General features: G+C 60.3%; 51 protein-coding genes (2 of these 51 cut by a window edge). 26 read left to right on the top strand and 25 right to left on the bottom strand.

The window, feature by feature from the left end; translation table 11 throughout:
- Positions 1-775, top strand: partial view of a CobW family GTP-binding protein gene (locus AC1DQM_RS09320; RefSeq protein ID WP_477746066.1) — the 3' portion only. It extends 191 nt beyond the left edge of the window; the window shows 775 of its 966 coding nt (coding positions 192-966); the start codon falls outside the window, past its left edge; the stop codon is at positions 773-775.
- Positions 776-810: 35 nt separating this feature from the next.
- Here AC1DQM_RS09320 and AC1DQM_RS09325 read toward each other — a convergent pair whose 3' ends face one another.
- Positions 811-1,224, bottom strand: coding sequence for a DUF3301 domain-containing protein (locus tag AC1DQM_RS09325; protein WP_064621161.1), 414 nt, complete (start codon positions 1,222-1,224; stop codon positions 811-813).
- A 120-nt stretch (positions 1,225-1,344) separates the two neighbouring features.
- Here AC1DQM_RS09325 and pdxY point away from each other — a divergent pair, with 120 nt between their 5' ends.
- Positions 1,345-2,217 carry a pyridoxal kinase PdxY gene (pdxY, locus tag AC1DQM_RS09330; RefSeq protein ID WP_018927365.1) on the top strand — a complete coding sequence of 291 codons (873 nt, stop codon included), beginning with the start codon at positions 1,345-1,347 and terminating at the stop codon, positions 2,215-2,217.
- Positions 2,218-2,298: 81 nt separating this feature from the next.
- Here pdxY and AC1DQM_RS09335 read toward each other — a convergent pair whose 3' ends face one another.
- A complete protein-coding gene (locus AC1DQM_RS09335; protein WP_007934430.1) occupies positions 2,299-2,781 on the bottom strand; it encodes an acyl-CoA thioesterase in 483 nt (160 codons plus the stop codon).
- A 203-nt stretch (positions 2,782-2,984) separates the two neighbouring features.
- Between AC1DQM_RS09335 and AC1DQM_RS09340 the strand changes: the two genes are divergently transcribed.
- On the top strand, positions 2,985-4,748 hold the full coding sequence (locus AC1DQM_RS09340; RefSeq protein WP_477746067.1) for a cation:proton antiporter: 1,764 nt from the start codon (positions 2,985-2,987) through the stop codon (positions 4,746-4,748).
- Between the two features lie 165 nt (positions 4,749-4,913).
- Here the strand turns inward: AC1DQM_RS09340 and AC1DQM_RS09345 are convergent, their stop codons facing one another.
- The 4 genes from AC1DQM_RS09345 to uvrD form a co-directional block, all read right to left on the bottom strand.
- Positions 4,914-5,321 carry an SMI1/KNR4 family protein gene (locus AC1DQM_RS09345; protein ID WP_007934432.1) on the bottom strand — a complete coding sequence of 136 codons (408 nt, stop codon included), beginning with the start codon at positions 5,319-5,321 and terminating at the stop codon, positions 4,914-4,916.
- 134 nt (positions 5,322-5,455) lie between these two features.
- Positions 5,456-6,334, bottom strand: coding sequence for a Tim44 domain-containing protein (locus tag AC1DQM_RS09350; protein WP_477746068.1), 879 nt, complete (start codon positions 6,332-6,334; stop codon positions 5,456-5,458).
- Positions 6,335-6,513: 179 nt separating this feature from the next.
- A complete protein-coding gene (locus tag AC1DQM_RS09355) occupies positions 6,514-6,954 on the bottom strand; it encodes an EamA family transporter (protein WP_018927368.1) in 441 nt (146 codons plus the stop codon).
- A gap of 88 nt (positions 6,955-7,042) precedes the next feature.
- Positions 7,043-9,226 (bottom strand): DNA helicase II, encoded by a 2,184-nt coding sequence (uvrD, locus tag AC1DQM_RS09360; RefSeq protein WP_007934438.1) that lies wholly within the window; start codon positions 9,224-9,226, stop codon positions 7,043-7,045.
- A 259-nt stretch (positions 9,227-9,485) separates the two neighbouring features.
- On the opposite strand from uvrD, the gene AC1DQM_RS09365 reads away from it, so the two are divergent.
- The 3 genes from AC1DQM_RS09365 (at position 9,486) to AC1DQM_RS09375 (ending at position 13,789) form a co-directional block, all read left to right on the top strand.
- Complete coding sequence (locus AC1DQM_RS09365; protein WP_477746069.1) at positions 9,486-12,359, top strand: EAL domain-containing protein; 2,874 nt, start codon at positions 9,486-9,488, stop codon at positions 12,357-12,359.
- Positions 12,360-12,494: 135 nt separating this feature from the next.
- On the top strand, positions 12,495-13,361 hold the full coding sequence (gene hexR, locus AC1DQM_RS09370; protein WP_017850032.1) for a transcriptional regulator HexR: 867 nt from the start codon (positions 12,495-12,497) through the stop codon (positions 13,359-13,361).
- Between the two features lie 215 nt (positions 13,362-13,576).
- Positions 13,577-13,789 (top strand): PA3496 family putative envelope integrity protein, encoded by a 213-nt coding sequence (locus tag AC1DQM_RS09375; RefSeq protein WP_019020903.1) that lies wholly within the window; start codon positions 13,577-13,579, stop codon positions 13,787-13,789.
- On the opposite strand, the gene AC1DQM_RS09380 is transcribed toward AC1DQM_RS09375, so the two are convergent.
- Positions 13,731-14,693: a LysR family transcriptional regulator gene (locus AC1DQM_RS09380; RefSeq protein WP_018927370.1), complete on the bottom strand. Its 963-nt coding sequence runs from the start codon at positions 14,691-14,693 to the stop codon at positions 13,731-13,733. The two genes, AC1DQM_RS09375 and AC1DQM_RS09380, sit on opposite strands and share 59 nt — an antisense overlap.
- A gap of 190 nt (positions 14,694-14,883) precedes the next feature.
- On the opposite strand from AC1DQM_RS09380, the gene AC1DQM_RS09385 reads away from it, so the two are divergent.
- Entirely contained in the window at positions 14,884-16,299 is a 1,416-nt protein-coding gene (locus AC1DQM_RS09385; RefSeq protein WP_018927371.1) for an acetyl-CoA carboxylase biotin carboxylase subunit, read from the top strand.
- Between the two features lie 11 nt (positions 16,300-16,310).
- Positions 16,311-18,119 (top strand): sodium-extruding oxaloacetate decarboxylase subunit alpha, encoded by a 1,809-nt coding sequence (gene oadA / locus AC1DQM_RS09390; RefSeq protein WP_477746070.1) that lies wholly within the window; start codon positions 16,311-16,313, stop codon positions 18,117-18,119.
- A gap of 78 nt (positions 18,120-18,197) precedes the next feature.
- Here the strand turns inward: oadA and AC1DQM_RS09395 are convergent, their stop codons facing one another.
- From AC1DQM_RS09395 to AC1DQM_RS09405, 3 genes are all read right to left on the bottom strand, one after another.
- The gene (locus tag AC1DQM_RS09395) at positions 18,198-20,285 is read right to left on the bottom strand and encodes an autotransporter outer membrane beta-barrel domain-containing protein (protein WP_064621158.1); all 2,088 of its coding nucleotides are present in this window, start codon (positions 20,283-20,285) and stop codon (positions 18,198-18,200) included.
- A gap of 251 nt (positions 20,286-20,536) precedes the next feature.
- Complete coding sequence (locus tag AC1DQM_RS09400) at positions 20,537-21,370, bottom strand: amino acid ABC transporter permease (protein ID WP_018927374.1); 834 nt, start codon at positions 21,368-21,370, stop codon at positions 20,537-20,539.
- On the bottom strand, positions 21,367-22,188 hold the full coding sequence (locus AC1DQM_RS09405; RefSeq protein WP_477746071.1) for an ABC transporter substrate-binding protein: 822 nt from the start codon (positions 22,186-22,188) through the stop codon (positions 21,367-21,369). The genes AC1DQM_RS09400 and AC1DQM_RS09405 overlap by 4 nt, the downstream gene beginning before the upstream one ends.
- Positions 22,189-22,300: 112 nt before the next feature.
- Here AC1DQM_RS09405 and AC1DQM_RS09410 point away from each other — a divergent pair, with 112 nt between their 5' ends.
- Positions 22,301-23,197, top strand: coding sequence for a homocysteine S-methyltransferase family protein (locus AC1DQM_RS09410; RefSeq protein ID WP_477746239.1), 897 nt, complete (start codon positions 22,301-22,303; stop codon positions 23,195-23,197).
- A 75-nt stretch (positions 23,198-23,272) separates the two neighbouring features.
- Here the strand turns inward: AC1DQM_RS09410 and AC1DQM_RS09415 are convergent, their stop codons facing one another.
- Positions 23,273-23,944 carry a GNAT family N-acetyltransferase gene (locus AC1DQM_RS09415; RefSeq protein WP_477743539.1) on the bottom strand — a complete coding sequence of 224 codons (672 nt, stop codon included), beginning with the start codon at positions 23,942-23,944 and terminating at the stop codon, positions 23,273-23,275.
- 17 nt (positions 23,945-23,961) lie between these two features.
- Entirely contained in the window at positions 23,962-24,408 is a 447-nt protein-coding gene (locus tag AC1DQM_RS09420; RefSeq protein ID WP_018927378.1) for a GNAT family N-acetyltransferase, read from the bottom strand.
- Between the two features lie 124 nt (positions 24,409-24,532).
- Here AC1DQM_RS09420 and pdxR point away from each other — a divergent pair, with 124 nt between their 5' ends.
- Positions 24,533-26,083, top strand: coding sequence for a MocR-like pyridoxine biosynthesis transcription factor PdxR (pdxR, locus tag AC1DQM_RS09425; RefSeq protein WP_477746072.1), 1,551 nt, complete (start codon positions 24,533-24,535; stop codon positions 26,081-26,083).
- Positions 26,084-26,277: 194 nt separating this feature from the next.
- Here the strand turns inward: pdxR and AC1DQM_RS09430 are convergent, their stop codons facing one another.
- From AC1DQM_RS09430 to AC1DQM_RS09450, 5 genes are all read right to left on the bottom strand, one after another.
- Positions 26,278-27,378 (bottom strand): polyamine ABC transporter substrate-binding protein, encoded by a 1,101-nt coding sequence (locus AC1DQM_RS09430; protein WP_477746073.1) that lies wholly within the window; start codon positions 27,376-27,378, stop codon positions 26,278-26,280.
- A gap of 12 nt (positions 27,379-27,390) precedes the next feature.
- Positions 27,391-28,422, bottom strand: a complete 1,032-nt coding sequence (locus tag AC1DQM_RS09435) for a histone deacetylase family protein (protein WP_018927381.1) — start codon at positions 28,420-28,422, stop codon at positions 27,391-27,393.
- Between the two features lie 162 nt (positions 28,423-28,584).
- Positions 28,585-29,577 (bottom strand): AraC family transcriptional regulator, encoded by a 993-nt coding sequence (locus AC1DQM_RS09440; protein ID WP_477746074.1) that lies wholly within the window; start codon positions 29,575-29,577, stop codon positions 28,585-28,587.
- Between the two features lie 227 nt (positions 29,578-29,804).
- Positions 29,805-30,809, bottom strand: coding sequence for an asparaginase (locus tag AC1DQM_RS09445; RefSeq protein WP_477746075.1), 1,005 nt, complete (start codon positions 30,807-30,809; stop codon positions 29,805-29,807).
- A gap of 133 nt (positions 30,810-30,942) precedes the next feature.
- On the bottom strand, positions 30,943-32,391 hold the full coding sequence (locus AC1DQM_RS09450) for an alanine/glycine:cation symporter family protein (RefSeq protein WP_477743544.1): 1,449 nt from the start codon (positions 32,389-32,391) through the stop codon (positions 30,943-30,945).
- A gap of 250 nt (positions 32,392-32,641) precedes the next feature.
- Here AC1DQM_RS09450 and AC1DQM_RS09455 point away from each other — a divergent pair, with 250 nt between their 5' ends.
- Positions 32,642-32,824, top strand: coding sequence for a hypothetical protein (locus AC1DQM_RS09455; protein WP_138866537.1), 183 nt, complete (start codon positions 32,642-32,644; stop codon positions 32,822-32,824).
- A gap of 56 nt (positions 32,825-32,880) precedes the next feature.
- Here AC1DQM_RS09455 and aspA read toward each other — a convergent pair whose 3' ends face one another.
- Entirely contained in the window at positions 32,881-34,305 is a 1,425-nt protein-coding gene (gene aspA, locus AC1DQM_RS09460; RefSeq protein WP_007934488.1) for an aspartate ammonia-lyase, read from the bottom strand.
- Between the two features lie 180 nt (positions 34,306-34,485).
- Here aspA and AC1DQM_RS09465 point away from each other — a divergent pair, with 180 nt between their 5' ends.
- The 5 genes from AC1DQM_RS09465 (at position 34,486) to AC1DQM_RS09485 (ending at position 38,182) form a co-directional block, all read left to right on the top strand.
- Positions 34,486-35,400 (top strand): LysR substrate-binding domain-containing protein, encoded by a 915-nt coding sequence (locus AC1DQM_RS09465; RefSeq protein ID WP_018927385.1) that lies wholly within the window; start codon positions 34,486-34,488, stop codon positions 35,398-35,400.
- A 224-nt stretch (positions 35,401-35,624) separates the two neighbouring features.
- Positions 35,625-36,116, top strand: a complete 492-nt coding sequence (gene purE / locus AC1DQM_RS09470; RefSeq protein WP_003196369.1) for a 5-(carboxyamino)imidazole ribonucleotide mutase — start codon at positions 35,625-35,627, stop codon at positions 36,114-36,116.
- Between the two features lie 11 nt (positions 36,117-36,127).
- Complete coding sequence (locus tag AC1DQM_RS09475) at positions 36,128-37,210, top strand: 5-(carboxyamino)imidazole ribonucleotide synthase (protein ID WP_007934491.1); 1,083 nt, start codon at positions 36,128-36,130, stop codon at positions 37,208-37,210.
- A 101-nt stretch (positions 37,211-37,311) separates the two neighbouring features.
- Entirely contained in the window at positions 37,312-37,557 is a 246-nt protein-coding gene (locus tag AC1DQM_RS09480; RefSeq protein WP_018927386.1) for a GlsB/YeaQ/YmgE family stress response membrane protein, read from the top strand.
- An 88-nt stretch (positions 37,558-37,645) separates the two neighbouring features.
- Entirely contained in the window at positions 37,646-38,182 is a 537-nt protein-coding gene (locus tag AC1DQM_RS09485; protein WP_026286519.1) for a DUF3299 domain-containing protein, read from the top strand.
- A gap of 47 nt (positions 38,183-38,229) precedes the next feature.
- Here the strand turns inward: AC1DQM_RS09485 and AC1DQM_RS09490 are convergent, their stop codons facing one another.
- Together AC1DQM_RS09490 and AC1DQM_RS09495 are read right to left on the bottom strand one after the other, a co-directional pair.
- A complete protein-coding gene (locus AC1DQM_RS09490) occupies positions 38,230-39,129 on the bottom strand; it encodes a D-hexose-6-phosphate mutarotase (protein ID WP_477743545.1) in 900 nt (299 codons plus the stop codon).
- 73 nt (positions 39,130-39,202) lie between these two features.
- Positions 39,203-39,607, bottom strand: a complete 405-nt coding sequence (locus AC1DQM_RS09495) for an acyl-CoA thioesterase (RefSeq protein ID WP_007896491.1) — start codon at positions 39,605-39,607, stop codon at positions 39,203-39,205.
- A gap of 366 nt (positions 39,608-39,973) precedes the next feature.
- Between AC1DQM_RS09495 and AC1DQM_RS09500 the strand changes: the two genes are divergently transcribed.
- The 8 genes from AC1DQM_RS09500 to AC1DQM_RS09535 all read left to right on the top strand — a co-directional run bounded on the left by AC1DQM_RS09500 (position 39,974) and on the right by AC1DQM_RS09535 (position 50,694).
- Positions 39,974-41,272, top strand: a complete 1,299-nt coding sequence (locus tag AC1DQM_RS09500) for an MFS transporter (RefSeq protein WP_305410568.1) — start codon at positions 39,974-39,976, stop codon at positions 41,270-41,272.
- A 156-nt stretch (positions 41,273-41,428) separates the two neighbouring features.
- Entirely contained in the window at positions 41,429-42,430 is a 1,002-nt protein-coding gene (locus AC1DQM_RS09505) for a phosphate ABC transporter substrate-binding protein PstS (RefSeq protein WP_477746076.1), read from the top strand.
- A gap of 464 nt (positions 42,431-42,894) precedes the next feature.
- Positions 42,895-44,928 carry an ABC transporter permease subunit gene (locus tag AC1DQM_RS09510; protein ID WP_172901218.1) on the top strand — a complete coding sequence of 678 codons (2,034 nt, stop codon included), beginning with the start codon at positions 42,895-42,897 and terminating at the stop codon, positions 44,926-44,928.
- A 15-nt stretch (positions 44,929-44,943) separates the two neighbouring features.
- Positions 44,944-46,614 carry a phosphate ABC transporter permease PstA gene (gene pstA / locus AC1DQM_RS09515; RefSeq protein WP_018927392.1) on the top strand — a complete coding sequence of 557 codons (1,671 nt, stop codon included), beginning with the start codon at positions 44,944-44,946 and terminating at the stop codon, positions 46,612-46,614.
- Positions 46,615-46,780: 166 nt separating this feature from the next.
- Positions 46,781-47,614, top strand: coding sequence for a phosphate ABC transporter ATP-binding protein PstB (gene pstB, locus AC1DQM_RS09520; RefSeq protein WP_008150054.1), 834 nt, complete (start codon positions 46,781-46,783; stop codon positions 47,612-47,614).
- Positions 47,615-47,685: 71 nt separating this feature from the next.
- A complete protein-coding gene (gene phoU / locus AC1DQM_RS09525; RefSeq protein WP_007934507.1) occupies positions 47,686-48,447 on the top strand; it encodes a phosphate signaling complex protein PhoU in 762 nt (253 codons plus the stop codon).
- Between the two features lie 181 nt (positions 48,448-48,628).
- Entirely contained in the window at positions 48,629-49,573 is a 945-nt protein-coding gene (locus tag AC1DQM_RS09530; RefSeq protein WP_086945212.1) for a response regulator, read from the top strand.
- Positions 49,574-49,773: 200 nt separating this feature from the next.
- Complete coding sequence (locus tag AC1DQM_RS09535; RefSeq protein ID WP_018927394.1) at positions 49,774-50,694, top strand: peptidoglycan DD-metalloendopeptidase family protein; 921 nt, start codon at positions 49,774-49,776, stop codon at positions 50,692-50,694.
- Positions 50,695-50,760: 66 nt separating this feature from the next.
- Here the strand turns inward: AC1DQM_RS09535 and AC1DQM_RS09540 are convergent, their stop codons facing one another.
- From AC1DQM_RS09540 to phoB, 3 genes are all read right to left on the bottom strand, one after another.
- Positions 50,761-52,101 carry a hemolysin family protein gene (locus tag AC1DQM_RS09540; RefSeq protein ID WP_477746077.1) on the bottom strand — a complete coding sequence of 447 codons (1,341 nt, stop codon included), beginning with the start codon at positions 52,099-52,101 and terminating at the stop codon, positions 50,761-50,763.
- A gap of 123 nt (positions 52,102-52,224) precedes the next feature.
- Entirely contained in the window at positions 52,225-53,511 is a 1,287-nt protein-coding gene (phoR, locus tag AC1DQM_RS09545; protein WP_218585017.1) for a phosphate regulon sensor histidine kinase PhoR, read from the bottom strand.
- 75 nt (positions 53,512-53,586) lie between these two features.
- On the bottom strand, positions 53,587-54,276 hold the full coding sequence (phoB, locus tag AC1DQM_RS09550) for a phosphate regulon transcriptional regulator PhoB (protein WP_007896474.1): 690 nt from the start codon (positions 54,274-54,276) through the stop codon (positions 53,587-53,589).
- A 152-nt stretch (positions 54,277-54,428) separates the two neighbouring features.
- Here phoB and AC1DQM_RS09555 point away from each other — a divergent pair, with 152 nt between their 5' ends.
- On the top strand, positions 54,429-54,812 hold the full coding sequence (locus AC1DQM_RS09555) for a COG4315 family predicted lipoprotein (RefSeq protein WP_305410565.1): 384 nt from the start codon (positions 54,429-54,431) through the stop codon (positions 54,810-54,812).
- Positions 54,813-54,889: 77 nt separating this feature from the next.
- On the opposite strand, the gene ubiA is transcribed toward AC1DQM_RS09555, so the two are convergent.
- Positions 54,890-55,780 (bottom strand): 4-hydroxybenzoate octaprenyltransferase, encoded by an 891-nt coding sequence (ubiA, locus tag AC1DQM_RS09560; RefSeq protein ID WP_477746078.1) that lies wholly within the window; start codon positions 55,778-55,780, stop codon positions 54,890-54,892.
- Positions 55,780-56,343, bottom strand: coding sequence for a chorismate--pyruvate lyase family protein (locus tag AC1DQM_RS09565; RefSeq protein WP_064621149.1), 564 nt, complete (start codon positions 56,341-56,343; stop codon positions 55,780-55,782). The genes ubiA and AC1DQM_RS09565 overlap by 1 nt, the downstream gene beginning before the upstream one ends.
- A 200-nt stretch (positions 56,344-56,543) precedes the next feature.
- Here AC1DQM_RS09565 and AC1DQM_RS09570 point away from each other — a divergent pair, with 200 nt between their 5' ends.
- Positions 56,544-56,631: the 5' portion of a rubredoxin gene (locus AC1DQM_RS09570; RefSeq protein ID WP_007896465.1), read on the top strand. 80 nt of this gene lie beyond the right edge of the window; 88 of the gene's 168 nt are visible here — the first part of the coding sequence; its start codon is at positions 56,544-56,546; its stop codon lies off the right edge, out of view.

Below are 56,631 nucleotides of genomic sequence, written 5' to 3' on the forward strand. Positions count from 1 at the left end.
GGCCGGGGGGTGTTTGTGTTGCGTCAATGGTGCGCCGTTTCAGGTCGGCCTCGGACGGTTGCTGCGCAAGGCACGACCGGATCGACTGTTCATCGAGCCCTCCGGGCTGGGGCATCCGGCGCAGTTGCTCAGGCAATTGAGCGAGGCGCCGTGGCAAGGCGTCCTGGCGGTGCAGCCTTGCGTGCTGGTGCTGGACGCCCAGGCGCTCGCGGCTGGAAAACCGCTGCCAGCGGCGCAACTGCAAGCGTTGGACAGTGCCGGGTTGCTGTTGCTGAACAAGGCAGAAAGCCTCGACGATAGTGATCGCCAGCGAATCGCTACACAGTTGCCGCCGCGTCCTTTGTACTGGACGCAACAGGCTGTCTTGCCACTGAGCGAGTTACCGGGCCTCAAGGCTCAGGCTGTCGCGGGTGTGGATAACTTCATCGTGCCCAAGGGGCTGGCACAGATGCCGGCCATCTGGACTGACCCTGCGCAGCCAATTTGCTTGAGTCAGGCGCAAGAGGGTGGCTGGAGCGTCGGCTGGCGCTGGCATCCGAGTCAGACATTCGATGCCGTGCTTGTCGGAAAGTGGCTTGAGAGCCTTGAATGGTTGCGGGCGAAGCTGGTTATCCACAGCGTAGAGGGTTGGGTGTCGGCCAACGCGCTGGATAACTCGTTACTGGATTGGCAACCCAGCGAATGGCGACGGGATTCGCGCATCGAGCTGATTTTCAGTGAGGAGCAGGATGTTGAGTCGCTGCAAAGAGATCTGGCCGATTGCCGGTCGGGGTGAAGATCAAAAGATCGCAGGCTTCGATCTTTTGATCTTCAGGGACGCCACTTGGTGTGTTCTTGCCGCCACTGGCTCAATTCAATCACCTCGGCGCTGGGTTTTGCGACTTCGACCACCGGCGGTGTGTCGTCGAATGGCATTGGATAGGGCGCGAGCTCGATGTGTGCGCTATGGGCGCCGAACTGAGTGATGGTGCCGTTGTGGCGGGTTTCGCCGGTCACGGTAAATTCGAAGTTATACACACGGGCCAGGCGCCGACGGCCGTTGGCGTCTTTAATGAAAGCGATCTTTTTCAAGGCTACGTTGCCGTCCAGCAGCTCGATCCGCAGCTTGGCGCAATGCTGCTGAACCCGCTCCAGTGCGCGTTCGCGCAAGCCGTGGTTGTGCCACAGCCATGCGCCACCGGTGGCGAGCAGCATCAGCACGAAGATATTTCCTAGGGTCAGCATCAACAGGGTGCTCCAACAAGATAGTGTCAGCTTAACTGCGTCTCTGGTCTGTCGTACAGGCTGCGTTTAGTCGCATACTGCGCGGCTCGAATTTCAATCGGTTTATGGAAAACTCACCGCATGAAACGTACGCCCCATCTGCTCGCCATCCAGTCCCATGTGGTGTTCGGCCACGCTGGCAACAGCGCCGCGGTTTTCCCGATGCAGCGGGTCGGGGTGAACGTCTGGCCGCTCAATACCGTGCAGTTCTCCAACCACACGCAATATGGCCAGTGGGCCGGGGAAGTGCTGGCCCCGCATCAGATTCCGGAGTTGGTGGAGGGCATCGCGGCGATTGGCGAACTGGGCAACTGCGACGCCGTGTTGTCCGGCTACCTCGGCAGCGCGGCTCAGGGGCGGGCGATTCTGGCGGGAGTGGAGCGAATCAAATCGATCAATCCCAAAGCCTTGTACCTCTGCGATCCGGTGATGGGCCATCCGGAGAAGGGCTGCAGTGTTCCAGCCGAAGTCAGCGATTTCCTGCTGGAAGAGGCGGCGGCGTTAGCCGACTTCATGTGCCCGAATCAGCTGGAGCTGAACAGCTTCTCGGGGCGCAAGGCGCAGTCACTGTTCGATTGCCTGGCCATGGCGCGGGCGCTGCTGGCGCGCGGTCCGAAGGCGGTGTTGGTCAAGCATCTGGACTATCCCGGCAAACTGACGGATGGCTTCGAGATGTTGCTGGTGACCGCTGAAGGCAGCTGGCACTTGCGTCGGCCGTTGCTGGCGTTCCCGCGTCAGCCGGTGGGCGTTGGCGATCTGACTTCCGGGCTGTTCCTGGCGCGTGTGCTGCTGGGTGACAGTCTGCTGAGCGCCTTCGAATTCACCGCGGCGGCGGTGCATGAAGTGCTGCTGGAAACCCAGGCGTGTGCCAGCTATGAGCTGGAACTGGTGCGGGCGCAGGACCGGATCGCCCATCCCCGGGTGCGGTTCGAGGCGGTAGCGATCAGTTTGTAACGGTGTGGCGGTAGAAAAGATCGCAGCCTTCGGCAGCTCCCGCGTGTCTGTGGGCGCTGCCGCAGGCTGCGATCTTTTGCTTTAAGCGTCGCCCTTGATTTCCTGATAGCGCTTTTCCAGTTCCTGACGAATCTGCCGACGCTGCTGGGCCTGCATGTACCGACGCTTGTCTTCGCTGTTCTGCGGTTGCAGTGGCGGGACGGAGGCCGGTTTACGCTGGTCATCCACCGCGACCATGGTGAAGAAGCAGCTGTTGGTGTGGCGCACCGAGCGCTCGCGAATGTTCTCGGTCACGACCTTGATGCCCACTTCCATCGAGGTATTACCGGTGTAGTTGACCGAGGCCAGAAAGGTCACCAGCTCACCGACATGAATCGGCTCGCGGAAGATCACCTGATCCACCGACAAGGTCACTACGTAACGGCCGGCATACCGGCTGGCGCAAGCGTAGGCCACTTCATCGAGGTATTTGAGCAGGGTACCGCCGTGGACATTGCCAGAGAAGTTGGCCATGTCGGGGGTCATCAATACCGTCATCGACAGCTGGGCGTTTCCGGGTTCCATAACGTACTCACGGGTTCAAGGCAGGGTTTGGGGGGCACCTCTGTGGGTGCTTGTCGGTGTTTTTCAAACCAACAGTTATCGGGACGCCGGGCGGGGAGGCGCCGTCACGCCCGAAGCGATCTGTTTCCATATATTGCACCGTCTTTGCGCCGGAAGTCGTGGTGTTACCCTTCAAAAGCCCACCCCCGAAGGAGCCACACACCATGCATGCCATCAGTTTCATTCAGGATCTGGCAGTGATCATGTTGATCGCGGGTGTGGTGACCGTGCTCTTTCATCGTCTTAAACAACCGGTGGTGCTCGGCTACATCGTCGCCGGTTTCATTATCGGCCCGCACACGCCGCCCTTCGGCCTGATCCACGACGAAGAAACCATCAAGACCCTCGCCGAGCTCGGGGTGATTTTCCTGATGTTCTGCCTGGGGCTGGAGTTCAGCCTGCGCAAGCTGTTCAAGGTCGGCGCCACGGCGTTTATCGCGGCTTTCCTGGAAATCGTCCTGATGATCTGGATCGGCTACGAAATCGGCCGCTGGTTCGACTGGAATACCATGGATTCGCTGTTCCTCGGCGCGATCCTGGCGATTTCCTCGACCACCATCATCGTCAAGGCGCTCAACGACCTGAAGATGAAGAACGAGCGTTTTGCGCAGTTGATCTTCGGCGTACTGATCGTCGAGGACATCCTCGGTATCGGCATCATCGCCATGCTGTCGAGCATCGCCGTCAGCGGCACGGTCAGTTCCGGCGAAGTCTTTTCCACCGTCGGCAAGCTTTCCCTGTTCATGATTGTCGCACTGGTCATCGGTATTCTGCTGGTGCCGCGACTACTGGCCTATGTGGCGAAATTCGAAAGCAATGAGATGTTGCTGATTACCGTGCTGGGCCTGTGTTTCGGCTTCTGCCTGCTGGTGGTCAAGCTTGAATACAGCATGGTTCTCGGCGCGTTCCTGATCGGTGCGATCATGGCCGAATCACGCCAACTGCTGAAGATCGAGCAGTTGATCGAGCCGGTTCGCGACCTGTTCAGTGCCATCTTCTTCGTCGCCATCGGCCTGATGCTCGACCCGATGATCCTGCTGCAATACGCCTGGCCGATTGCGGTGATCACTGTGGCGGTAGTGCTGGGCAAGATGCTGTCCTGCGGCCTTGGCGCGTTTATCGCCGGCAATGACGGACGCACCTCACTGCGCGTGGGGATGGGGCTTTCACAGATTGGCGAATTCTCTTTCATCATCGCCGCGCTGGGCATGACGCTGCAGGTCACCAGCAGCTTTCTCTATCCGGTGGCTGTGGCCGTCTCGGTGATCACCACGCTGTTGACGCCCTATCTGATCCGCGCGGCCGATCCGCTGTCGATCAAGCTTGCTGCCGTGATGCCGCAGCGCCTGGCTCGTGTGCTGGGGATGTATGGCGAATGGCTGCGCAGCATCCAGCCTCAGGGCGAGGGCGCGCTGTTGGCGTCGATGATTCGGCGGATTCTGTTGCAGGTGGGGGTCAATCTGGCGCTGGTGGTTGCGATCTTTTTATCGGGCGCCTTCTTCGCCGAGCGCATGTCCGTTTACCTGCAAGACTGGATCAGCGACCCGAGCTGGCAGAAAGCGTTGATCTGGGGTGGGGCGTTGCTGTTGTCGCTGCCGTTCCTGATCGCCGCCTATCGCAAGCTCAAGGCGCTGTCGATGCTGCTGGCAGAAATGGGGGTGAAGTCGGAGATGGCCGGCCGCCACACGCAGCGAGTGCGTCGGGTGATCGCCGAAGTGATCCCGATCCTCTCGCTGCTGGTGATTTTCCTGCTGCTGGCGGCCTTGTCGGCCAGTATTCTGCCGACCAACAAGTTGCTGGTGCTGATTGTCGTGGTCGCGGCTGGGATAGCGGCGCTGCTCTGGCGCTGGTTCATCCGCGTGCATACGCGGATGCAGGTGGCCTTGCTGGAAACCCTGGATAACCACAAGGATTCGTCCGAGCATTGAGCGTGACGAGTCCCTGTAGCAGCTGCCGAAGGCTGCGTTCGACTGCGCAGCAGTCGCCAATCAGGCTACGAGGTGATTCAGGTTAACCGAGTGTCAGGGTTTACGACTGCTTCGCAGCCGAACGCAGGCTGCGCCAGCTGCTACAAAAAATCGTGCAGGGGTACATCAGCTTTCCAGCCAGACGTCCCGTGCCCAGTGCCAGACCGATTCCCAGGTTTCTTCGGCGAGTAACTCTTCTTCGGCCAGCCACAACACCACGGTGCCGTCTTCTTCGACGCAGTAGTAGTTGTCACCGTCCTGGCAGATCGGGATCAGGCTGCGATCAACACCAGCGTCCCAGGCGTTGGCGGCAACGTCCGGCAGGTAGGTGTGGGATTGCGGGTCGGTGACGGTCACCGGCTCCAGGCTGCCGTAGACTACATCGCTGACGGTCAGCAGGAATTCTCTGAATACGAAGGGAATGTCGATGAACAGTTGTTCTTCGATTTCTACCAGCAGATCTTCGTCGGGCAACTCCAAGGGGACCGGTACCGGTTCGTTGGCTTCACGCAGTTGTTCGATGATTTCTTCCACGTCCGGGATCCTCTTGCTTGATGGCGCGGTTTAGTTTGGGCGGTTTATACAGTAGCTCGCTATAGATGCAACCGTGAAATAGAAAACCCCGGCAGAGCCGGGGTTTTCATTACAGCATGCGAAACGCGGAGTTATCAGCTGTTCTGGCGGATACCTGCGACCAGCCAAGGCTGGTTTTCGCCCTGTGGACGTTCCATGTTCCAGCTTTCGCTGAACACTTCGCCCTGGTCGAAACGCGAGGTCTTCGACACGCCGCTGAAGGTCAGGGTGGCGATGGTCTTGTCCGCACGGTCATCAACGCCGTCCAGTTGTACCTGGAGGTTGTCGATGTAGGTCGACTGGAAGCCGTCGCCCAGGTCGGCACGTTCGCGCTTGAGGAACTCCAGCAGTTGCGGGGTCACGAACTCGGCGATCTTGTCCATTTCGTTGGCGTCCCAGTGCTGTTGCAGGGACTGGAAATGGTTGCGCGCGGCTTCAACGAAGCGCTGTTCGTTGAACCAGGCCGGAGCATTGATCACCGGACGGGCAACAGGTGCAGCCGAACCGCCGAAGATCGAACCCATGGCTGGCTTCTGCTCGAACACTTCACGTTGCATCGGCGCGCCGGCCGGAGCCATATGCTCCTGCTGTTTGCGACGACGAGCGGCAATGAAGCGGAAGACCAGGAAGGCGATGACCGCCATGATCAGGATGTCGAAGAACTGCATGCCCTGGAAGCCGCCGCCCATGAACATGGAAGCCAGCAGGCCACCGGCCGCGATACCGGCCAGAGGGCCGAGCCAACGCGAAGCACCGCCGGCCTTGGCGGCAGCGCCAGCGGCACCGGCCGCGCCGGCCGCGCCGGCAGTGGCGGCTGCACCGCCCACGCCAGGAGAAGAAGGAGCCATTTGGCTGGTCTGGTGAGTCGGCGCAGCGCCGACACTCTTGCCGCCACCAAAGCGCTTGGCGTTGGCGTCCAGGCTCATCGTCAGGCCGATGCACAACGCCATGGCGATGCTAAGAAAACGTTTCATAAAGGGAATTCCCATTTGTGGATGGCACGCGCGCCATGTTGCACAGCTGAAGTGTTACTGGCTAGCGGCAGAGTGTTTCGGGCTTTTGCCTGACAGGTTGTGTTCAGCTTCAGTCAGCGCAATAAGGCCTGTTAGCGTTAGTCTGTAGGACGAGTGGACAGCTTCTGTAGGAAGGATGCTTAGCGCCGCAGCGCCAGCATGACGACACCGGCCGTAATCAGGCCGATTCCGCTCCATTGGCGCAGGTCGAGTTTTTCACCCAGCAGGATTACGCCGAGCACCGCCACCAGCACCACGCTGAGCTTGTCCACCGGAGCGACCAACGAGGCCGGCCCCAGTTTCAGCGCGCGGAAGTAGCAGATCCACGAGGCACCGGTGGCCAGTCCCGACAGCAGCAGGAACAGGTAGCTCCTGGCCGAGATCGATCCTAATGACTGATATTGGCCCGTGGCGTACAAAATCAAGGCCAGGCTGACCAAAACCACCACCGTGCGCAGCAGCGTGGCGAAGTCCGAGTTAACGTTTTCGATGCCGATTTTGGCGAAAATCGCGGTCATGGCGGCAAACGCCGCCGACATCAGGGCCCAGAATGTCCAGGAAGAAAAGAAACCCGAGCCCATGTTATTGCGCCTTTTATAAGATCAATCTGAAACACAGAACCTTGTGGGAGCGAGCAGGCTCGCCCCCACAGTAAATCACTGGCAGGTTTTAGATCGCTTCCAGCTTGGCGTAACCGAGCATCAGCCACTTGCTGCCTTCGCTGAAGTTCACCTGCACCCGCGCCTGAGCACCGGCGCCTTCGAAATTCAGGATCACACCGTCGCCGAACACCGAATGCCGCACAGTCTGACCGAGGCTGAACCCGGTGTCCGGGATTTCGCTGCCGCCGAACAGGCTGCTGGAACTCTGCTGCTGGCCGCCGCCGAACGGACGGCTGACACTGTTGGACAGTCGCACTTCCTGGATCAGGCCTTTCGGCACTTCACGTACGAAACGCGACACCTTGTTGTAGGTCTCGCTGCCGTACAAGCGTCGGGTTTCAGCATAAGTCAGCACCAGGTTCTGCATCGCCCGGGTGATACCGACATAGGCCAGACGACGCTCTTCTTCAAGGCGACCGGGTTCTTCCAGGCTCATTTTGTGCGGAAACAGGCCTTCTTCCATGCCCACCAGGAACACGTAAGGGAATTCCAGGCCCTTGGCGCTGTGCAGGGTCATCAACTGAATGCTGTCTTCGTGCTCGTCGGCCTGGGTGTCCCCGGCCTCCAGCGAGGCGTGGCCGAGGAATGCCGCCAGTGGCGATTGCTCTTCGTCCTCTTCCGGGTTTTCGAAGTTGCGCGCGGCGCTGACCAGTTCCTCAAGGTTTTCTACCCGGGCCTGGCCTTTCTCGCCTTTTTCCGCCTGGTGGTAGGCGATCAGCCCCGACTGCTCGATGACGGTTTGGGTCATCAGGTGCAGCGGCATTTCCATGCACTTGGCGGCGAGGTTCTCGATCAGCTCCATAAACGCCCCAAGGGCGCCGGCAGCGCGCCCGGTCAGGCCCTTGTTGGCCACCAGCTGACGCATGGCTTCCCACATCGACACGTCGCTGTGGCGCGCATGATCGCGAATCGCTTCGACGGTTTTTTCGCCGATGCCACGGGCCGGAACGTTGATCACCCGCTCCAGGGCCGCATCGTTGCCACGGCCTTCCAACAAACGCAGATAAGCCATGGCGTTCTTGATTTCTGCCCGTTCGAAGAAGCGCTGACCGCCATAAATGCGGTACGGGATGCGCTCGCGCAGCAAGGCTTCTTCCAAAACGCGCGATTGGGCGTTAGAGCGGTACAGAATCGCGATATCACTGCGAGCCAAGCCGGTTTTCAGCGCGCTTTCAATGGTTTCAACCACGTAGCGTGCTTCATCGTGTTCGTTGAACGCGGCGTACAGATTGATCGCTTCGCCTTCGCCACCATCGGTCCACAGCTCTTTGCCCATGCGCCCGGTATTGTTGGCGATCAGGGCGTTGGCGGCCTTGAGGATCCCGGCGGTGGAGCGGTAGTTCTGCTCCAGACGAATGATCTCGGCATCCGGGAAGTCGTCGGAATACTGATAGATGTTCTCGATTTTCGCGCCGCGCCAGCCATAGATCGACTGATCGTCGTCGCCGACCACCATCAGGCTGTCACCACCCTTGGCCAGCAGACGCAGCCAGGCGTACTGCACGGCGTTGGTGTCCTGGAACTCGTCCACCAGAATGTGCCGGAAGCGCTTCTGATAATGGGCGAGCAGCCCCGGGTGGTCGCGCCACAGATCGAGGGCGCGCAGCAGCAGTTCGGAGAAGTCGATGACGCCGGCACGCAGGCACGCAGCCTCGTAGGCTTCATAAATGCTGCGCATGGTCGCCAGGAACAGATCGCCGCTGGCTTGAATATGTTGTGGACGCAGACCTTCGTCTTTCTGCCCGTTGATGAACCACTGGGCCTGCCGGGCCGGCCAGCGTTGCTCGTCCAGGCCCAACTCGCGGATCACCCGCTTGACCAGCCGTTGCTGGTCGTCGCTGTCGAGAATCTGGAAGGTCTGGCTCAGGCCCGCCTCTTGCCAGTGCGCCCGCAATAAGCGGTGCGCCAGGCCGTGGAAGGTGCCGACCCACATGCCGGCCGGGTTGATACCCATCAGCTGCTCGATGCGATGACGCATCTCGGCAGCGGCCTTGTTGGTGAAGGTCACCGACAGAATGGAGTGGGGCGAGGCGTTTTCGACCTGGATCAACCAGGCGATACGGTGCACCAGCACTCGGGTTTTACCGGAGCCAGCACCGGCCAGGACCAACTGACGACCCACGGAGGCAGCTACGGCCTGGCGTTGGGCATCGTTGAGGGAGTTCAGCAGAAGGGAGAGATCATCGCGCATCGGGGCATTCTAGGGTGCGCCGTCACACCGGGCAAACCGAGCTTTGCATTAGCCGATGAAAGAAGCATCGACGATGACCGGTTGGTCACTGGCTGCAAGCAGGGACGGGGCTCGCCTGGCGGCTTTTACGCCGGATGCGGGCGACTAAAACTTTTGTCTATTTTATGACCTGAGGCAGTTTGGTCCGGGCATTTGCTTGTGTATGCTCCGTCCACAATTCGGGCTCGCATGCTCAACTATAAGAACAAGAACATCGCCTATGACCCTCAGCTCCGACCTGTCGGGCCCCTCCGTGGAGCCTCGGGCTATCCGCAAACAGTACGCCATGGAGATGGCGGTCGAACGCACGCGTCTGCTGTACCAGGGCTCGCTCTTGCCGACGCTTTTCATGTTGATCAACGGTCTGGTCTGCGCCGGGTTGCTCTGGAGCCCGCAACGCTACTTCGTGGTCAGTGTCTGGCTGGTCTGGTTATTGTCGCTGGTGGCATTGCGGGTGATTCAGGTCGCGGCCTTCGATTCGGCGATACCCAACCGTCAGGCCCATCCGATCTGGCGTCGCATGTTTCTGCTCGGTTCGGCGATGACCGGCCTGACGCTGGCCGGTGCCGGCATTGCACTGGTGCCCGCTGACAATTTTATCCAGCAAGCCTGGGTATTCGGTCTGATCGGCGCCGCAGCCCTCTCGGCCAGCGTCGCTTATGCGGTCAGCCTGCCAGCATTTCTATCCTTTACCTTGCCCTGTCTGTTGCCCGCCATCGGCTATCTGTTCTGGGGCGGCGATGAACAGGAGCAGGGCTGGGGCTGGTTCGGGCTGATTCTGCTGGGCTCGTTGAGCGTGGTCGCCTGGCAGGTCAATCGGTTGATCGATCAGGGTTTGTTGCGGCGTTTTCAAAATCAGGCGCTGATCGAGCACTTGCAGCAGGCGCAAAGTCGCAGCGAGCAACTCAATCACGAACTGGCCAAGGAAATCGACCAGCGTCGTCGCGCCGAAGAAGAATTGCGCGAAACCCAGGTCGACCTTGAAAACCGGGTTGCCCAACGCAGTCTGGAGCTGGATGCGGCCAACCAGGCCTTGAGCAAGAGCGAAGCGCGGCTGGCGCTGGCGTTGAAAGCGAGTGAACTCGGTTTGTGGGACTGGAACCTGCAGACCGACGAAGTTCATCACACTCAGCTCCAGGAGTTGTTCGGGCTGGAGCCGGAATACGTGACGGCAATGCTCCGCCACCTCAAGCCGAGGCTGCATCCCGACGACTTGCCAGCGCTGAAGCGGGCGCTGGTCGAGCATTTGAAGGGCCGCACCGAGGATTATCAGATCGAGTACCGCGTTCGGCATGGCGATGGCCATTGGGTCTGGATCGAGGACCGTGGTCGAGCGGTCGAGCGTAGTGAAAACGGCCGGGTGATCCGCATGGTCGGCACCCGTCGCGATATCAGCGCCAGCAAGCACCTGGAAGAACAGCGCCAGCTGGCGGCGACGGTGTTCGAGGCGGCCAGCGAAGGCATCGTGATTTTCGACCCGAATTACGCACTGATCGCGGTCAATCAGGCTTTCAGTCGGGTAACTGGCTATGAAATCGATGACATGCTCGGGCGCAACGTGGTCGATTTGCCCTGCAGCCGCGACGCCCGTCGGCATTACGCGGCGATTCGTCAGGCGCTGGAGCAGCACGGTAGTTGGCAGGGCGAGTTGGTCGAGACCCGCAAGAATGGCGAGTTGTATCCGCAGTGGCTGCAACTGAATGCCGTACGCGATTTGCGGGGAAATGTCAGTCATATCGTTGGCTTCTTCGCTGATCTGTCCGCTCGGCGTGAATCCGAAGAGCGCATGCGCTACCTCACCCATTACGACGAGCTCACGGGGCTGGCCAACCGTTCGTTATTCCGTGAACGACTGAGCGAGGCTCATCAGCGGGTGCGTCAGGGCGGTCGGCGCAGCCTGGCGCTGCTGCACATCAATCTGGATCGCTTCAAGTTGCTCAACGACAGCCTCGGCCACGAAATCGCCGATCAGCTGTTACAGAAAATGGCCCGGCGGTTGGTCAATGCGTTGCCGGAAGCGGACACCATCGCCCGGTTGTCCGGCGATGAATTTGCGGTGCTGTTCGACGCCTACGGCAACCTGTCGAGCCTGGCGCGCGTGGCGACCCGATTGTCGACCAAGCTGCGTTTGCCGATCACTGTCGAGGGGCATGAACTGGTGATGAGCGCGTCCATGGGCATCAGCCTGTTGCCGGACACCGCACGGGAGATTTCCGCGCTGGTCAGCCAGTCGAACATGGCCATGCAGCATGCCAAACACTTGGGCGGCAACAACTTCCAGTTCTACACCGACAGCCTGCAGGCCAGCACGCTCGAGCGTTTGCAGCTTGAGAACCAATTGCGCAAAGCCATCGAAGAAAAGCAGTTGAAGGTGTTTTATCAACCGAAACTCTGCCTCGCCACCGGCCGGTTGAATGCCGCCGAAGCGCTGGTGCGCTGGAATCACCCGACCCTTGGCCAGGTACCGCCGGGGGATTTCATCGGTCTGGCCGAGGAAACCGGCCTGATCAACGCTATCGGCGAGTTCGTCTTGCGTCAGGCCTGCTGGCAAGCCTGCGAATGGCAACGTCAGGGGCTTGAGCCGATTCGGGTGTCGGTCAATCTGTCGGTGCATCAGCTGCGTCAGGGGAAACTGGTCAGCCTAGTGCGCCAGGTGCTGGAGGAAACCGGTCTGGCGCCGCACTATCTGGAGCTGGAACTTACCGAAAGCCAGTTGCTGGACAGCGTCGAGCACATCATCGCGACCTTCCAGCAATTGCGCGATCTGGGGGTGAAGCTGGCGATCGACGATTTTGGTACCGGGTATTCGTCTCTGAGCTACCTCAAACGTATTCCTGTGGATTACGTGAAGATCGATCAGGCATTTATCCGTGGTCTGGGAGAGAGCAGCGAGGATGCGGCGATCACCCGGGCGATTATTGCCATGGCCCACGGCCTGTCGTTGAAAGTGGTGGCCGAAGGCGTCGAACGGCCGGAGCAGCTGGAGTTTCTGAAGGTCGAGCGTTGCGATGAAGTGCAGGGTTATTGGATCAGTCGTCCGGTTGAGGCTACTGACCTGGCTGAGCTGTTGCGCGCGGACGAAAAAACCTCGTAGGTGCTACATGGAGCATATGTCGCGTGATATGGGGACATTGAGTTATGCATTGAGCAGGCAAAAAGCCGATTCATGTAGTATAACTACAAGCGTGCTACATCCCCGGCACCTGCCAATGACAAAGAGTCCAGCCCCTTGAATCTGCTGCAACACATCGCCCAGTCACGCCACCTGTTACGCAAGTCGGAGCTCAAGGTCGCCGACCACGTGCTGCTTGATCCTGCGGCGGTGATGCACAGTTCCATGGCCGACCTGGCCCACAGCGTAGGCATCAGCGAGCCGACCATCGTGCGGTTTTGCCGCGCCATCGGTTGCTCCGGGTTCCAGGATTTGAAACTGAAGCTGGCGCAGAGCCTGGCGGCCGGCGCGAGCTTCGGGCAATTCGCGATCCATGAAGACGATTCGGTTGCCGACTACAGCCTGAAAATCTTCGACACCACCCTGCACACCCTGATGGAAGTTCGCGAGAAACTTGACCCGGTAGCGTTGCAGAAAGCCGTGACCGCGATGTCCCAGGCCCAGCGTGTCGAGTTCTACGGCTTCGGTGCGTCGGGTGCGGTGGCGGCGGATGCCCAGCACAAGTTCTTCCGTTTGTTGCTGACTGCGGCGGCGTATTCCGACCCACACATGCAGGCGATGTCGGCGGTGACCTTGAAGCCGACCGACGTGGCGATCTGCATTTCCCAGTCCGGTCGCTCAAAGGACCTGTTGATCACCGCCAACCTGGTGCGCGAAAGCGGCGCCACGCTGATCACCCTGTGCCCGAGCCAGACACCGTTGGCCGAGCTGTCGACCGTTAACCTGGCGATCGACGTGCACGAAGACACTGAAATCTACACGCCGCTGACGTCGCGCATCGCCCACCTGGTAGTGATCGATGTGTTGGCGATGGGCGTGGCCATGGCCCGTGGGCCGAGCCTGGTCAATCACCTGAAAAGCGTCAAGCGCAGCCTTCGCAGCTTGCGGTTGTCGCCAAAGTCAGTAAAAGCGCTGGACGATTGATTCTGGCTGCAATTGTGGCGAGGGAGCTTGCTCCCGCTCGGCTGCGCAGCAGTCGCAAAATCTTAGGGCTGCTTTGCGACCCAGCGGGAGCAAGCTCCCTCGCCACAGGTTCGCGGTCAGCCAGTGAGTTTCATCGTTCTGTAACCCTCCCGCCGCCAAACCGTCATCCCTCGCGCCTATCTTGAAACTCCCGTACTCGCCTTGGGAGACTCGAAATGGCCCAGCCCTACGAAGAACGCAACAGCGCCGTCAAAACCCGTCGTCAGCAAGAAGACCAGCGCCGCATGGAATTTCGCCGCGCCATCGAAGATCGCTGCGAGCGCCGCCAGCTTCTGGCCGAAATCGGCGAATTTCCCGACGACCTCGAACTCAACTACTGGCAGGCAGCACCGGTAACTTCCCGTCGAAACGCTCAACCAGTGCGCTGATTTGCGCTCGTTCGCTGCGGATAAACGCAAGGAATGCGTGGGCCACCGGCGATAGCCGTTTGGCCTTGGCCTGCACCAGGCACCAGCTACGCAGCAGCGGCAGCTCTTCGACCGGCAGCTCGATCAGGCCACCGGTCGCCAACTCAAGGTTCAGGGCGTGGCGCGTCAGCAGCGCCAGGCCCAGACCCGCCAGCACGCATTCACGCTGAGCTTCCGCCGAGGCGACCTCCTGGGTCTGGGTGAAGTGCACGCGCTTCTCTTTGAAATACTCCTCGCAGGCCAGTCGCGTGCCGGAACCGGGTTCGCGCAGCAGCAGCGTGTAGGGTTCCAGATCCTGCAAGCGCAATGGACCCATGTGGCACAGCGGATGATCCGGTGGCGCCACGGCTACAATCGGGTTGTTGAGGAACGGCAGGAATTCCAGCCCCATGTCCTGGGGGACCATCGACATGATCACCAGATCATCGCGGTTATCCGACAGGCGCCGGATGACCTGGCCACGGTTGACCACCGTCAGGTGCAGGTTCACTTCCGGGTGCTGGCGCTTGAACGCGGCAAACAGGTGCGGCACGAAATACTTGGCGCTGGACTCCACCGCCAGTTTCAGCTGACCTTGCAATGAGCCTTGCATGTCCGACAGCTGCATATCGAGGTTTTCCAGGCGGCCGAAAATGTCCCGGCTGGCGCGCTGCAGCGCTTCGGCCGCCTCGGTCATGTAGAGTTTTTTGCCGACATAATCGAACAAGGGCTGACCGATCAGCTCTTCAAGTTGACGAATCTGTAGGCTCACGGCAGGTTGTGTGAGAGACATTTCGTCGGCAGCGCGGCTGTAGGACCTTAAATCGCACACCTCATTGAAGATCTGCAATTGACGCAATGTCATACGCATCAATGACTTACGCATTTTCTATAAATCCTGAGCGAAGGTCGATGACTCAACTATAAGTCTTTGCTTATGTCTGACCCAATTATTATTCATTTTTGTTAATCCCTTGCGACAGCTAGTGTGGAGCTGCGACTGAATTGAAACATTTGGTCACGCGTCGACCTGTCTAATCGGGTCGTGGGTGCCACCGGCTCAAGGGAACCTCCAAGTGATAAAAAAGATCCTGATTGCCAACCGTGGTGAGATTGCGGTACGAATCGTGCGCGCCTGCGCCGAAATGGGCATTCGCTCGGTCGCGATCTATTCCGACGCCGACCGTCATGCTTTGCATGTGAAGCGTGCGGACGAGGCCCACAGCATCGGTGCCGAGCCATTGGCCGGCTACCTGAACCCGCGCAAGCTGGTGAACCTGGCGGTGGAAACCGGTTGCGATGCGTTGCACCCCGGCTACGGCTTTCTTTCGGAAAATGCCGAGCTGGCGGACATCTGCGCCGAACGCGGAATCAAATTCATCGGCCCGTCGGCGGAAGTCATTCGCCGCATGGGCGACAAGACCGAAGCGCGCCGCAGCATGATCAAGGCCGGCGTGCCGGTCACACCGGGCACCGAAGGCAACGTGTCGGGCATCGAAGAGGCCCTGACCGAAGGCGATCGCATCGGTTACCCGGTGATGCTCAAGGCTACCTCCGGTGGTGGCGGCCGCGGTATTCGTCGTTGCAACAGTCGCGAAGAACTCGAACAAGCCTTTCCGCGAGTGATTTCCGAAGCCACCAAGGCTTTCGGTTCGGCGGAAGTGTTCCTGGAAAAATGCATCGTAAACCCGAAACACATCGAAGCGCAGATCCTCGGCGACAGCTTCGGCAACGTGGTGCACCTGTTCGAGCGTGACTGCTCGATCCAGCGTCGCAACCAGAAGCTGATCGAGATCGCTCCGAGCCCGCAACTGACCCCGGAACAGCGCGCCTACATCGGCGACCTGTCGGTTCGTGCAGCCAAGGCCGTGGGTTACGAGAACGCCGGTACCGTGGAGTTCCTGCTCGCCGAGGGCGAGGTGTACTTCATGGAGATGAACACCCGGGTGCAGGTGGAACACACCATCACTGAAGAAATCACCGGCATCGACATCGTTCGCGAGCAGATCCGCATCGCATCCGGTTTGCCGCTCTCGGTGAAACAGGAAGACATCCTGCACCGTGGTTTCGCGCTGCAGTTCCGGATCAACGCCGAAGACCCGAAAAACAACTTCCTCCCGAGTTTCGGCAAGATCACCCGTTACTACGCGCCCGGCGGTCCCGGCGTGCGCACCGACACAGCGATCTATACCGGCTACACCATTCCGCCGTTCTACGATTCGATGTGCCTGAAACTGGTGGTCTGGGCGCTGACCTGGGAAGAGGCGATGGACCGTGGCCTGCGGGCCCTCGACGACATGCGTCTGCAAGGGGTCAAGACCACCGCCGCGTACTACCAGGAAATCCTGCGTAACCCGGAATTCCGTAGCGGCCAGTTCAACACCAGCTTCGTTGAAAGCCACCCTGAACTGACCAACTACTCGATCAAGCGCAAACCCGAAGAGCTGGCCCTGGCCATCGCCGCCGCCATCGCCGCCCACGCAGGCCTGTGAGGAATAGAACAATGAGCAAACAAATCCACGTTACCGACACAATCCTGCGCGACGCCCATCAATCGCTGCTCGCCACCCGCATGCGCACCGAAGACATGCTGCCGATCTGCGACAAACTCGACAAAGTCGGTTACTGGTCGCTGGAAGTCTGGGGCGGCGCGACCTTCGACGCCTGCGTACGCTTCCTGAAAGAAGACCCGTGGGAGCGTCTGCGCCAACTGCGCGCCGCGTTGCCTAACACGCGCCTGCAAATGCTCCTGCGTGGCCAGAACCTGCTGGGCTACCGCCATTACAGCGACGACGTGGTCAAAGCCTTCGTCGCCAAGGCCGCGGTCAACGGCATCGACGTGTTCCGTATCTTCGACGCCATGAACGACGTGCGTAACCTGCGCGTGGCCATTGAAGCGGTGAAAGCTGCCGGCAAACACGCCCAGGGCACCATCGCCTACACCACCAGCCCGGTGCACACCATCGAGGCTTTCGTGGCGCAAGCCAAGCAAATGGAAGCCATGGGTTGCGACTCGGTGGCGATCAAGGACATGGCCGGTCTGCTGACCCCGTACGCCACGGGTGAACTGGTCAAGGCACTGAAGGCCGAGCAATCGCTGCCGGTGTTCATCCACTCCCACGACACCGCCGGCATGGCTGCGATGTGCCAACTCAAGGCCATCGAAAACGGCGCCGACCATATCGACACCGCGATCTCCAGCTTCGCCTGGGGCACCAGCCACCCGGGCACCGAATCGATGGTCGCCGCCCTTAAAGGCAGCGAGTTCGACACTGGCCTGAACCTGGAGCTGCTGCAAGAGATCGGCCTGTACTTCTACGCCGTGCGCAAGAAGTACCACCAGTTCGAAAGCGCGTTCACTGCCGTCGACACTCGCGTGCAGGTCAACCAGGTTCCGGGCGGGATGATTTCCAACCTGGCCAACCAGTTGAAAGAGCAGGGCGCCCTGAATCGCATGAGCGAAGTGCTGGCTGAAATCCCGCGCGTTCGCGAAGACCTCGGCTTCCCGCCGCTGGTGACCCCGACCTCGCAAATCGTCGGCACCCAGGCGTTCTTCAACGTGCTGGCCGGCGAGCGCTACAAGACCATCACCAACGAAGTGAAGCTTTACCTGCAAGGCGGCTACGGCAAGGCGCCGGGCACTGTGAACGAAAAGCTGCGTCGTCAGGCCATCGGCAGCGAAGAGGTGATCGACGTGCGTCCGGCCGATCTGCTCAAGCCGGAGATGACCAAGCTGCGTGCCGAAATCGGCGCCGTAGCCAAGTCTGAAGAAGACGTGCTGACCTACGCCATGTTCCCGGACATCGGTCGCAAGTTCCTCGAAGAACGCGCAGCCGGCACCCTGACACCGGAAGTGCTGCTGCCGATTCCGGAAGCAGGCGGTGTGGCTTCGGCCGGTGGTGAAGGCGTGCCGACCGAGTTCGTCATCGACGTTCACGGCGAAACCTACCGCGTCGACATCACTGGTGTGGGCGTCAAGGCTGAAGGCAAACGCCACTTCTACCTGTCCATCGACGGCATGCCGGAAGAAGTGGTGTTCGAACCGCTCAACGAATTCGTCAGCGGCGGCAGCAGCAAGCGCAAGCAAGCGTCGGCACCGGGCCACGTCAGCACCACCATGCCCGGCAACATCGTCGACGTGCTGGTCAAGGAAGGCGACACCGTGAAAGCCGGCCAGGCCGTGCTGATCACCGAGGCGATGAAGATGGAAACCGAAGTCCAGTCGGCCATCACCGGCAAAGTCACCGCCATCCACGTGGCCAAGGGCGACCGGGTGAACCCGGGCGAGATCCTGATCGAGATCGAAGGCTGAGTTAACAGCCTCGATATACCGCTTTAAACCTCGGGGGGGCATGTGCTCCCCTTTTTTTTCGCACTGGGTTTGTGGCTGTTAGAAACTCATTCGCCACTGACCCGTCACGCCGTGGTTACGGCTGTCGGTGCCGATCTCGCCAGTGAGTCCGATGCCCAGGGTGTGTTTTGCTGACAATCCAAGGTCCAGCCCTGTATCGACCAGCAGGCTGTCACGATCCAGCGGCGCACCGGAAACGGTGAAGTTTTTTCCGCCCGTTACCAATCGTTGGCGGGTATCGCTGTAGACGTCCCCGTAAGTATGTTTCCAGCCGGCACTGAACCGTGGCGTCAGCTGCATGCCGTTATCCAGAGTGTTGAGCTTCGCCAGCCGCAGGCCGAACGTGCTGTTCAAATTGTTCTGCGTTTGACCGTGTACCTTCAGAGCCGCAGCGCCACCTTTTTCCGTGTAAGTGTCGCGTTGATAGCGCTGGTAGCCCAGGCTGGCAAACGGTTCGATGCTGACGTTCGTCCGCCCCAGGTTGTAACCCAATTCCGCAAAGGCCTGCTGGGTGTTGGCATCGTAACGGCCTTCGGGGCGGTCGCTGAAACCTTTGAAGGCAACCCGGCGTTTAGTGCTGCCATCGTGACTGCTGTAGGTCGCACCCAGGCGCAGGGACATTGGTCCGTTTTGACGCAGGGCATAAGCTCCCAAATGCCAGCTGTCGAGATCGCCGTCGAGTCCGCGGCTGTCCAGGCGCGTTTCGGATTTTCCGCTCATCACCCCGATGCGCCATTCTTCATCGATGCCCCAATCAGCTCCCAGTACCAGACCGTGGGTTGTGTGTTTCAGAGCGTCGTAGTCGCGATCCAGCGTTCCACCGTGACCCATTGCTTGAAGCCAGACTCGGCCATTGTCTTCGCTGCCGGCGGCCAGGCGTGGCGCATTGCGTCTGGTGGAATTGCTGTAGCTACTGGCGCTGTGCAGCTGACGCATGGCCGAGAGCATGGTCGCGCTGATTGGGCTGTCACTGTTCAGGGTCGCTTTCGCAAGGTTGGCGTTGTTGCCGCCGTCCAGCTGGTCGATGGCCTGGGAGGCTGTTTCGGTGGTGGAGGCAAGCAGGGCCGTGACAGCGGCGTTCGCGGTATTGGGAGGTGTCTGCGCCGTTGGACTGGCTTTGGGTTCTTCAATACTGCGGGCGAGTTCCCGACCGTTTTTGTTGGTCGCGAGACTCTCGAAAGGCACTTCGTTGCGAGCGTAGGTCAGGCGGACGGCCTTTTCGTCGCTGTAGTCCGGGGTGGCCGTCATGAATGCGAGATTGTTTTCAATATTGCCAAAATGCCCATCGACCTTGTCGGCCTCGATAATGGTGTACTGGGTGGTTTGCGGATAGTCACCCGATACTGCGACGATTTTCAGGGTGGCATTGCCGAGGCTGGCGGTGCCGTCGACTTTGATCGTCTCGTGACGGCCGTCGGGGTTGACCTCATAGGCCAGGATGGCCGAGTTGGACAGGTTCAAATTGCCTTTGACCCTTGGGGCGCCATGCAATCCATCGACGTTGACGCGGCCGGAGACATCCAGGCCGCCGACGGTGCCTGCACCTGCAAAAGTACCGCCGTGCGCGACTGTTACATGACCTTTAATGTCGCCATTGTTGAAGAGCTTTCCGACCGTAATCGCCCCACCTTCGATTTTCCCGTCATTGGTCAGGATGCCGTCATCGAGCACCACCACACCCTTGTTGAAATCTCCGGTACTGGTCAGCGTCCAGGATCCCTGCGAAACATACAGGCCGTTGAAGTTGCGGGTATTCCCCAATCGGCCACCGTCAGTTGCATCAAGCTGTATGACGTTGGTTCCTTTGCCGCCATCGACCCGACCTTCGAAGCTTCCACCATTTTTGACGATGATGAGGTCATCTCTATTTTCCGGTCTCAGGGAAGTACCTCGCCGAGCGGGCTGCGGCGCATCAATCACCGTTTGAAAGGTGGTGTCCGCCTCGATAAAGGCTAGAAGCCGGGTAAGCGGGTGCGGCTCAGTATCAAGCTGCCCGGTTACCTCAGCGATATTCGTCGCCTCAGCTTGCGCGGGTAGTTGTTGGGCGCTTGAAAATTCGGCGCAACCCAGCGCAAGCGCAATGGCCAGCGCCAGGTGTTGTGGTCGGTATTTGTGTTGAACGGGCATCGAGTACGGCCTCTTTTGATGGGAGGCCAAACTCTAAAAGTGAGGCTATAGGTGCCGATGTCAGCTGCTTCCGGCGGGCCTGCGGGGGGTGTCAGCAGGTTGTGTAGAAAATAGCCAGCCGCTTGAGGGCGGCTGTTTTTTGCCCATTTGAACTGGGCGCTTTTTCTTACAGTGAATCAGGACAAGGGGGCTGGCGCTCCAGCAAAAATGCATCTGTCGCGGATCAAAAAAAGCGCAGCTCTCGACGGCTCCTACCGGCTCACGTACGCCTTCCCGTAGTGCCGTTCCATCCGCGCCTGAATCAGCTCCAGTCCAATCGACATCAGCCAATAAATGATCGCCGCCGTCGTCAGCATTTCGATATAGCGATAGCTCGAGCGCCCGTACGATTGCGCCAGGAACATCACTTCCCAAACCCCCATCACCGAGATCAGCGACGAGTCCTTGAGCATGGAGATGAACTGGTTGGTGGTGGGCGGGATGATGGCGCGCATGGCCTGGGGCAGGGTGACGCGCCAGAAAATCACGGTTTCGCGCATGCCCAGGGCCAGCGATGCTTCGCGTTGGCCGTGGGGAACGCCGAGGATGCCGGCGCGGAAGATTTCGCTCAGGTAGGCGCCATAGTTCAGCGACAGGGCGATGATGCCGGCGGTGATGGCGCCCGGCACGACGCCCAATTGCGGCAAGCCGAGGTAGATCAGCAATATCTGGATCAGCAGCGGCGTGCCGCGAAAGAACGAGGCATAGAAGCTTGCGATGCCGAACGCCACGGCGCTTTTCGACAGTCGAGCCAGGGCCGTGATGAAGCCCAGCAGCGACGAAGCCACAATCGAGCATAGGCACAAGAACAGCGTCAGTGCCGCGCCTTGCAGAAAGCCGTTGGGCGCCAGGTGCAGGCCGATCAGGTTCGGCAGTTTGTCGAGGATGATCGAGAACTTCAGGTCGAAGCTCAGGAAGAAACTGGCGAACAAGCCGAACATCGCCGCCCAGGTCAGGTACAGCCGGGTACGGAAGCCGAAGACCCGTTGCAGTAATGACTCAGCCACCGGTTGCGGCGGCTGAGGAGGTTTGGGGAAGGAAGTCATTTGCTGATGTCGGCGCCGATCCATTTTTGCGACAGCTTGCTCAAGGTGCCGTCCTGTTTCAACTGAGCGAACACATCACGCACTTTGGCGTCCCACTGCGCGTCACCTTTTTCGATGGCCACCGAGTTCGGCTCCGAGTACAGCGGCTGGCCGGCGAGCTTGAAGCGCTTGTCTTCGTTCAGGCGCGGTTGCGCGGTGACGAGGTTGGTGAGGATCGCGTCCAGACGCACGCCAGCGCCCAGGCCCAGATCCTGGAACGCGACGTTGTCGGTGTCATACGGGGCGATCTGCACGTTCTCGAACGGGTACTGCAATTGAGTGTCTTCGGCGCCTTCGATCACCAGGTTTTTGTTCAGGTAGCTTTCATAGCTGGAGGCGCTGGTGAGACCGACTTTCTTGCCGCTCAGGTCTTTGGCGCTGTGGATGCTATCGTCCTTGGCATTGACCACGATCACGGCAGGGGAGGCGTAGTACTCGACCGGGAAGTCGAAGACTTCGGCGCGGGCCTTGCTCGGGGTCATGGAGCAGATGCAGATGTCGTAACGCCCGCTCCAGCGGCCGGCGGCGATCACATCCCAGGACGGCGTTTCCAGACGCAGCTTGACGCCCAGCTTGTCCGCCACGGCCTTGGCCACCTCAACGTCGAAGCCGTCGAGCTGGTTTTGATCGTTGAGGAACGAGAAGGGTGGATAGCTTTCCATCAACACGCCGACCAGTTCTTTCTTTTGCTCGATGCGATCCAGAGTGGCGCCGGCAAAGGCTTGGGTGGAGGCAGCCAGAATCGTCAGGCCCAGGGCCAGCAGCGGTTGAAATTTCACAGTTGATCCCTGAAAAAAAAGAGGTTGTTATTAACCGAGTGGTGCGTATTAAATAGTTATAAGAACGACTCTGATAGTGAGTTATTTTCATAAGCTTATGAGTGAAAAGCATATGGGCGCAGGGACGGTAATTCTGGATGGTGGCATGGGTCGGGAGCTGCAGCGCCGAGGGGCGCCGTTCAGGCAGCCCGAGTGGTCGGCGCTGGCCTTGAGCGAAGCGCCGCAGGCGGTGGAGGCGGTGCACGCGGCTTATATTGAAAGCGGTGCCAACGTGATCACCAGCAACAGTTACGCGGTGGTGCCGTTCCACATTGGCGAGGAGCGTTTCGCGGCTGAAGGCCAGGCCCTTGCGGCGTTGGCCGGTGAGCTGGCTCGGCGTGCAGTCGATGCTTCGGGCCAAGCGGTTCGTGTGGCCGGCTCATTGCCGCCGTTATTCGGCTCCTACCGCCCGGACTTGTTCGACGCTGCTCGGGTGACTGAACTGCTGAGCCCTCTGGTCAATGGTCTGGCGCCTCATGTCGACCTGTGGCTGGCCGAAACCCAGAGTTCGATCGTCGAAGCACGGGCGATCCATGCCGGTCTGCCGAAGGACGGCAAACCGTTCTGGCTGTCGTTTACCTTGAAAGATGAAGACACCGATGAAGTGCCGCGTTTGCGCTCCGGTGAACCGGTGGCTGAGGCCGCTGTGGTGGCGGCTGAGTTGGGTGTCGAGACTTTGCTGTTCAACTGCAGCCAGCCGGAAGTGATCGGGGCGGCGATTGATGCGGCGCGGGAAACCTTCGAGCGCTTGGGGGTGAAGATTCACATTGGCGCATACGCCAACGCCTTCCCGCCGCAGCCGAAAGAGGCCACGGCCAACGACGGTCTGGATCCGCTACGCGACGATCTCGACCCGCCGGGTTATCTGCAGTGGGCGGCCGATTGGCGCAAGCGCGGGGCCAGCCATTTGGGCGGGTGCTGCGGGATCGGGCCGGAGCATATTGCGGTACTTGCCCAGACATTAGCGTGATGCCATTCGCGGGCAAGTCGGATCACCGTGCCGCGATCCGACTTGCCCGCGAAGGTGTCGTCCGGGCGCCGAAGCTTACCCGCGGCACTCCGTCAACGTTTTCACCTGCCCCGATTCCGTCTGGTTTTCATCGCTCAACCACCGCTCGAACCCCGCCTGAATCGTCGGCCATTCCGAGTCCAGAATCGAATACCACGCTGTGTCGCGGTTCTGACCCTTGACCACCATGTGCTGGCGGAACACCCCCTCAAAACTGAACCCCAACCGCTCTGCTGCGTACTTGGAGCGAGCGTTGCCGTTGTTGCACTTCCATTCCAGGCGCCGGTAACCCAACGCAAAGGCTTCCCTGGCCAGCAGGTAAACCGCCTCGGTACTTTTCGGCGAGCGCTGCATCGGTGCGCCGAAGGTCACATGGCCGATCTCGATGCGACCCTGGGCAGGAACGATCGACATCAGGCTGAGCAGGCCCTGCACCTCGCCGCTGACACGGTCGATCACACTGAAGAAATACGGATCGCTGTTGGCCGCATGGTTGTTCAGCCAGTCATTGAACGCACTGCGTTCCGGGAAAGGACCGTAGGGCAGATAGTCCCAGAGTTTCGGGTCTGAGCCCGGGCCTTCCAGGGCTTTCCACAAACCGTCGGCGTGACGCGCCGGGTCGAGTTTTTCCAGGCGAATGAAACGCCCTTCGATCAGTTGGACCGAGGGCGCCGGAACGCCTTTCCAGTCTGCGAGTGAAGTCGACATGGTGTTCTCCTTGAACCTTAAAGGGCTTTGCGAAACTGGATGAAACCGGGCCGTTCGGCGATGCGCTCGTAGAGCTGGATCGCGGTGGCGTTGGTTTCGTGGGTCAGCCAGTGGACCTTGCAGCAACCGTCGGCCTTGGCTGTGCTGTAGACGAATTCGATCAGTTGCCGACCGACGCCGGTGCCACGAGTTTCGGGTGTCACCAGCAAGTCTTGCAGGTAACAGGAGTTTTCGATGCTCCAGTTCGAGCGGTGATAGATGAAATGCACCATGCCCACCGCTTTGCCGTCGACCCAGGCCAGCGCCCCGTGGGTCGGTTCGCTCGGGTCGAGCAGGCGCTGCCAGGTGCTTTGAGTGACCGCCTCGGGCAGCTCGGTGTTGTAGAAGCGCAAGTAGGCTTGCCACAACGGCAGCCAGGCAGCGTGATCGTCGGCGGTGACCTGGCGGATGTCGATCTGACTCATGTTCATTCCTTAACGCGTCAAAGTGGCAGGTACATGGAAAATTCCTTGGCGAATGCCTTCATCCTAGGCAGGCTAATGGTCTGTTGTAAGAGCCATTAATGACCAATTTCATAGGTCCATTGTCATGTCGAATACGCCGCTTCCCTCGTCGTTCAACCCGGCGGGTATCGAACTCGACCGCCGCCAGGGCCTGAGTCGACAGCTCTATCAAGCGCTGCGGGTACGCGTACTCGACGGACGATTGGCCAGCGGCACACGACTGCCGGCCAGTCGCGATCTGGCTACGGCCTTATCGATTTCCCGCAACAGCGTGGTTCGTGCCTACGATCAGCTTTACGCTGAAGGCTTCATCGAGGGGCGTGTGGGTGACGGGACTTACGTGGCGCAATTGCCTCAGGCGGCGTTGCCGGCGAAAAAATTATCCACAAAAGTATCCACAGGGTTTTCAACAGGGTTACCCACAACCTTATCCACAAATTGGCTGGATTTACCTGTTGTTCCATCCAGTAAAGTTATCCACAGCAGTGCTTTGGGGCGCGTTGAAAAGAATCATTTGGCTGTGCCGCCTGGTGGTCCGCCGCGCGCATTCAGGGTCGGCGTCCCGGCGTTCGATCTGTTCCCGTTCGAGGTTTGGGCCAAGCTGAATGCGGCTTTCTGGCGTAAGCCGGATTTACAGCAGCTGTGTTATGGCGACCCGGCAGGTGATGAACGCTTGCGCGGATTGATTGCTGCCTACTTGCGCAGCTCGAGAGGGATGCAGTGCGCCGCTGAGCAAATTGTGATCACCAGTGGCGCGCAGCAGGGGATCAGCCTTTGTGCACAGTTGCTGGTGGAGCCTGGCGATGGGGTGGGGATTGAAAATCCGGGTTATCGCGCTGCCGGCCATGCCTTCGCGGTAGCCGGTGCGCGGTTGCACGGTGTGCCGGTGGATGAGGAGGGGATCGACTGCAGCGCCTTGGCGCAGTTGAGCGATTGCCGGCTGGCTTACGTTACGCCTTCCCATCAATACCCGACCGGTGTGGTCATGAGTCTGGCCCGGCGTCTGGAACTGCTCGCCTGGGCCGAGGGCAACCAGGGCTGGATCATCGAGGACGACTACGATGGCGAGTACCGTTACAGCGGCGCGCCACTGGCGCCGCTGGCGGCACTCGATCGCCATGGGCGGGTGCTGTATGTCGGCACCTTCGGCAAGGTCGCTTTTCCGGCGCTGCGCCTGGGTTATCTGGTGCTACCGCCGGGCCTGGTGGACGCATTCGCGCAGCGTCGGGCGGTGGATGTGCGGCATTCCGAAGTGAGCACTCAAGCGGTGATGGCCGAGTTCATGGCCGCCGGGCATTTCCAGCGGCACATTCGCCGGATGCGGCGTGCCGCCCTCAGCCGTCGCAATTGTTTGCTGGGCGGCTGGCCGGCGGGGATGACCGGAGTGGGTAGCCTGCCCACCGTCTCCGCCGGGCTGCACCTGACGGTTTCGGTGGACAGCCTGGCCCGCGAACGGCGACTGATCGAACAAGCGGAAAGTGTGGGTGTGGAGATCAATGGCTTGAGCAACTATTGGCTACCGGACTCCAGGACACCAGTCGATCAGCGCGCCGGTCTGGTATTGGGTTTTGCGGCGGTGCCAGAGCCAGCGATAGAGTCGGCGCTGGCACGGTTGCGGCAGGTCTGGCGGGATTGAACGATGGCCTCCCGGTTTTTAAATGAACCGCTGATCTATGAAAAACACTGAGGCGGCGAGTGTGCGACTGATCTCGCCGCGATAAATGGCGATGAGTTCCTGATTGCTGCCACCCGCGCAGATCAAAGCCCCCCCTATTAGCCGTTGACCAAAAAAGACCCGCGATGGCGCGGGTCTTTGATTCACCGGGTGTTTCAGGTCCCGGACTTGATCTTGGTCCAGGCCCGGGTCCGCGCCCGTTCAGCATCGCGAGGCAAGGGTTGCAGGGTGTAAAGCGTGCTCATCGCCGTTTCGGTCGGGTACAGGTTCGGGTTGTTGCGAATCGCCGGGTCGACCATTTCCGTGGCGTCCTTGTTCGGGTTCGGGTAGCCGACGAAGTCGCTGACCGGTGCGATGACCTGGGGTTGCAGCAGGTAGTTGATGAAGGTGTAGGCGTCTTCCGGGTTTTTCGCGCCTTTGGGGATCGCGAGCATGTCGAACCAGATCGGCGCGCCTTCCTTGGGCAGGCGCATGTCGACGATCACACCATTCTTGGCTTCCTTGGCGCGGTTGGCGGCCTGGGAGAAGCTGCCGGAATACCCGACCGCGACGCAGATGTCACCGTTGGCGATGTCGGCCATGTACTTGGACGAATGGAAGTAGGTGATGTACGGCCGGATCTTCATCAGCAGCGCTTCAGCCTTGGCGTAGTCCGCCGGCTTCTTGCTGTTGGGGTCCAGGCCGAGGTGTTGCAGGGCCAGCGGCAGGATCTCCGAAGGTGAGTCGAGCAGGGCCACGCCGCACTGCTTGAGCTTGCTGATGTTCTCTTCCTTGAAGATCAGGTCCCAGCTGTTCACCGGTGCGTTGTCACCCAGCGCAGCCTTGACCTTGGCCGGGTTGAAACCGATCAGGATGGTGCCGTACATGTAGGGCACGGCAAATTTGTTACCCGGGTCGTTGGCTTCGATCAGCTTCATCAGCTTGGGGTCGAGGTGGTTCCAGTTCGGCAGTTTGCTGCGGTCCACTGGCTGGAATACGCCGGCTTCGATCTGCTTGGCGAGGAACACGTTGGACGGCACCACCACGTCGTAGCCGGAGTTGCCGGTCAGCAGCTTGGCTTCCAGCGCTTCGTTGGTGTCGAAGATGTCGTAGACCAGTTTGGTCTGGGTGTTCTGAGTCTTGAAATCGTCCAGGGCTTTGGGGGTGATGTAGTCGAACCAGTTGTAGACCCGCAAAGTACGTTCATCAGCATGGACGGCGCCACTGAGCAGCGTGGCGCAGAGCGCTGGAGCGATAAGACGCTTGAGTCTGTTCATTCTTCTAATTCCTCATTGGGCGCTTTCAAAACCTTCGAGAACGTTCACGGCGTTGATGCCGATTTCTTCTACCGCGTAACCGCCTTCCATCACGAACAGCGTCGGCTTGCCGAGGCCTGCGATGCGGGTACCCATCGCCAGGTAATCCGGGCTGTCGAGTTTGAATTGGGAGATGGGGTCGTCCTTGAACGTATCGACGCCCAGGGACACGACAACGATGTCGGCGCCGTACGTTTCGATCTCTTTACAGGCTTGCTCCAGCGCGGCGCTCCAACGGTCCCAAGCGCTGCCGGCGGGCAACGGGTAGTTGAAGTTGAACCCTTCGCCTGCGCCTTCACCGCGTTCGTCTTCGTAGCCGAGGAAGAACGGAAACTCGGCTTCTGGATGACCGTGGATCGAGGTGAACAGCACGTCGCTGCGTTCGTAGAAAATCGATTGAGTGCCGTTGCCGTGGTGGTAATCGACATCGAGGATCGCGACCTTTTTATGGCCCTGATCGAGGAACGCTTGAGCGGCGATGGCAGCATTGTTGAGGTAGCAATAGCCGCCCATCAAATCGCTGGCGGCATGGTGTCCCGGTGGACGGCACAGGGCGAAGGCACTGCGGGCGCCGCGCTGGATCGCCGCTTGGGCCGTGAGGGCAACTTGCGCTGCGCTGTACGCCGCTTGCCAGGTGCCGGCGGTAATCGGTGCGCCGCCGTCGAAGCTGTAATAGCCGAGTTGGCCGTGCAGGCTGGTGGGCATGATTCGGCGCAAGGTGCGGGCCGGCCAGGTGTAGGGCAGCAAGTCGCCGTCGGTATTGAATGCGGTCCAGCGCGCCCAGGCGCCTTTGAAGAAGTCGAGGTAGTCGCGGCTATGGATGCGCGCGATCGGATCAAGGCCAAAGTCTTTCGGCACTTCAACCGGGCCGAGGTTCTGGTCCTTGACCCGTTGCAATACGTGATCGGCCCGTGAAGGCATTTCGAAGCAGGGCATCAATTGCCCGTCCATCAATTCACAACGGCCGTGGTGCAGGTGGTGATCGTCCGAGTAGATCGTCAGCATTGTTGTTCTCCGCAGGCTGATTCGGTTTGAACACAGTCTTGCGGCAGGCGACGTTTGGGAGAACGGCAGGAAAGGCCAAAAGGGGATCTATGTGGCCAAAACATTTGACCGAAATTCGCCCCCCTGTGGTGAGGGAGCTTGCTCCCTCGCCACAGGGGCGGCTCAAGGGCGGAACTGGCTGGGCGCCACGCCACTCCAGCGCACAAACGCATGCCGGAAGCTCGCGGTCTCGCTGAACCCCAGTGCTTCGGCGATTTGATAGATCGGCAGTTGATCCTCGCAAAGCATGCGTTTGGCTTGCTCAAATCGCAGTTCATCGAGCAATTCCTGATAGCTGCATCCCAGGTCCTTCAGATGTCGGCGCAGGGTGCGCGACGAGCAATTCAGCTGTTCGGCCAACCCGTCCAGGCCTGGCGCCGCGCTCAGTTGCGCGGCGAGCAATTGGCGGATGCGCCCGAGCCAGGCCTGACGCCCGGTGAACTCGGTGTTTTGCTTGCGGCAGCGTTCGGCCATGGCCTGGTGGGTAATGGCGTCGGCCAGTGGCAGGGGGTGTTCGAGCCAGCGCTTGTCGAAGGCAAATCCGTTGGACGCTGCATCAAACTGCAACGGACAGTCGAAACGCTCGCTGTAGCGCGTCTGATAGTCCGGTGCCGGGTAATCGAAGCGAGCGCCAAGCAAAGGTAGAGGGTGGCCGAGCAGGTCTTCGCAGGTGACTTTCATCGAGACCAGGCAAAACTCGACATTGAACGGTGCCAGCGCGGGGTTTTCCCGATAGTCGCCCGCGGTGAGCCAGATGCGCTCGCCATCCTCCTCCAGGCTCAACTCGAACAGTGTTCCCAATAGCGCCGGGTAGTGCAGCGCCAACTGCAAGGCGTCACCTAAAGTGGCGCTGGTGAGTAAGGCGTACCCGAGCATGCCATAGGACGAAACGTGCATCCGCCGGCCCAACTCCAGACCGATATCGTGGCGCAGCGCGACGGCGTTGGCGCATACCAGCATCTCTTGATTGGTGGTGATGCGCGTGTCCGCCCGGCTCAGATCAGCCGCGCTGATGCCGCTGCCGGCCAACAACGCCTCGCTGGACAGGCCTTCGGCCTTGAAGGTGTTGAGCACCAGGGAGACGGCGTTGAGGGTGGTGAGGTGGGAGTGGAGCATGGAGTCTTCCAGCGTCGAGATGCTGGAACGGGAGCAAGTTATGTGCCCAACAACGATCTTGTGGGAGCGGGCCGTGGCGAGGGGGCTTGCCCCCGTTTGAGTGCGTAGCACTCACAAGATCTTTGGTACATCAGAGATTTTGGGGCAGCTTCGCAGCCCAACGGGGCGATGCGGCGTTCCGACAAGCCCCCTCGCCACAGACCGCTCCCACCAGGTTATGTGTTGTGTCAGCTCAGTTCGCCACACAGGTCGAGTTCGACCAGCCGCCGAACTTCAGCGGTTTCAAGCCCTGCACCGAGCAGCCCATGCAACTTGCCGAGCGCCGCCTCGCGAGTCATGCCGCCACCGGACAACAGGCCGGCATCGCGCAAGCGGCTGCCCGCCTCATACACGTCGAGCTTCACGCCACCCTCATGACATTGGGTGACCGCAACCACTACCACGCCATTGTCTCGTGCCCGTTCCAGGCTGGCGATAAACCCGGGGTTGTCGCTTGGTCCGGTACCGCTGCCATAACATTCCAGCACCAGACCCTGAATACCGCTGTTGAGCAGGCCATCCAGTTGCTCGGCGCCGATGCCGGGGAACAACGGCAGCACCGCGACCTTCGCCAGTTGCCTTGACTGGTTGTAGTTCAGTTGGGCAGGTATCGAGGAAGCTTTCACGCCGCCGCCCTGACGCTCCAGTCGCTTGAACGGATGACGACCGAAACTGCGAACCTTGGCGCAGCGGGTCGGGTCGAGCAGTTCGCCGTGGAAGTACAGATGAACACCCGGCGCCAGGCCTTGGCCAAGGGCACCCAGTGCACCACTGATGTTTTCCCAGGCATCACTGTCGGTCACGCCGGCCGGCAGCATGGAGCCGGTGAAACATACACGGGCGTTCAGGCCGAGCAACTGGAAGCTCATGGCCGCGGCACTGTAGGCCAGGGTGTCGGTGCCATGCAGGATCAGCACGCTGTCGCAGCCCTGGGCATCAACGGCGTCGACCACCGCTTCACGCAGTTGCTGCCAGTACGCAGGGGACATGTTGGCGCTGTCGATCAGTGGCGACATCTCGCGAAAGCGCCACTGCGGCACCACCAACTCAGGCTGGCTGTGCAGGTAGTCGCGCATCCGCGCTTCGAAACCGGACGCCGGGGCCAAGCCGTGGGCACTGGCTTGCATGCCGATGGTGCCTCCGGTGTAGAGCACCATGACGTGCTGCGCGGCAGGGTAAGAGGCGGAATTCATTGATGGGTCTCCTGGACGAATGCACCTTGCGCCGCAGCATGCCTGCGTGCGCAAGGTGTGTCACGTCGAGTGGCAGGACGCCACTCGTTGCGGTCTGTCGCGGCGGGTGGCGGGGAGCCACCCGCCAGGGCGATCAGCGTTGCGTGGCAGGCGTGCCCTGGGCTGCGCCTTGCTCGCGTGGAGCCGATTGGCTTGGGCTGGTCGGCCAGGCCTTCAGGTCCAGGTCCAGATCGGTGAATTTGCTGGAGTCGAACACTGGCTGCTTGACGCCGGCGCGGCGCTGCTCGTCGTAGTCGCGCATCACGCGCAGGCCGACCTTGAACAACATGGCCAGGGCCATCAAGTTGACGAAGGCCAGGCAGGTCATGGTGATGTCGGCGAAGGCGAACACGGTCGAAAGGTCCTGCATCGAACCCCATACCACCAGCGCCAGAACCAGGCCGCGGAAAACCATCAGCACGACGCGGTTGCGGCTGAGGAACTGCAGGCTGTTCTCGCCCAGGTAGTAGTTGTAGAGGATGCAGGTGAAGACGAACAGCGACAGCGCGACGCTGACGAACACGCGGCCCCAGTCACCGACCACGGCGGCCAGCGAGTTTTGGGTCAGGACGATGCCGTCACCTTCGAAGCCCGGGGTGTAGAAGCCCGACAGCAGGATCAGCAGCGCGGTGCAGGTGCAGATCACGAAGGTGTCGAGGAACACGCTGAAGGCCTGGACCACGCCCTGGGCGCCCGGGTGCTTCACGGCGGCCACGGCGGCGACGTTCGGCGCACTGCCCAAGCCTGCTTCGTTGGCGAACACGCCACGCTTCACGCCCATAACGATGGCGCTGCCGAGCAGGCCGCCGAAGGCTGGGTCGAGGCCGAAGGCGCTCTTGAAGATGGTTTCCAGCATGGCTGGCACGTGTTCGATCTGGGTGCCGATCACGTACAGGGTCACGCCGATATAGGCCAGGGTCTTGATCGGTACCAGCAGGTCGGACACCGCGGCGATGCGTTTGATGCCGCCGATGAAGGTGATGGCCAGCAGCACCGCCAGGACGATACCGGTGTGGCGTGGGTCGAAGGCAAAGGCGTTCTGCAGCGAGTGGGTCACGGTGTAGGACTGCAGGCCGATGAAGGCGAAGCCGTAGGTGACCAGCAGCAGGATGGAGAACACCACCGCCATGCCTTTCAGCTTCAGGCCGTGCTGGATGTAGTAGGCCGGGCCCCCACGGTACAGGCCGTCGCCTTCGGCGCGCTTGTAGACCTGGGCCAGGGTGCATTCGAAGAAGCTGCTGGACATGCCCACCAGTGCGGTGACCCACATCCAGAACACGGCGCCCGGGCCGCCGAGGGTCACGGCGATGCCGACACCGGCGATGTTACCGGCGCCGACGCGGCCGGCGAGGCTCAGCATCAGGGCCTGGAACGAGCTCAGCTGGCCTGCCTGGCCGTGAAGGGACTCTTTGAAGACACTGAACATGTGGCCGAAATGGCGGAACTGGACGAAACGCGAGCGGATCGTGAAGTAGCTACCGAGCCCGACAATGAGCGCGATCAGTACTTTCCCTGAGAGGAAGTCGTTGATGACTTCGAGCATGGATTATTCCTCGCTATTTTTTGTGTGTGCGAATACTGGGTGGTCGACACATCGCGTTACACCAGGTTGTGCGTGGCACAACAGGTGGGTCGAAGGTTCGTCTCTGTTCCATTTCGCGGGTTGTTATTAGTTCGGCTTTCGCATGGGCTTGGGTCTCGTTATCGACGACCGCTCACGCGAAGAGGGCCGGCACTATACATAGGAGAGTGCCATCCGTCTGCACAGTTGTGGTGCAATCGACGAAACGAAAGTGCTGCAAAATCAAAAAATCGCAGCCTTCGGCAGCCTCTACGGGTCTCTGTCAAACCCTGTAGAAGCTGTCGAAGGCTGCGATCTTGGCGGCACTGAAAACATTCAACATGTTCGTAAAATCCGCAAAGTGTTGGAAAAAAAAGGGCTTGAGGGAGTAAATCCCCAAGCCCTCAAAAGGTGAGAGGTGTCTAGTCCCTCGACCTGGTGAGCGTGCTCTTCGAAAGAGCCTGCGTTTGGTTAAGCCTTCAAAGGCACCAGACGCGGAGCAATCATGTTTTCCGGGCGCAGGATGTCGGCGAGCATTTCTTCGTCGAGCAAGCGTTCCTCGCGCACCAGTTCCAGCACGCCGCGGCCGCTTTCGAGGGCAACACGGGCAATGCGGGTGGCGTTTTCATAGCCGATGTACGGGTTCAGCGCGGTGACCAGGCCAATCGAGTGTTCGACCAGTTCACGGCAACGCTCTTCGTTGGCGGTGATGCCGACGATGCAGTGCTCGCGCAGCATGTCCATGGCACGTTGCAGCAGGCGGATCGAGTCGAAGATCTTGAAGGCGATCAGCGGCTCCATCACGTTCAGCTGCAGCTGGCCGCCTTCGGCCGCGATGGTCAGGGCCAGGTCGTTGCCGATGATCTGGAACGCCACCTGGTTCACGGCTTCAGGGATAACCGGGTTGACCTTGCCTGGCATGATCGAGCTGCCTGGCTGACGCGCCGGCAGGTTGATTTCGTTGATGCCGGTGCGTGGGCCGCTGGACAGCAGACGCAGGTCGTTGCAGATCTTCGACAGCTTGACCGCGGTACGCTTGAGCATGCCGGAGAACAGCACGAAGGCGCCCATGTCGGAGGTGGCTTCGATCAGGTCGGCGGCTGGCACCAGCGGTTGACCGCTGATCAGGGCCAGACGCTGAACGGCCAGGGCCTGGTAACGCGGGTCGGCGTTGATGCCGGTACCGATCGCGGTGCCGCCCAGGTTCACTTCGGTCAGCAGTTCAGGCGCCAGGGATTTGAGGCGTGCCAGGTCTTCGCTCAGGGTGGTGGCGAAGGCGCGGAATTCCTGGCCGAGGGTCATCGGCACGGCGTCTTGCAGCTGGGTACGGCCCATCTTCAGGACGTGGCTGAATTCTTCACCTTTGGCGGCGAACGACTGGATCAGGCTGTCGAGGCTGGCCAGCAGCGCGTCGTGACCCAACAGCAGACCCAGGCGGATAGCCGTCGGGTAGGCGTCGTTGGTCGACTGCGCCATGTTCACGTCGTTGTTCGGGTGCAGGTACTGGTATTCGCCCTTGCTGTGGCCCATGGCCTCCAGCGCGATGTTGGCGATGACTTCGTTGGCATTCATGTTGGTTGAAGTGCCAGCGCCGCCTTGAATCATGTCCACCACGAATTCTTCGTGGAAATCGCCGCGGATCAATCGGGCACAGGCTTCGCTGATGGCAGCGTGCTTGGCTTCGCTCAGGTGACCCAGCTCGCGGTTGGCGTCAGCGGCGGCCTGTTTGACCATCGCCAGACCAACAACCAGTTTTGGGTAATGCGAAATCGGAACGCCGGAGAGACGGAAGTTGTTCACCGCTCGCAGGGTCTGGATGCCGTAATACGCTTGAGCAGGTACTTCGAGTACGCCAAGCAGGTCTTTTTCTGTGCGGAAAGATGCAGCGGAGGACATGATAGAAATCATCTCGATATGGACCCGGTCTATGCCGGAATAGCGCAAATGCTAGGCTTGAGAAGAATTTTGGGCCAATGCTGTTAAACACTGGGCTATGCACATTCGGCATAATGTCGGTGTGACGCCGCGTACGTGGCGAACGTGTGACCTAAATTGGTGCATGTCCGGGAGGGCGTGATGAATCTGGAAAGCAAATGGCTGGAGGACTTTAGTGCTCTGGCTGCCACCCGCAGCTTCTCCCAGGCGGCCGAAAGACGCTTCGTGACTCAGCCCGCCTTCAGTCGGCGGATCCGCAGCCTCGAAGCCGCGCTGGGGCTGACCCTGGTCAATCGCTCTCGCACCCCGGTCGAGCTGACGGCAGCGGGGCAGTTGTTTCTCGTGACCGCGCGAACCGTGGTCGAACAGCTGGGTGAAGTGTTACGTCATCTTCATCACCTGGAAGGCGGGCAGGGCGAGGTGATCCAGGTCGCCGCCGCCCACTCCCTGGCACTGGGTTTCTTTCCACGCTGGATCGCACAATTGCGCAACGAAGGGCTGAACATTGCCACGCGGCTGGTGGCCACCAACGTCGGCGATGCGGTGCATGCGCTGCGTGAAGGCGGGTGTGATCTGATGCTGGCGTTCTATGATCCGGACTCCGCGATGCAAATGGACCCGGAAATTTTCCCGTCACTGCATCTGGGAGACACTGAAATGCTCCCGGTGTGCGCCGCGGATGCTGACGGCAAACCATTGTTCGACCTGGAAGGCGAGACCAGCGTGCCTTTGCTGGCCTACAGCGCCGGGGCATTTCTCGGGCGCTCGGTGAACATGCTGTTGCGCCAGCGTGCCCTGAGGTTCACCACTATTTACGAGACCGCCATGGCCGACAGCCTGAAAAGCATGGCGCTGGAAGGCCTGGGCATCGCCTGGGTGCCGCGCTTGAGCGCGCGCGCCGAATTGGCTCGCGGCGAGTTGGTCATCTGCGGTGGCCCGCAATGGCATGTGCCGCTGGAGATTCGGCTGTATCGCTGCGCGCTGGTGCGCAAGGCAAATGTGCGGTTGCTCTGGCGCAAGCTGGAAGGCGGCACAGCGCCAAACCCTGCGGGTTAATGATTTTTTGTAGGCGTCGGGCTGACCCTGAAGTCAATAAAACCGGTACTTTGCGCCGTATGACAGATGGTCGTATGGGGGGCTGTTTATCTGCTTCATTGAGGTATACTGCGCGGCCTTCGGCCGGTTTGACTGGCCATAATTCGTACAATCAAGCCACGCATTTTGCGTGGCTTGTTGTTTTTTGACGCGCCTGCGGGCGCCCAGAGAGAAGAGGCACGACGATGAGCGCACTGGTTGGCGTGATCATGGGCTCCAAGTCCGATTGGTCCACCCTTAGCCACACCGCCGATATGCTGGAAAAGCTCGGCATCCCTTACGAGGTGAAAGTGGTCTCTGCCCACCGCACCCCGGACCTGCTGTTCCAGTATGCCGAAGAGGCTGAGGCCCGTGGCATCGAGGTGATCATCGCCGGTGCCGGTGGCGCGGCCCACCTGCCTGGCATGTGTGCGGCCAAAACCCACCTGCCGGTGCTGGGCGTGCCGGTGCAGTCGTCGATGCTCTCGGGCGTCGATTCGCTGCTTTCTATCGTGCAGATGCCAGCGGGCATTCCGGTCGCCACCCTGGCCATCGGCAAGGCCGGTGCGATCAACGCAGCCCTGCTCTCGGCGAGCATCCTGGGCGCCAAGCATCCGCAGTTTCATACCGTGCTGAAAAAATTCCGCGCTGAGCAGACAGACAGCGTCCTGGACAATCCAGACCCACGCATCGCCTGAGGTTGTTGACGATGAAGATCGGTGTAATCGGTGGCGGCCAGTTGGGTCGCATGTTGGCGCTGGCGGGCACTCCGCTGGGCATGAACTTCGCTTTCCTGGACCCGGCGCCGGATGCTTGCGCAGCCGCATTGGGCGAACACCTGCGGGCCGATTACGGCGATCAGGATCACCTGCGTCAGTTGGCCGATGAAGTCGATCTGGTGACCTTCGAGTTCGAAAGCGTCCCGGCCGAAACCGTGGCCTTCCTGTCGCAATTCGTTCCGGTGTACCCGAGCGCTGAAGCGCTGCGCATTGCCCGCGATCGCTGGTTCGAGAAGAGCATGTTCAAGGACCTGGGGATCCCGACTCCCGCGTTCGCCGACATCCAGTCCCAGGCCGATCTGGACGCCGCCGTGGCCTCCATCGGCCTGCCGGCCGTGCTGAAAACCCGCACCCTGGGTTACGACGGCAAGGGTCAGAAAGTCCTGCGCAAGCCTGAAGATGTGGTCGGCACCTTCGCCGAACTGGGCAGCGTCGCCTGCTTGCTGGAAGGCTTCGTGCCGTTCACTGGCGAAGTCTCGCTGATCGCCGTGCGCGCTCGCGATGGCGAAACCAAGTTCTACCCGCTGGTGCACAACACCCACGACAGCGGCATCCTCAAGCTGTCCGTGGCCAGCACCGACCACCCGTTGCAAGCGTTGGCTGAAGACTACTCCAGCCGGGTACTCAAGCAGCTGGACTACGTCGGCGTGATGGCGTTCGAGTTCTTCGAAGTCGACGGTGGCCTCAAGGCCAACGAGATCGCCCCGCGTGTGCACAACTCCGGACACTGGACCACCGAAGGTGCCGAGTGCAGTCAGTTCGAAAACCACCTGCGGGCCGTTGCCGGTCTGCCGCTGGGTTCGACGGCCAAGGTCGGCGAGAGCGCGATGCTCAACTTCATCGGCAAAGTCCCGGACACCGAGAAAGTCCTGGCCATCGCCGATTGCCATCTGCATCACTACGGCAAGGCCTTCAAGGTCGGCCGCAAGGTCGGTCACGCCAACCTGCGTTGTGCTGACCGTGCGACGCTTGCCGCGCAGATCCTCAAGGTCGAAGCGCTGATTGCCGAATAGTTTCATGTGGCGGCGGCGGAACCTTCCGAGGCCGCCGTTCTCTGATGGCAGGATGCCAAAGTCTGGCTAGGCTTTAGCCAATTCAATCAGAGGGAAATGCCATGGGAATTATCGGAACCATCTTTATCGGCTTGATCGTCGGCCTGCTGGCTCGGTTTCTGAAACCGGGCGATGACAGCATGGGCTGGATCATGACCATCCTGCTCGGTATCGGCGGTTCGCTGGCGGCCACTTACGGCGGCCAGGCCCTGGGCATCTACCATGCGGGTCAGGGCGCAGGGTTCATCGGTGCGCTGGTGGGCGCGGTGATATTGCTGGTGGTCTACGGCCTGATCAAAAAGAACTGATTCAAGCGACAAAGCCCTCTCTGCGCCAACACCGGAGAGGGCTAGAATGCTTGGCGTTATACCGTCCTTTCCTTTGCCGAGCACCTTCATGCGCCGTCTTCTGTTGACTCTTCTCTTCCTGGGCAGTGGTTTGGCCCATGCCGGCGAACTGCCGGAAACCGACTGGCTCGAACTGATGCCCAAGTCGGACCAGAAGGCCCTCGAGGCCATGCCCGAAATCGATCACAACTCACCGGAAGCCAATGGCACCTTTACCCAAAAAGGTGGCATGAAGCAGAGCAAGGGCTTGCCGGCGGTGATGTATTCGACCAAGACCGTGCCGTCGATGAACGACAAGCACATCCGCATCGGCGGTTATCCGGTACCGCTGGAATCCGATGCGAAGGGCCGCAGCACGTTGTTCTTCCTCGTGCCGTACCCGGGCGCTTGTATCCACGTGCCACCGCCGCCGCCTAACCAACTGGTGCTGGTGCGTTATCCCAAAGGCCTGAAGCTGAATGACATCTACACACCGCTGTGGGTGACCGGTACGCTGAAGATCGAGAAGGTCAGCAACGACCTGGCGGATGCGGCGTATGCGCTGGATGCGGCGCAGGTGCGGGTGGTCAAGGAGTCGGATTTGTAGGTTTTTAAATGTGGGAGCAAGCCTGCTCCCACATTTATTGTGTGGTGTTAAAGCGGTTTGCTGGCGATGCTCACGCCCAGGGTATGGCTAGCCCCCGGTGCCAGCGTCACCACATCATCCATCACATTTGCCGTTTCAATGCACAGCATGCGCTGCCAGCCATCGTCAGCCATGTCGCTGAACGCGGCCGCACGGTCGATCCACGGGTTCCAGATCACCGCCGAGCGCGAACCGCTGCTGGTCAGTTCAATGCGTCGCTCCCAATGCGGGTCAACGATGCTCAATGTCGGCGGGGTATTCAGATAGATGCGGTCGGTCTCACCGGTAAAACGCAGATCACCGGTCTGAGTGACGGTTTTCCAGTCGTCCAGTGTCTCGATGTAACTCAAGCCATCCAGCCCTTCAACGTGCACGTTGCGCACATCGCTGACCGCGAAATAGCTGTGCAGCGCCTGGCTGATCGTGACGGGTTCGGCGCCGTTGTTTTCGCTCGTCAGGCTGATATGCAATTGTTCATCCAGACGAATGCTCAGTTTCAAGTCCACCTGATGCGGCCAGCCTGGCAGTCCGCCTTCGGGGTAGGGCAGGACGAATTCCACCTTCAGGCTTTCGCCCTCGGTTTCGATGCTGCCCAGTTCCCAGTCCATCGCTCGCACCAGCCCGTGAGCGGTCGGCGGCTCCTGGCTGATGCGCATGGCCTGGACACTCTGCGGGTTGCGCGACAGATTGCCGAACCACGGCCAGCACACCGGCACACCGGCACGAATAGCTTTGCCGGTCTTGAACACTGCCTCGTCGTTGAGCCAGATCAGCGGCGGTTGGCCGGCCAATTGATAACTGAGGATGTGCGCGCCTTGCTGGGCCACCAGCAATTCGGCCTGACCGTGGCGGATGCGCCAGCAGTTCAGTTCATCCAGTTTCACGGCTTCGACGGTGGGCGTGCTCATGGGGCGACTCTCAATCAGGAACAATGACTGCTATGGACCGCAAAACGGTCACCGCGTTTAACGAGCGCCTTGTTTAACGAGCTCTGGGCGGAACCGAACGAGTGCGGCCGCTGCCGTCGATGGCGACGAACACAAACACGGCTTCGGTCACTTTACGCCACTCGCTGGACAGTGGATCGTCGCTCCAGACTTCGACCATCATCTGAATCGAGCTGCGACCGATTTCCAGGGCCTGGGTATAGAAGGAGAGCTGAGCGCCCACCGCCACCGGCACCAGAAACGCCATGCGATCGATCGCAACGGTGGCCACGCGACCACCGGCAACCTTGCTGGCCATTGCGGTGCCGGCCAAATCCATCTGCGCCACCAGCCAGCCGCCGAAAATATCGCCAAAGCCGTTGGTTTCACGCGGAAGCGCGGTAATTTGCAGGGCCAGGTCGCCTTGCGGGATTGGATCTTCTTGTTCGAGCTCTATCATGCCGGGGGTGCCTCTGACCCGTGACTCTTCATTGGTACTTCAGGTGAATAGCCGTCTCAAGGAAAAACGATTCAGCCCCGAACATACTACGTTCGTCACGTTTTTCGTAAGGCGCCTAAAGGGAAACTCTGCGAAATCGGCTGACGGGTGCCAACGACGGTTTCGCACAGCAACCCCTTACAAACCGTTGCAATGTTGTGAGTATATCGGTCGATAGACTCCGAGACGACCGTCCGGTTCTCATTTCGACCGTCAAATACGCACTTCTATGTGCTTTTTCGAACAATTTGCTATCGTGCCGAACCTGCCCAAGCCTCCGCCAGCGTTGTTGAGGTTGCAGATCCGACTATAAGAGAAGCCCTTGCCATGACCACAGCGCCCTCGAGCATCGCGCAACCAGCCCAACCTGCACGTCCGCTGACCCGCAACGACTACAAGACATTGTCGCTGTCTGCCCTGGGCGGTGCGCTGGAGTTTTACGACTTCATCATCTTTGTGTTCTTCGCCACAGTGGTCGGCAAACTGTTCTTCCCCGCCGACATGCCCGAGTGGCTGCGCCTGATGCAGACGTTCGGCATTTTCGCCGCAGGCTATCTGGCGCGGCCGCTGGGCGGCATCGTCATGGCGCACTTCGGTGACCTGCTGGGACGCAAGAAGATGTTCACCCTGAGCATTTTCATGATGGCGGTGCCGACCCTGATCATGGGCTTGCTGCCGACTTATGCGCAGATAGGCATGTGGGCGCCGATCCTGTTGCTGCTGATGCGGGTGATCCAGGGCGCAGCGATTGGCGGCGAAGTGCCGGGAGCCTGGGTATTCGTTTCCGAACACGTACCGCAACGGCATATCGGTTATGCCTGCGGCACGCTGACCAGTGGTCTGACTGCCGGCATTCTTTTGGGCTCGTTGGTCGCCACGGCAATCAACAGCCTCTATACGCCGGTGGAAGTGGCCGATTACGCCTGGCGGATCCCGTTCCTGCTGGGCGGCGTGTTTGGCCTGTTCTCGGTCTACCTGCGCCGCTGGCTGCACGAAACCCCGGTGTTTGCCGAACTGCAATTGCGTAAAGCCCTGGCCGAAGAAGTACCGCTGCGGGCTGTGCTGCGTGACCATCGCGGGGCGATTCTGATTTCCATGCTGCTGACCTGGTTGCTGTCCGCCGGGATCATCGTGGTCATCCTCATGACGCCGACTGTATTGCAGACCGTTTACCACTTCCCGCCGACTACCGCGTTGCAGGCCAACAGCCTGGCCATCGTGTTCCTGAGCCTGGGCTGTGTGGCCTCCGGTGCACTGGCTGACCGTTTTGGCGCCGGGCGGGTGTTCGTGTTCGGCAGCGCGTTGCTGCTGCTGACCTCGTGGACCTTCTATCACAGCCTGTTCAATCATCCCGACTGGCTGTTCCCGATGTACGCCCTGACCGGCTTGCTGGTCGGCACCATCGGTGCAGTGCCGTATGTGATGGTCAAAGCCTTCCCGGCGGTGGTGCGCTTCAGCGGCCTGTCGTTCTCCTACAATCTGGCCTACGCCATCTTCGGCGGCCTGACCCCGATGGTCGTCACCCTGCTGCTCAAGGAAAGCCCGATGGGGCCGGCCTATTATGTGGCGATCATTTGCGGCGTTGGGATTCTGGTGGGGGCGTATCTCTGGAGGAAAGGGCGCTAACCTTGTAACCGATCGTTCCCACGCAGAGCGTGGGAACGATCTAAAAAACCAAATACTGGCCTTTCATCCAATTGTCATATTTTAGCCATAGAGTGTTCACACGGCCTGCTGATACTTGGCCCCGACTTAACACACCCTATCTGCTAGGAGTAAGGCATGAAACTGAAGCGTTTGATGGCGGCAATGACTTTTGTCGCTGCTGGCGTTGCGACTGCCAACGCGGTTGCCGCTGTTGACCCTGCTATCCCGAGCTACACCAAGACCACTGGTGTGTCGGGCAACCTGTCCAGCGTCGGCTCCGATACCCTGGCCAACCTCATGACCCTGTGGGCTGAGAACTACAAAAAAGAATACCCGAACGTAAACATCCAGATTCAGGCCGCTGGCTCCGCCACCGCGCCACCTGCGCTGACTGAAGGCACCTCCAACCTGGGCCCGATGAGCCGCAAGATGAAGGACACCGAACTGGCGGCCTTCGAGCAGAAGTACGGCTACAAGCCAACCGCTATCCCGGTGGCCGTGGACGCCCTGGCGGTCTTCGTACACAAAGACAACCCGATCCAGCACCTGACCATGGAACAAGTCGACGCGATCTTCTCCTCGACTCGTCTGTGCGGCGCCAAAGCTGACGTGAAAACCTGGGGCGACCTGGGTGTGACCGGCGACCTGGCCAACAAGCCGGTGCAACTGTTCGGTCGTAACTCGGTATCCGGCACTTATGGCTACTTCAAAGAAGAAGCCCTGTGCAAAGGCGACTACAAGCCAAACGTCAACGAACAACCAGGCTCGGCTTCGGTCGTGCAGTCGATCAGCTCTTCGCTGAACGGCATCGGTTACTCGGGCATCGGCTACAAGACCGCCAGCGTGAAGACTGTGGCCCTGGCCAAGAAAGGCAGCACTGACTTCATCGAAGACACCGAAGAAAACGCCCTGAACGGTAAATACCCGCTGTCGCGTTTCCTCTACGTATATGTCAACAAGGCCCCGAACAAGCCTCTGGCCCCGCTGGAAGCCGAGTTCGTGAAACTGGTTCTGTCCAAGCAGGGCCAGGAAGTTGTAGTGAAAGACGGCTACATCCCACTGCCAGCCAAGGTTGCTGCAAAAGCTCTGGCTGACCTGGGTCTGGCGGAAGGCGGCGCTGAAGTCGCAAAAAAGTAAAACCCTAGGTCCGGGGTAAACCCGGACCTGCAGGAGCGAAGCTTGCCCGCGAAGGAATCGCCGCATCGCTCGCTCCTGCAAAGGCTCAGGGTTGCCACGCTGGCAACCCGGCCCCCCCCCAAATTTCCGATCCACTGCCAGTTTCCACTGGCGGCGGATTTGTTGCGTCACTGCATTGTCATCTTTCTGTCATACAGGATCGCTAGGGTGTGCGCATGAATGATCTGGCCAATTCCACCATGACTACAAATCCCCCCAAGCGAATTGACTTCAATACGCCTGAGCTGCACCGCAAGCGCCGTATTCGTGCGCTGAAAGATCGCCTGACCCGTTGGTATGTGCTTGTCGGCGGCCTCGCCGTCCTGGGCGCGATCACCCTGATTTTCTTCTTCCTCGGTTATGTTGTCGCGCCGCTGTTCCAGGGGGCTGATCTGACCGCCAAAGACGCCATCACGCCCGCCTGGATGCAAGACGCCGGCAAGCCGCTGATGATCTCCCTTGAAGAACAGAACCAGGTGGCCATGCGGGTTTCCGACAAGGGCCAGGCGCTATTCTTTGATATCGATAGCGGCGCCGAACTGCGCCGTGTCGACCTGCCGATCCCGGCCGGTACCAGCGTGACCTCCATCGGTGAAGATCAACCCGGCCATCCATTGGTCGCAGTGGGGTTGTCCAACGGTCAGGTGCTGGTGTTCCGTCACACCTATAAAGTCAGCTACCCGGACGGCAAGAAAACCATCTCGCCGGCCATCGAATACCCGTACGGCGAAACGCCAATCGTGCTGAACGAGGCGGGCGGCGCTCTGGAGCACGTCAGCCTCAATGCCACCGATTCGACCCTGCTGCTGGCTGGCTCCACTGGTGCGCAACTGCATGTCATGTCGCTGACCAGCGAAGAAAACATGATGACCGGCGAAGTCACCAACGAGCAGAAACGCATCGACCTGCCGCAAATGACCGAGCCGGTGAAGAACATCTTCGTCGACCCGCGTCAGCAGTGGCTGTACGTGGTCAACGGTCGTGCTCAGGCTGACGTTTTCAGCCTGCGCGACAAGAGTCTCAACGGTCGCTACAAATTGCTCGAAGACGGCGATGCCGAGATTACCGCCAGCACCCAGCTGGTGGGTGGTATCTCACTGATCCTCGGCGACTCCAAGGGCGGTCTCGCCCAGTGGTTCATGGCTCGCGATCACGATGGCGAACTGCGCCTGAAGCAAATCCGCACCTTCCAGATGGGCGCCGCGCCGATTGTTGAAATCACCGCCGAAGAACGTCGAAAAGGCTTCGTTGCCCTTGATGCGTCCGGCAAGCTCGGCGTGTTCCACAGCACCGCGCACCGCACTTTGCTGGTGGATCAGGTGGTCGACGGCCAAGGCCTGTTCGGCCTGTCGCCACGGGCCAACCGCGTGATCGTGGAGCAGGGCGGCAAGCTGCAACCGTTGCTGCTCGACAACCCGCACCCGGAAGTTTCCTGGAGCGCGTTGTGGAGCAAAGTCTGGTACGAGAACTACGACGAGCCTAAATACGTCTGGCAATCGACTGCCGCCAACACCGACTTCGAACCCAAGCTGAGTCTCTCGCCGCTGACCTTCGGTACCCTGAAAGCCGCGTTCTACGCCATGCTGCTGGCCGCGCCCCTGGCCGTCGCCGCGGCGATCTACACCGCGTACTTCATGGCCCCGGGCATGCGTCGCAAGGTCAAGCCGGTGATCGAGCTGATGGAAGCGATGCCGACGGTGATCCTCGGCTTCTTCGCCGGCCTGTTCCTCGCACCGTATGTAGAAGGGCATTTGCCGGGCATCTTCAGCCTGCTGATGCTCCTGCCGATCGGCATTCTGGTGGCCGGTTTCGTCTTCAGTCGCCTGCCTGAGTCGATCCGCCTGAAAGTGCCGGACGGCTGGGAAAGCGCGATCCTGATTCCGGTGATTCTGTTCGTGGGCTGGCTGTCGCTGTACATGAGCCCGTATATGGAAGCCTGGTTCTTCGGCGGTGACATGCGTATGTGGATCTCCCACGACCTGGGCATCACCTACGACCAGCGCAACGCTCTGGTGGTCGGCCTGGCCATGGGCTTTGCAGTCATCCCGAACATCTACTCGATCGCCGAAGACGCCGTGTTCAGCGTGCCACGCGGCCTGACCCTCGGTTCCCTGGCCCTTGGCGCCACGCCGTGGCAGACCATGACTCGCGTGGTGATCCTCACCGCCAGCCCGGGCATCTTCTCGGCGCTGATGATCGGCATGGGCCGTGCGGTCGGTGAAACCATGATCGTGCTGATGGCCACCGGTAACACCCCGGTCATGGAAATGAACCTGTTCGAAGGCCTGCGCACACTGGCAGCCAACGTCGCGGTGGAAATGCCCGAATCGGAAGTCGGCGGCAGCCACTACCGCGTGCTGTTCCTCTCGGCGCTGGTGCTGCTGTTGTTCACCTTCATCATGAACACCCTCGCGGAACTGATTCGTCAGCGTCTGCGCAAGAAATACTCGTCGCTTTAACAAAGGTAGAAGTCTGTGAAACAGAACTCCCTGAATGGATGGTTCAAGAGCGGCGCCCCGGGCGTCTGGATCAGCGGCGGCGCGGTGTCCATTGCGGTCATCATGACCATTGGCCTGCTGGCGGTCATTGCCGTGCGCGGTCTGGGGCACTTCTGGCCGGCGGACCTGATCCACGCCAATTACGACGTGCCGGGTCAGGCCAACCACCTGGTCATCGGCGAAGTGGTGCAGAAGGAAGAAGTGCCACGCGAGCGCCTGAAAACCGCTGGCCTGCCGGTGCCCGATCAGGGCCCGGAGTTCATGACCCGCGAGCTGATCAAGGTCGGCAACCGCGATCTGAACGGCACTGACTTCACCTGGATTGTCGGCGAGTGGCTGACCAACCAGAAAACCCCGCCAGAGCTGATGACCATCGAGCGTCGCGAGTGGGGCAACTTCTACGGCTACCTGGTCAACGTCAAAGAGGACGGCAAGGTCGTCGCTGAAGGCGAAGCCGCATGGCCTGAGTTGCAGGCCCGTGTCGATCGCGTCAACCAGTTGGCTGGGCAGCTCAAGAGCCTGGAAAAAACCGACATCGGCGCGATCAACGCTGGTCTCGAACGTGTTCGTCTGCACGGTCGCAAGCTGGAATTGGCCGGCCGTCTCGACGCTACCGCACAGGCGGACCTGGAGTCTGAGCGCGCCGAGCTGAATGCCCGTTATCAGGAAATCGAAGCGCGTCTGAACGACCTGCACAAGCAGTTCAACCGTGACAGCCTGACGGCTCGTGACGCGAACGGTAAAGAGGTCGAGATCGGTATCGGCAAAGTGGTTCACGCCTATCAGCCGAACGCCATGAGCACCTTTACCAAGGTGGGCTTCTACTTCAGCAAGGTCTGGGAATTCCTCAGTGATGACCCGCGCGAAGCCAACACCGAAGGCGGGATCTTCCCGGCGATTTTCGGCACCGTGATGATGACCCTGATCATGGCGATGATCGTCACTCCGTTCGGTGTGCTGGCGGCGGTCTACCTGCGTGAATACGCCAAGCAGAACACCCTGACCCGAGTGATCCGTATTGCGGTGAACAACCTGGCGGGCGTACCGGCGATCGTTTACGGCGTGTTCGGCCTGGGCTTCTTCGTTTATGTACTGGGCGGCTCGATCGACCGGTTGTTCTTCCCCGAAGCCTTGCCGGCGCCGACCTTCGGTACGCCGGGTCTGTTGTGGGCTTCGTTGACCTTGGCCCTGCTGGCTGTGCCGGTGGTGATCGTGGCCACCGAAGAAGGCCTGGCGCGGATTCCTCGCACCGTGCGCGAAGGCTCGTTGGCCCTCGGCGCGACCAAGGCCGAGACCTTGTGGAAGATCGTGCTGCCGATGGCCAGCCCGGCAATGATGACCGGCATGATCCTCGCCGTGGCCCGCGCCGCCGGTGAAGTGGCGCCGCTGATGCTGGTGGGTGTAGTGAAACTGGCGCCGTCGCTGCCGCTGGATGGCAACTACCCGTACCTGCACCTGGACCAGAAGATCATGCACCTGGGCTTCCACATTTATGACGTCGGCTTCCAGAGCCCGAACGTAGAAGCCGCGCGGCCGCTGGTGTATGCCACGGCGCTGCTGCTGGTGCTGGTGATCGCGACATTGAACCTGTCGGCCGTTTATATCCGTAACCACCTGCGCGAGAAGTACAAGGCGCTGGATAGCTGATCAACACCGAACTGTAGGAGCCGGCTTGCTGGCGAAGGCATCACCGCGGTGAGCCTGCGGGACCGAGTTGTCTGCATCGCCAGCAAGCCGGCTCCTACAAAGAATTGCGTAACCGCGGGCCTGGCCTGCGGCCCCGAACCGAATTTGTTAGCACAGGGAGCCTCCCATGCAGCACGAAGCACACACTCACGGCATCAACATGTCGGCCTTGGGCCGCGACAAACAGAGCCTGAGTCTCGAGCAGGAAACCGTGGCCATCGAAGTGCCGGGGTTGAGCCTGTTCTACGGCGACAAACAAGCGCTGTATGACGTCAGCATGAACATCCCGAAACAGCGCGTGACCGCCTTCATCGGCCCGTCCGGCTGTGGCAAGTCCACGCTGTTGCGCACTTTCAACCGCATGAACGACCTGGTGGATGGCTGCCGCGTCGAAGGCGCGATCAACCTCTACGGCAACAACATCTACCGCAAGGGCGAGGACGTGGCCGAGCTGCGTCGTCGCGTCGGCATGGTTTTCCAGAAGCCCAACCCGTTCCCGAAAACCATCTATGAAAACGTGGTTTACGGCTTGCGCATCCAGGGCATCAACAAAAAGCGCATCCTCGACGAAGCCGTCGAGTGGGCGTTGAAAGGCGCGGCGCTGTGGGATGAAGTCAAGGATCGTCTGCACGAGTCGGCACTCGGTCTGTCCGGTGGTCAGCAGCAACGTCTGGTGATTGCCCGCACCATCGCCGTGGAGCCGGAAGTGCTGCTGCTCGACGAGCCGTGCTCGGCACTCGATCCGATCTCCACGCTGAAAGTCGAAGAGCTGATCTACGAACTGAAATCCAAGTTCACCATTGTTATCGTGACCCACAACATGCAACAGGCCGCGCGGGTTTCCGACTACACGGCGTTCATGTATATGGGCAAACTGGTGGAGTTCGGCGACACCGACACCCTGTTCACCAATCCGGCGAAGAAGCAGACCGAAGACTACATCACCGGTCGTTACGGCTAGGAAGCTGTTGTTGCTCACTGAACTGACGCTGCGGCCCACCGCACCTTACCGGACGCTCCAAGGACGCCAACATGATTAGTAAAGAAGGCCTTACCCATCACATCTCCCAGCAGTTCAACGCTGAGCTCGAGGAAGTGCGCAGCCACCTCCTGGCCATGGGCGGGCTGGTCGAGAAGCAGGTCAACGACGCGGTCACCGCGCTGATCGAGGCCGATTCCGGCCTGGCCCAGCAAGTGCGCGAGGTCGACGACCAGATCAACCAGATGGAACGCAACATCGACGAAGAATGCCTGCGCATTCTGGCCCGTCGTCAGCCGGCGGCGTCGGACTTGCGTCTGATCATCAGCATCTCCAAATCGGTGATCGACCTCGAGCGTATCGGCGACGAAGCCACCAAGATCGCCCGTCGCGCCATTCAGTTGTGTGAAGAAGGCGAAGCGCCGCGCGGTTATGTCGAGGTTCGCCACATCGGCGACCAGGTGCGCAACATGGTTCGCGATGCCCTGGACGCATTTGCCCGCTTCGACGCCGACCTGGCGCTGTCGGTGGCGCAGTACGACAAGATCATCGACCGCGAATACAAGACCGCGCTGCGCGAACTCGCCACCTACATGATGGAAGATCCACGCTCTATCTCGCGTGTCTTGAGCATTATCTGGGTGCTGCGTTCCCTTGAGCGAATCGGCGACCACGCGCGCAATATCTCGGAACTGGTGATTTACCTGGTGCGCGGCACCGACGTGCGTCACCTGGGCCTCAAGCGCATGAAGGAAGAAGTGGAAGGCACAAGTGCCGAAACCGCTAATGTTCCGGACAAAGCTGACGATAAGTAAGGTTGCCCAAGAAAAAGCGCCCGGCCTCTTGGCCGGGCGTTTTTGTTTGTGTGGCTTTTGAACTGAAAAGCCGAATTGAAAAGCAGCACCCGCGAACGAAAAGTCCCGGCGTGACTGAAGAGTTTTGGCAAAGTGCCATCAGCCAGCGTTATGCTTGCCGGGATTTTTAAAGGGGTGTTGGATGAGCAAGATCAGTGTGTTGGTCGTGGACGATGCGTCGTTCATTCGTGACCTGGTAAAAAAGTGCCTGCGCAACTACTTCCCGGGGATCCGGACCGAAGATGCAGTCAACGGTAAAAAGGCCCAGGCCATGCTGGCCAAGGAAGCGTTCGACCTGGTTCTGTGCGACTGGGAAATGCCGGAAATGTCCGGTCTGGAGTTGCTGACCTGGTGCCGTGAGCAGGACAACCTCAAGACCATGCCGTTCGTGATGGTGACCAGCCGTGGCGATAAAGAAAACGTGGTCCAGGCGATCCAGGCCGGGGTTTCCGGCTACGTCAGCAAGCCATTCACCAACGAGCAGCTGTTGACCAAGGTCAAGCAGGCCCTGAACAAGGTCGGCAAGCTCGATACCTTGATGAACAGCGCGCCGACCAAAATGAACTCGGCGTTCGGCAACGATTCCCTGAGCGCATTGACCGGTGGCAAAGCGGCGGTAGTCGCACCCTCGGCTGCAGCGGTCAACCCGTTTGCCAAACCTGCCGCCGCCGCGCCAGCCCCGGCTGCGGCGCCGTCTCGCGGCCTGCTCAACAATCCACCGGTCAAGGCGCCTGCCTCCGCATCAGCTGGCGGTCGTGGCCAAGGCCAACTGCGCCTGTCGAGCGGCACACAGCAATGCGTGATCAAGGCCTTGAGCATCAAGGAAGCGCTGCTGGTGGTGAAACGCACCGACACCTTGCCGCAAGTCCTCGACAACGCCGTACTCGACCTGGAGCAGGGCGACAATGCCGAAACTGCCCGTCTTAACGGCTACTTGCACGCCATCGTCGCCCACGAGCCGAAGCCGGACAGCGAGTGGCTGCAACTGACGTTCCGCTTTGTCGACCAGGATGCACAGAAGCTCGACTACATCTCCCGCCTGATCGCCCGTGGCACCGCGCAGAAGCACTTCGTACCGGGTGCGTAACGTGTACCGCTGATCGTTCCCACGCTCTGCGTGGGAATACCTCCCCGGACGCTCCACGTCCGCTTCGGATGGGACGCAGAGCGTCCCGTGCTGCATTCCCAGGCAGAGCGTGGGAATGATCATTTGAAACATCTGTCGACTACGCAGGTCCATTTCTGCTGCTAGGCTCCTTCCCAGGCCTACTCAACAGAATTTTGCCCATGCTCGCGCGCCTGCTGTTTTTCTGTGGTCTTTTCATGGCCTCCACCTCGGCTGTGGCCATGACGATCTATAAGTCCACTGATGCCAGTGGCGTGGTCTCTTACAGCGACCGCCCCACCAAAGGCGCGAAGGTGTTCGTTTTTCGCGACCGAATGGTCGAACACCTTGAGCGGCAGGTGTACCTCGACATCAAGAGGCTGAATGGCATGGACAGCGTGTTCGTGCGCAACGACCTGTATGCGCCGGTCGAGATCGAGCTGAGTTTCGACAGACTGCAGAACGTCAGCGGAGCGCCGAGCCGACCGATCCGGCGGGTGATGCCGGCGCGCAGTAACCTTCGTCTGGCCCTGCTCACGCCGACGAAGGCCGGAAGGCCGATCGTGTATAACCCAAGGTTCGCATATTTCCTGGGCGACCCCTCAGGGGCTGCCATGGCCTATCGATATCCGTTGCCCTGGCGTGGCGGTCCGTTTCGGCTGACCCAGGGCCCCAATGGCCAATACAGCCACTACGGACCGAAGAACCGTTACGCGATGGATATCGCCATGCCCGAAGGCACGCCGATCATCGCGGCGCGCGGCGGGGTGGTGGTGAAAACCGAGAATGGCCAGACCGGGCGCGGCAACGATCCATCGGGCAATTTCGTGCGGGTATTGCACGATGACGGGACCATGGGCGTGTACCTGCACCTCAAGAAAGGTTCAGTCTGCGTACGGGAAGGTCAGCGGGTAGTGGTGGGCAGTGCGCTGGCGCTGTCGGGCAACACCGGCAACAGCAGCGGCCCGCACCTGCACTTCGTGGTGCAGCGCAATACCGGGTTGGGTCTGGTGTCCATTCCGTACCAGTTCAATCAACCGGTGGGGGCGTTGCCCAACTTTGCGTTGGGCAGTAGGAGCCGGCTTGCTGGCGATGAACGATAACGCGGTATAACAGAGACACCGCAGCGCTCCTGATCGCCAGCAAGCCGGCTCCTACAAGGGCGTGGCTCAGTCCAGCATCAACACCTTGGCCAATATGATCTTCGGCCCTTTCATCTTTTTGATGATGATCCGCAAACCTTCGACTTCCAGCACTTCTTCCTCTTCGGGCACCCGTTTCAGGGTTTCGTAGACCAGCCCGGCGAGGGTTTCGGCTTCAATGTGGTCCAGGTCGATGCCCAGCAGGCGTTCCACCTTGAACAGCGGCGTATCACCCCGCACCAGCAGCTTGCCCGGCTGATACGCGAGGATCCCGCGTTCAGCCTTGCGGTGTTCGTCCTGAATGTCGCCCACCAGCACTTCCAGCACATCTTCCATGGTCAGGTAGCCGATGATGTTGCCGTCGGCTTCCTCGACCACGGCGAAGTGCGAGCCGCCCTTGCGGAACTGTTCCAGGAGTTGCGACAGCGGCATGTGCCGCGACACGCGCTCCAGCGGCCGGGTCAGTTCGGCGAGGTTGAACGACTCGGGAATATGATCCAGGGCAGCCAGTTCCAGCAGCAGATCCTTGATGTGCAGCAGGCCGACGAACTCCTTGCGCTCGCTGTCGTACACCGGGTAGCGGCTGAACTTGTGGCGACGGAACAACGCCAGGATTTCCTTGAGCGGAGCGTTGAACTCAAGTGTGACCAGGTCTTCCCGGGAATTGGCCCAGTCGACCACTTCCAGTTCGCCCATTTCCACCGCCGAGGCCAGTACGCGCATGCCTTGGTCGCTTGGGTCCTGGCCACGGCTGGAGTGCAGGATCAGTTTCAGTTCTTCGCGGCTGTAATGGTGCTCGTGGTGCGGGCCGGGCTCACCTTGCCCGGCGATGCGCAGGATCTGGTTGGCGCTGGCGTTGAGCAGGTAGATGGCCGGGTACATGGCCCAGTAGAACAAGTACAGCGGCACCGCCGTCCACAGCGACAGCAACTCGGGTTTGCGGATGGCCCAGGATTTTGGTGCCAGCTCACCGACCACGATGTGCAGGTACGAAATGATGAAGAACGCCGTGAAGAACGAAACTGCCTTGACCACTTCAGCGGAATCTACACCCACGGCACTCAACACAGGCTCCAGGAGGTGCGCGAACGCCGGTTCGCCGACCCAGCCCAGACCCAGAGAGGCGAGGGTGATACCCAATTGGCACGCTGACAGGTAAGCATCGAGCTGACTGTGTACGGTGCGCAGGATGTGCCCGCGCCAGCCGTGCTGTTCAGCGATGGCTTCGACCCGGGTCGAGCGCAGTTTGACCATGGCAAACTCTGCCGCAACGAAAAAGCCGTTGAGCAAAACCAGGATCAGAGCAAAAAGAATCATGCCGAAGTCGGCGAATATTGTTGCGAGGGTCAAGCCAGGGGAAGGGTCCATGATGGAGTTTTGCGGGTTCCGTGTATTCAAAAAAGGGGGAAATGCAGTGCCTGAAGGGCAGGCACAAGTCAGCCAATGTAGCGGCTGACTGATCGATTGCCTAGTGGCGAGTGCTAGTCGGTATCAGTCCGCGGCGCTGATCACGCGGGATTTGGTGACCTGGGCCGGCGCAAAATGGCAGGTAAACGTGCTGCCATGCCCCGGCACACTGCTGATTTCCATGCGGGCCCGGTGGCGCAGTAGCACGTGCTTGACGATGGCCAGCCCCAGCCCGGTGCCGCCGGTGTTGGAATTGCGGCTGGAATCGACGCGATAGAAGCGTTCGGTCAGGCGCGGCAGGTGTTTGCTGTCGATGCCGATTCCCGAATCCTGCACGCTCAGGTGTGCACCTTGCTCGTCACCCCACCAGCGAATGCGGATATTGCCTTCGGCCGGGGTGTATTTCACCGCGTTGAACACCAGATTGGAAAACGCACTGCGCAGTTCGGCTTCACTGCCCTTGAGCAGAATCGTCGGGTCGGCTTCCAGGGTGATGCGCTGATTTTTCTGACCCGACAGCTGCTGGGCGTCGCTCTTGATCGATTGCAGCAGGCTATCGATGGACACTGGTTGGTTGTCCGATGGGTAATCGGTGGCTTCCAGTTTAGCCAGCAGCAGCAAATCGTTAAGCAAGGTCTGCATGCGCCCGCCTTGCTGCTGCATTTGCTGCAGGGCACGGGTCCAGCGCGGATTCACGTCCTCGACGTTATCGAGCAGGGTTTCCAGGTAGCCGCAAATCACCGTCAGGGGCGTGCGCAGCTCGTGGGACACGTTGGCGATGAAGTCTTTGCGCATCTGCTCCAGCTGATGGATACGCGTCACGTCGCGCACCAGCATCAAGTGTTCGTTGTTGCCGTAGCGGGTGATGTACAGCTGAATGCGCAGGCGATCGTTGATCGGCGACGGAATCTCCAATGGTTCGGCGTAGTTGTCCTGCTCGAAGTATTCCTTGAAACGCGGATGGCGCACCAGGTTGGTCACCGGCTGGCCGCTGTCCTGAGGAGTCTTGAGGCCGAGCAGGGTTTCGGCGGCGCGGTTCCACCACTCGAGGTTGCCGTCGCTGTCGAGCATGATCACTGCGTCTTTCAGCGCGGCAGTGGATTCCTGGACCCGGTCGATCACCGCTTGCAGGCGCCCGCGTACCCGTTGGTCGCGGCGTTGCAGGTGATAGATGCTGTCGAATACTTCGCCCCACAGGCCATAGCCGTCGGGCGGTGCTTCATCGGGTTGGTGCAGGCGCAGCCATTCGTGCAGGCGCAGCAGCTGTTTGAGGGTCCAGGCCAGGTAAACACCCAGGCCCACGGCGAGACTCCAGCCGTAGTAGCCGGAAATCAGGCCGATCACCAGGCAGGCGGTGACCAGCAACAGCATGTGGCGAATCAGGGTGCCATGCCAGTTTTGGTTCACGGAAAATATGCGTCCTTGTCAGCGAGGCTGGCGGTCTGTTCAGGCCTTGGTGGAAAACCGGTAGCCGGTGCCGCGCACGGTTTGTACCAGATTTTCGTAGGCATCGCCGAGGGCTTTGCGCAGGCGACGGATGTGCACGTCGACAGTGCGCTCTTCGACGTAGACATTGCCGCCCCAGACCTGATCCAGCAACTGGCCGCGGGTGTAGGCGCGTTCCTGGTGGGTCATGAAGAATTGCAGCAAACGGTACTCGGTCGGGCCCATCTCGGCAGGTTTGCCGTCGATGGTCACGCGGTGGCTGATCGGGTCCAGCAGCAGGCCGCCGACTTCGATCGGCGCTTCGCCATCGGTCGGGCCGGCGCGACGCAGCACGGCTTTGAGGCGGGCCACCAGTTCGCGGGGGGAAAACGGTTTGGTGATGTAGTCGTCGGCGCCGACTTCCAGGCCCTGGATCTTGTTGTCCTCTTCGCCCTTGGCGGTAAGCATGATGATCGGGATGTCCCCGGTCAGCTCGTCGCGCTTGAGGCGGCGGGCCAACTCGATGCCGGAAGTGCCGGGCAGCATCCAGTCGAGCAAAATCAGGTCCGGTTTGCGGTCGACGATAATGGCATGGGCCTGCTGGGAGTTCTCCGCCTCCAGGCAGTCATAGCCGGCCATTTCCAACGCAACGGCGATCATTTCGCGAATGGGCGCTTCGTCGTCGACGATCAGAATGCTCCTGCCAACCATGCCTTAATCCTCTTGTCATTTAACTGTCTTGCGCCGCATTAGATAACGGAATTATTGCAGTCGTGTGACAGTATTTTAGCCGGCCTGCGATTGTCGCGATCCTGAACTAAGCTCTAATTCCGAATCCTGACAACCACAAAAGGAAGGTTTCCATGAATCACATTGCTAAATCCTGGAAGGTCCTGCTGGTCACGGCTGCGCTAACGCTGCCGTCCATGGCCTTTGCGGCAGAACCCGCCATGATGAAAGGCGGCATGATGGTCGATCAGAAGGGTATGACCTTGTATACCTTTGACAAGGACAAGGACGGCAAGTCGATGTGCATGGGTGAGTGTGCGAAGAACTGGCCGCCGATGATGGCTCCGATGGATGCCAAGCCCATGGGTGAATGGAAGCCGATCAAGCGTGACGACGGCACAATGCAATGGACTTACGACGGTAAGCCAATGTACACCTACAAAATGGATAGCAAGCCGGGAGACATGAAAGGCGACGGCATGATGAAAATGTGGCACGTGATTGGCGAACACAAGTAAGCGATTTGCCTGCCCTGTAAACAGCCTGTAGCAGCTGGCGAAGCCTGAGTTCGGCAGCTGCTACAGATCAATCGCAGTCAACGTAACGCGTAATCCAGCACAATCCCCACAAAAATCGCCAACCCCGCCCAGTGGTTATGCAAAAACGCCTGGAAGCAACGCATCCGGTCTTTGCTGCGGGTGTACCAGAACTCCCACGCAAAGCAGCCTGCCGCCACCAGCAACCCAAGGTGGAACCAGCCACCGAGATGGAATTTCGAGCCAGCCAGCAACAGGCAGCCCAGCGCCAGGCCTTGCAAGGTCAGAATGATCACCCGGTCGGCATCGCCAAACAGGATCGCGGTGGATTTCACCCCGATCTTCAGGTCATCGTCGCGGTCGGTCATGGCGTAATAGGTGTCGTAGCCCACGGTCCACAGCAAGTTGGCGATCCACAGCAACCAGGCTGTCGCCGGCAGCTCACCGGTCTCGGCGGTGAACGCCATCGGCATGCCCCAGGAGAACGCCGCTCCCAGCACCACTTGCGGGTAATAGGTGTAGCGCTTCATGAACGGATAACTGGACGCCAGGGCCAAACCGCCCAGCGATAGCCAGACAGTCGCCGCGTTGGTGCACAGCACCAGCAAGAAGCTCACGCCCATCAGCACCGCGAAGAACACCAGGGCTTCTTTGGAGCTGATCTTGCCGCTCACCAGCGGCCGCTGCTCGGTGCGTTTCACATGGCCATCGACCTTGCGGTCCGCCCAATCGTTGATCACGCAACCGCCGGCACGGGTCAGTACCACGCCGAGCACGAAAATCACGATATTGGCCAGTGACGGCGAACCTTCACCGGCAATCCACAGTGCCCACAATGTCGGCCACAGCAGCAGGTAAATGCCGATCGGCTTGTCCATGCGGGTCAGCTGAATGAAATCCCAGGCCCGAGGATTCATGCGGTTCAGAGACTTGAGCAGGTTCTGGTACATCAGCAGTTCTCCGGATGCGCGCGGGCGGCGCTCCACAGGGTCGGCAGGAAAACCTCGGCCACCAGCACGCTCAGGGCGCCACGGTCGAAACGCGAGCGCCGGCCCCACAGTTCAGGCGCCTGAGCCTCCATCGGCAACCACGCTTGGGGATAGTGACAAACCTCGATGGCCCGGCGCTGAAACGCCCGATCGCAAAACAGCAGTTCGCCCAGGGAGCGGCTACCCAGCTCATCCATATGCAATCCGTCGCCCTGCAGCGCGCTACGCGCCGCCACGCTGCGGGCAAACACCCAAGCTTCACCGTGGCCGCGCAGATACACCTCGCGCACCCAGCCTTCGCTGCCTTCGGCCAGCTCCAGCGCGGCACATTCGTCGGCGCGCAGCGATTGCCAGCCTTCGAACAGCGGCGTGACGCTGAAACCGTCATTCGACAAACGGGTCAGGCGTCGGGTCAGTGACCCTTCATCGAACAACCAATCGAGCGTAGACGTGTCGGGGCGGGGCATCAGTTGGCTTTGAGAAAGCCAGAGCGGCGTCGGGGAGGGGGCTTTTGAGTGCGGCACAGTGAGTCATTATTGGCAGCAAATGAGGCGGCGAGCTTACCATGTCAGGCGGCGAGTTTGATTGATCCGGCCTGCCGTTGCGCCGAACAGGCTTGCATCTGTCGGGCCCGATCAGTACAAAACGCCCTGAGCCGGACGGCAACGCTTCATCTATCGACCGTTCGCGCCGGCAAAAGCCTGAATCCCGAGGAAGTACCTGAATGAAAAAGTGGCAATGTGTGGTCTGCGGCCTGATCTATAACGAAGCCGAAGGCTGGCCGGACGACGGTATTGCGGCGGGCACACCGT

Source organism: Pseudomonas sp. 01L34 (assembly GCF_056400265.1).

Excerpts from the sequence above, each read along its gene's own strand:
- AC1DQM_RS09325 (WP_064621161.1), bottom strand. The coding sequence starts at position 1,224 with ATGCTGACCCTAGGAAATATCTTCGTGCTGATGCTGCTCGCCACCGGT.
- pdxY (WP_018927365.1), top strand. The coding sequence starts at position 1,345 with ATGAAACGTACGCCCCATCTGCTCGCCATCCAGTCCCATGTGGTGTTC.
- AC1DQM_RS09335 (WP_007934430.1), bottom strand. The coding sequence starts at position 2,781 with ATGGAACCCGGAAACGCCCAGCTGTCGATGACGGTATTGATGACCCCC.
- AC1DQM_RS09340 (WP_477746067.1), top strand. The coding sequence starts at position 2,985 with ATGCATGCCATCAGTTTCATTCAGGATCTGGCAGTGATCATGTTGATC.
- AC1DQM_RS09350 (WP_477746068.1), bottom strand. The coding sequence starts at position 6,334 with ATGAAACGTTTTCTTAGCATCGCCATGGCGTTGTGCATCGGCCTGACG.
- AC1DQM_RS09355 (WP_018927368.1), bottom strand. The coding sequence starts at position 6,954 with ATGGGCTCGGGTTTCTTTTCTTCCTGGACATTCTGGGCCCTGATGTCG.
- uvrD (WP_007934438.1), bottom strand. The coding sequence starts at position 9,226 with ATGCGCGATGATCTCTCCCTTCTGCTGAACTCCCTCAACGATGCCCAA.
- AC1DQM_RS09365 (WP_477746069.1), top strand. The coding sequence starts at position 9,486 with ATGACCCTCAGCTCCGACCTGTCGGGCCCCTCCGTGGAGCCTCGGGCT.
- AC1DQM_RS09375 (WP_019020903.1), top strand. The coding sequence starts at position 13,577 with ATGGCCCAGCCCTACGAAGAACGCAACAGCGCCGTCAAAACCCGTCGT.
- AC1DQM_RS09380 (WP_018927370.1), bottom strand. The coding sequence starts at position 14,693 with ATGCGTAAGTCATTGATGCGTATGACATTGCGTCAATTGCAGATCTTC.
- oadA (WP_477746070.1), top strand. The coding sequence starts at position 16,311 with ATGAGCAAACAAATCCACGTTACCGACACAATCCTGCGCGACGCCCAT.
- AC1DQM_RS09395 (WP_064621158.1), bottom strand. The coding sequence starts at position 20,285 with ATGCCCGTTCAACACAAATACCGACCACAACACCTGGCGCTGGCCATT.
- AC1DQM_RS09400 (WP_018927374.1), bottom strand. The coding sequence starts at position 21,370 with ATGACTTCCTTCCCCAAACCTCCTCAGCCGCCGCAACCGGTGGCTGAG.
- AC1DQM_RS09410 (WP_477746239.1), top strand. The coding sequence starts at position 22,301 with ATGGGCGCAGGGACGGTAATTCTGGATGGTGGCATGGGTCGGGAGCTG.
- AC1DQM_RS09415 (WP_477743539.1), bottom strand. The coding sequence starts at position 23,944 with ATGTCGACTTCACTCGCAGACTGGAAAGGCGTTCCGGCGCCCTCGGTC.
- AC1DQM_RS09420 (WP_018927378.1), bottom strand. The coding sequence starts at position 24,408 with ATGAGTCAGATCGACATCCGCCAGGTCACCGCCGACGATCACGCTGCC.
- pdxR (WP_477746072.1), top strand. The coding sequence starts at position 24,533 with ATGTCGAATACGCCGCTTCCCTCGTCGTTCAACCCGGCGGGTATCGAA.
- AC1DQM_RS09430 (WP_477746073.1), bottom strand. The coding sequence starts at position 27,378 with ATGAACAGACTCAAGCGTCTTATCGCTCCAGCGCTCTGCGCCACGCTG.
- AC1DQM_RS09435 (WP_018927381.1), bottom strand. The coding sequence starts at position 28,422 with ATGCTGACGATCTACTCGGACGATCACCACCTGCACCACGGCCGTTGT.
- AC1DQM_RS09440 (WP_477746074.1), bottom strand. The coding sequence starts at position 29,577 with ATGCTCCACTCCCACCTCACCACCCTCAACGCCGTCTCCCTGGTGCTC.
- AC1DQM_RS09445 (WP_477746075.1), bottom strand. The coding sequence starts at position 30,809 with ATGAATTCCGCCTCTTACCCTGCCGCGCAGCACGTCATGGTGCTCTAC.
- AC1DQM_RS09450 (WP_477743544.1), bottom strand. The coding sequence starts at position 32,391 with ATGCTCGAAGTCATCAACGACTTCCTCTCAGGGAAAGTACTGATCGCG.
- aspA (WP_007934488.1), bottom strand. The coding sequence starts at position 34,305 with ATGTCCTCCGCTGCATCTTTCCGCACAGAAAAAGACCTGCTTGGCGTA.
- AC1DQM_RS09465 (WP_018927385.1), top strand. The coding sequence starts at position 34,486 with ATGAATCTGGAAAGCAAATGGCTGGAGGACTTTAGTGCTCTGGCTGCC.
- purE (WP_003196369.1), top strand. The coding sequence starts at position 35,625 with ATGAGCGCACTGGTTGGCGTGATCATGGGCTCCAAGTCCGATTGGTCC.
- AC1DQM_RS09475 (WP_007934491.1), top strand. The coding sequence starts at position 36,128 with ATGAAGATCGGTGTAATCGGTGGCGGCCAGTTGGGTCGCATGTTGGCG.
- AC1DQM_RS09480 (WP_018927386.1), top strand. The coding sequence starts at position 37,312 with ATGGGAATTATCGGAACCATCTTTATCGGCTTGATCGTCGGCCTGCTG.
- AC1DQM_RS09485 (WP_026286519.1), top strand. The coding sequence starts at position 37,646 with ATGCGCCGTCTTCTGTTGACTCTTCTCTTCCTGGGCAGTGGTTTGGCC.
- AC1DQM_RS09490 (WP_477743545.1), bottom strand. The coding sequence starts at position 39,129 with ATGAGCACGCCCACCGTCGAAGCCGTGAAACTGGATGAACTGAACTGC.
- AC1DQM_RS09495 (WP_007896491.1), bottom strand. The coding sequence starts at position 39,607 with ATGATAGAGCTCGAACAAGAAGATCCAATCCCGCAAGGCGACCTGGCC.
- AC1DQM_RS09500 (WP_305410568.1), top strand. The coding sequence starts at position 39,974 with ATGACCACAGCGCCCTCGAGCATCGCGCAACCAGCCCAACCTGCACGT.
- AC1DQM_RS09505 (WP_477746076.1), top strand. The coding sequence starts at position 41,429 with ATGAAACTGAAGCGTTTGATGGCGGCAATGACTTTTGTCGCTGCTGGC.
- AC1DQM_RS09510 (WP_172901218.1), top strand. The coding sequence starts at position 42,895 with ATGCAAGACGCCGGCAAGCCGCTGATGATCTCCCTTGAAGAACAGAAC.
- pstB (WP_008150054.1), top strand. The coding sequence starts at position 46,781 with ATGCAGCACGAAGCACACACTCACGGCATCAACATGTCGGCCTTGGGC.
- phoU (WP_007934507.1), top strand. The coding sequence starts at position 47,686 with ATGATTAGTAAAGAAGGCCTTACCCATCACATCTCCCAGCAGTTCAAC.
- AC1DQM_RS09530 (WP_086945212.1), top strand. The coding sequence starts at position 48,629 with ATGAGCAAGATCAGTGTGTTGGTCGTGGACGATGCGTCGTTCATTCGT.
- AC1DQM_RS09535 (WP_018927394.1), top strand. The coding sequence starts at position 49,774 with ATGCTCGCGCGCCTGCTGTTTTTCTGTGGTCTTTTCATGGCCTCCACC.
- AC1DQM_RS09540 (WP_477746077.1), bottom strand. The coding sequence starts at position 52,101 with ATGGACCCTTCCCCTGGCTTGACCCTCGCAACAATATTCGCCGACTTC.
- phoR (WP_218585017.1), bottom strand. The coding sequence starts at position 53,511 with ATGCTGTTGCTGGTCACCGCCTGCCTGGTGATCGGCCTGATTTCCGGC.
- phoB (WP_007896474.1), bottom strand. The coding sequence starts at position 54,276 with ATGGTTGGCAGGAGCATTCTGATCGTCGACGACGAAGCGCCCATTCGC.
- AC1DQM_RS09555 (WP_305410565.1), top strand. The coding sequence starts at position 54,429 with ATGAATCACATTGCTAAATCCTGGAAGGTCCTGCTGGTCACGGCTGCG.
- ubiA (WP_477746078.1), bottom strand. The coding sequence starts at position 55,780 with ATGTACCAGAACCTGCTCAAGTCTCTGAACCGCATGAATCCTCGGGCC.